The 54,369-nt window shown below is 54.3% G+C and carries 62 protein-coding genes and 3 pseudogenes (1 of these 65 running past the window's edge); 16 read left to right on the forward strand and 49 right to left on the reverse strand.

Annotated elements, in window-relative coordinates:
- Positions 1 to 58 precede the first annotated feature (58 nt).
- A pseudogene (locus ACU8XX_RS22045) lies at positions 59 to 421 on the reverse strand (Tm-1-like ATP-binding domain-containing protein); the annotation flags it as partial.
- Positions 393 to 713, reverse strand: coding sequence for a Tm-1-like ATP-binding domain-containing protein (locus ACU8XX_RS22050; RefSeq protein WP_446908317.1), 321 nt, complete (start codon positions 711 to 713; stop codon positions 393 to 395). The pseudogene ACU8XX_RS22045 and the gene ACU8XX_RS22050, both read right to left, overlap by 29 nt.
- Before the next feature lie 128 nt (positions 714 to 841).
- On the opposite strand from ACU8XX_RS22050, the gene ACU8XX_RS22055 reads away from it, so the two are divergent.
- The 3 genes from ACU8XX_RS22055 to ACU8XX_RS22065 are packed head-to-tail and all read left to right on the forward strand — an operon-like array spanning position 842 to position 3,028.
- On the forward strand, positions 842 to 1,462 hold the full coding sequence (locus ACU8XX_RS22055; protein ID WP_446908318.1) for a TetR/AcrR family transcriptional regulator: 621 nt from the start codon (positions 842 to 844) through the stop codon (positions 1,460 to 1,462).
- The gene (locus tag ACU8XX_RS22060; protein ID WP_446908319.1) at positions 1,459 to 1,935 is read left to right on the forward strand and encodes a GNAT family N-acetyltransferase; all 477 of its coding nucleotides are present in this window, start codon (positions 1,459 to 1,461) and stop codon (positions 1,933 to 1,935) included. Before ACU8XX_RS22055 ends, ACU8XX_RS22060 begins: the two co-directional genes overlap by 4 nt.
- Before the next feature lie 49 nt (positions 1,936 to 1,984).
- Positions 1,985 to 3,028, forward strand: coding sequence for a hypothetical protein (locus tag ACU8XX_RS22065; RefSeq protein WP_446908320.1), 1,044 nt, complete (start codon positions 1,985 to 1,987; stop codon positions 3,026 to 3,028).
- An 85-nt stretch (positions 3,029 to 3,113) separates the two neighbouring features.
- Here ACU8XX_RS22065 and ACU8XX_RS22070 read toward each other — a convergent pair whose 3' ends face one another.
- From ACU8XX_RS22070 to ACU8XX_RS22125, 12 genes are all read right to left on the reverse strand, one after another.
- Positions 3,114 to 3,776 (reverse strand): N-6 DNA methylase, encoded by a 663-nt coding sequence (locus ACU8XX_RS22070; protein WP_446908321.1) that lies wholly within the window; start codon positions 3,774 to 3,776, stop codon positions 3,114 to 3,116.
- A 121-nt stretch (positions 3,777 to 3,897) separates the two neighbouring features.
- Positions 3,898 to 4,824 carry a DUF1281 domain-containing protein gene (locus tag ACU8XX_RS22075; RefSeq protein WP_446908322.1) on the reverse strand — a complete coding sequence of 309 codons (927 nt, stop codon included), beginning with the start codon at positions 4,822 to 4,824 and terminating at the stop codon, positions 3,898 to 3,900.
- Positions 4,825 to 4,939: 115 nt separating this feature from the next.
- The gene (locus ACU8XX_RS22080; RefSeq protein ID WP_446908323.1) at positions 4,940 to 5,206 is read right to left on the reverse strand and encodes a TA system toxin CbtA family protein; all 267 of its coding nucleotides are present in this window, start codon (positions 5,204 to 5,206) and stop codon (positions 4,940 to 4,942) included.
- A 13-nt stretch (positions 5,207 to 5,219) separates the two neighbouring features.
- Positions 5,220 to 6,233, reverse strand: a complete 1,014-nt coding sequence (locus ACU8XX_RS22085; protein WP_446908324.1) for an ArdC family protein — start codon at positions 6,231 to 6,233, stop codon at positions 5,220 to 5,222.
- Positions 6,234 to 6,313: 80 nt separating this feature from the next.
- Positions 6,314 to 6,916 (reverse strand): DUF3085 domain-containing protein, encoded by a 603-nt coding sequence (locus ACU8XX_RS22090; RefSeq protein WP_446908325.1) that lies wholly within the window; start codon positions 6,914 to 6,916, stop codon positions 6,314 to 6,316.
- A 93-nt stretch (positions 6,917 to 7,009) separates the two neighbouring features.
- A complete protein-coding gene (locus ACU8XX_RS22095) occupies positions 7,010 to 7,495 on the reverse strand; it encodes a hypothetical protein (protein ID WP_203067186.1) in 486 nt (161 codons plus the stop codon).
- A 73-nt stretch (positions 7,496 to 7,568) separates the two neighbouring features.
- Positions 7,569 to 8,117: a hypothetical protein gene (locus tag ACU8XX_RS22100; protein WP_446908326.1), complete on the reverse strand. Its 549-nt coding sequence runs from the start codon at positions 8,115 to 8,117 to the stop codon at positions 7,569 to 7,571.
- A 102-nt stretch (positions 8,118 to 8,219) separates the two neighbouring features.
- Positions 8,220 to 8,588: a hypothetical protein gene (locus tag ACU8XX_RS22105; protein ID WP_446908327.1), complete on the reverse strand. Its 369-nt coding sequence runs from the start codon at positions 8,586 to 8,588 to the stop codon at positions 8,220 to 8,222.
- A 67-nt stretch (positions 8,589 to 8,655) separates the two neighbouring features.
- The gene (locus tag ACU8XX_RS22110) at positions 8,656 to 9,036 is read right to left on the reverse strand and encodes a hypothetical protein (protein ID WP_446908328.1); all 381 of its coding nucleotides are present in this window, start codon (positions 9,034 to 9,036) and stop codon (positions 8,656 to 8,658) included.
- An 81-nt stretch (positions 9,037 to 9,117) separates the two neighbouring features.
- Positions 9,118 to 9,456: a hypothetical protein gene (locus ACU8XX_RS22115; RefSeq protein ID WP_446908329.1), complete on the reverse strand. Its 339-nt coding sequence runs from the start codon at positions 9,454 to 9,456 to the stop codon at positions 9,118 to 9,120.
- Positions 9,457 to 9,833: 377 nt separating this feature from the next.
- On the reverse strand, positions 9,834 to 10,256 hold the full coding sequence (locus ACU8XX_RS22120; protein WP_446908330.1) for a hypothetical protein: 423 nt from the start codon (positions 10,254 to 10,256) through the stop codon (positions 9,834 to 9,836).
- 29 nt (positions 10,257 to 10,285) lie between these two features.
- Positions 10,286 to 11,206 (reverse strand): integrase domain-containing protein, encoded by a 921-nt coding sequence (locus tag ACU8XX_RS22125; RefSeq protein ID WP_446908331.1) that lies wholly within the window; start codon positions 11,204 to 11,206, stop codon positions 10,286 to 10,288.
- Between the two features lie 423 nt (positions 11,207 to 11,629).
- Here ACU8XX_RS22125 and ACU8XX_RS22130 point away from each other — a divergent pair, with 423 nt between their 5' ends.
- Both ACU8XX_RS22130 and ACU8XX_RS22135 read left to right on the forward strand, forming a co-directional pair.
- The gene (locus tag ACU8XX_RS22130) at positions 11,630 to 11,938 is read left to right on the forward strand and encodes a hypothetical protein (protein ID WP_446908332.1); all 309 of its coding nucleotides are present in this window, start codon (positions 11,630 to 11,632) and stop codon (positions 11,936 to 11,938) included.
- 311 nt (positions 11,939 to 12,249) lie between these two features.
- The gene (locus ACU8XX_RS22135; RefSeq protein WP_446908333.1) at positions 12,250 to 12,906 is read left to right on the forward strand and encodes a CPBP family intramembrane glutamic endopeptidase; all 657 of its coding nucleotides are present in this window, start codon (positions 12,250 to 12,252) and stop codon (positions 12,904 to 12,906) included.
- Between the two features lie 52 nt (positions 12,907 to 12,958).
- On the opposite strand, the gene umuC is transcribed toward ACU8XX_RS22135, so the two are convergent.
- Both umuC and umuD read right to left on the reverse strand, forming a co-directional pair.
- Positions 12,959 to 14,233 (reverse strand): translesion error-prone DNA polymerase V subunit UmuC, encoded by a 1,275-nt coding sequence (gene umuC / locus ACU8XX_RS22140; protein WP_446908334.1) that lies wholly within the window; start codon positions 14,231 to 14,233, stop codon positions 12,959 to 12,961.
- Between the two features lie 2 nt (positions 14,234 to 14,235).
- Entirely contained in the window at positions 14,236 to 14,679 is a 444-nt protein-coding gene (gene umuD, locus ACU8XX_RS22145; protein WP_446908500.1) for a translesion error-prone DNA polymerase V autoproteolytic subunit, read from the reverse strand.
- A 134-nt stretch (positions 14,680 to 14,813) separates the two neighbouring features.
- On the opposite strand from umuD, the gene ACU8XX_RS22150 reads away from it, so the two are divergent.
- Positions 14,814 to 15,050, forward strand: a complete 237-nt coding sequence (locus ACU8XX_RS22150) for a DNA polymerase III subunit theta (protein WP_446908335.1) — start codon at positions 14,814 to 14,816, stop codon at positions 15,048 to 15,050.
- 59 nt (positions 15,051 to 15,109) lie between these two features.
- Positions 15,110 to 15,514 carry a hypothetical protein gene (locus ACU8XX_RS22155; RefSeq protein WP_446908336.1) on the forward strand — a complete coding sequence of 135 codons (405 nt, stop codon included), beginning with the start codon at positions 15,110 to 15,112 and terminating at the stop codon, positions 15,512 to 15,514.
- 31 nt (positions 15,515 to 15,545) lie between these two features.
- Here ACU8XX_RS22155 and ACU8XX_RS22160 read toward each other — a convergent pair whose 3' ends face one another.
- From ACU8XX_RS22160 to ACU8XX_RS22195, 8 genes and pseudogenes are all read right to left on the reverse strand, one after another.
- On the reverse strand, positions 15,546 to 17,084 hold the full coding sequence (locus tag ACU8XX_RS22160) for a conjugal transfer protein TraG N-terminal domain-containing protein (protein WP_446908337.1): 1,539 nt from the start codon (positions 17,082 to 17,084) through the stop codon (positions 15,546 to 15,548).
- Positions 17,081 to 17,452, reverse strand: coding sequence for a hypothetical protein (locus tag ACU8XX_RS22165; RefSeq protein ID WP_446908338.1), 372 nt, complete (start codon positions 17,450 to 17,452; stop codon positions 17,081 to 17,083). The genes ACU8XX_RS22160 and ACU8XX_RS22165 overlap by 4 nt, the downstream gene beginning before the upstream one ends.
- 14 nt (positions 17,453 to 17,466) lie before the next feature.
- On the reverse strand, positions 17,467 to 18,951 hold the full coding sequence (locus ACU8XX_RS22170) for an integrating conjugative element protein (RefSeq protein ID WP_446908501.1): 1,485 nt from the start codon (positions 18,949 to 18,951) through the stop codon (positions 17,467 to 17,469).
- Positions 18,952 to 18,961: 10 nt separating this feature from the next.
- Positions 18,962 to 19,897 carry a TIGR03756 family integrating conjugative element protein gene (locus ACU8XX_RS22175; RefSeq protein WP_446908502.1) on the reverse strand — a complete coding sequence of 312 codons (936 nt, stop codon included), beginning with the start codon at positions 19,895 to 19,897 and terminating at the stop codon, positions 18,962 to 18,964.
- Positions 19,898 to 19,970: 73 nt separating this feature from the next.
- Complete coding sequence (locus tag ACU8XX_RS22180) at positions 19,971 to 20,375, reverse strand: TIGR03757 family integrating conjugative element protein (protein ID WP_446908339.1); 405 nt, start codon at positions 20,373 to 20,375, stop codon at positions 19,971 to 19,973.
- Between the two features lie 114 nt (positions 20,376 to 20,489).
- The gene (locus ACU8XX_RS22185; protein ID WP_446908340.1) at positions 20,490 to 20,942 is read right to left on the reverse strand and encodes an SMI1/KNR4 family protein; all 453 of its coding nucleotides are present in this window, start codon (positions 20,940 to 20,942) and stop codon (positions 20,490 to 20,492) included.
- A 15-nt stretch (positions 20,943 to 20,957) separates the two neighbouring features.
- Positions 20,958 to 25,204: pseudogene (locus tag ACU8XX_RS22190) on the reverse strand (RHS repeat-associated core domain-containing protein).
- A 42-nt stretch (positions 25,205 to 25,246) separates the two neighbouring features.
- A pseudogene (locus ACU8XX_RS22195) lies at positions 25,247 to 25,649 on the reverse strand (DcrB-related protein).
- Between the two features lie 330 nt (positions 25,650 to 25,979).
- On the opposite strand from ACU8XX_RS22195, the gene ACU8XX_RS22200 reads away from it, so the two are divergent.
- Genes ACU8XX_RS22200 through ACU8XX_RS22240 form a run of 9 tightly spaced genes read left to right on the forward strand, consistent with a single transcriptional unit; the run spans position 25,980 to position 33,212 of the window.
- Positions 25,980 to 26,402, forward strand: a complete 423-nt coding sequence (locus tag ACU8XX_RS22200) for a hypothetical protein (protein WP_446908341.1) — start codon at positions 25,980 to 25,982, stop codon at positions 26,400 to 26,402.
- A complete protein-coding gene (locus ACU8XX_RS22205) occupies positions 26,399 to 26,914 on the forward strand; it encodes a hypothetical protein (protein WP_446908342.1) in 516 nt (171 codons plus the stop codon). The genes ACU8XX_RS22200 and ACU8XX_RS22205 overlap by 4 nt, the downstream gene beginning before the upstream one ends.
- A gap of 17 nt (positions 26,915 to 26,931) precedes the next feature.
- On the forward strand, positions 26,932 to 28,320 hold the full coding sequence (locus tag ACU8XX_RS22210; protein WP_446908343.1) for a pyridoxal phosphate-dependent decarboxylase family protein: 1,389 nt from the start codon (positions 26,932 to 26,934) through the stop codon (positions 28,318 to 28,320).
- 10 nt (positions 28,321 to 28,330) lie between these two features.
- Positions 28,331 to 28,693 (forward strand): hypothetical protein, encoded by a 363-nt coding sequence (locus ACU8XX_RS22215; protein WP_446908344.1) that lies wholly within the window; start codon positions 28,331 to 28,333, stop codon positions 28,691 to 28,693.
- Between the two features lie 12 nt (positions 28,694 to 28,705).
- Complete coding sequence (locus ACU8XX_RS22220; protein WP_446908345.1) at positions 28,706 to 28,993, forward strand: hypothetical protein; 288 nt, start codon at positions 28,706 to 28,708, stop codon at positions 28,991 to 28,993.
- 4 nt (positions 28,994 to 28,997) lie between these two features.
- The gene (locus ACU8XX_RS22225) at positions 28,998 to 29,744 is read left to right on the forward strand and encodes a type 1 glutamine amidotransferase domain-containing protein (RefSeq protein WP_446908346.1); all 747 of its coding nucleotides are present in this window, start codon (positions 28,998 to 29,000) and stop codon (positions 29,742 to 29,744) included.
- Positions 29,731 to 31,035 (forward strand): amidohydrolase family protein, encoded by a 1,305-nt coding sequence (locus tag ACU8XX_RS22230; RefSeq protein ID WP_446908347.1) that lies wholly within the window; start codon positions 29,731 to 29,733, stop codon positions 31,033 to 31,035. Before ACU8XX_RS22225 ends, ACU8XX_RS22230 begins: the two co-directional genes overlap by 14 nt.
- Complete coding sequence (locus ACU8XX_RS22235) at positions 31,022 to 32,209, forward strand: MFS transporter (protein ID WP_446908348.1); 1,188 nt, start codon at positions 31,022 to 31,024, stop codon at positions 32,207 to 32,209. The genes ACU8XX_RS22230 and ACU8XX_RS22235 overlap by 14 nt, the downstream gene beginning before the upstream one ends.
- 58 nt (positions 32,210 to 32,267) lie before the next feature.
- A complete protein-coding gene (locus ACU8XX_RS22240) occupies positions 32,268 to 33,212 on the forward strand; it encodes a helix-turn-helix domain-containing protein (protein ID WP_446908349.1) in 945 nt (314 codons plus the stop codon).
- A 54-nt stretch (positions 33,213 to 33,266) separates the two neighbouring features.
- On the opposite strand, the gene ACU8XX_RS22245 is transcribed toward ACU8XX_RS22240, so the two are convergent.
- The 25 genes from ACU8XX_RS22245 to ACU8XX_RS22365 form a co-directional block, all read right to left on the reverse strand.
- Positions 33,267 to 33,671: an acetyltransferase gene (locus ACU8XX_RS22245; protein ID WP_326003520.1), complete on the reverse strand. Its 405-nt coding sequence runs from the start codon at positions 33,669 to 33,671 to the stop codon at positions 33,267 to 33,269.
- Positions 33,668 to 36,529, reverse strand: a complete 2,862-nt coding sequence (locus ACU8XX_RS22250; RefSeq protein WP_446908350.1) for a conjugative transfer ATPase — start codon at positions 36,527 to 36,529, stop codon at positions 33,668 to 33,670. Before ACU8XX_RS22250 ends, ACU8XX_RS22245 begins: the two co-directional genes overlap by 4 nt.
- Positions 36,529 to 36,942 (reverse strand): TIGR03751 family conjugal transfer lipoprotein, encoded by a 414-nt coding sequence (locus tag ACU8XX_RS22255; protein ID WP_411841744.1) that lies wholly within the window; start codon positions 36,940 to 36,942, stop codon positions 36,529 to 36,531. The genes ACU8XX_RS22250 and ACU8XX_RS22255 overlap by 1 nt, the downstream gene beginning before the upstream one ends.
- 14 nt (positions 36,943 to 36,956) lie before the next feature.
- Positions 36,957 to 38,456 carry a TIGR03752 family integrating conjugative element protein gene (locus tag ACU8XX_RS22260; protein WP_446908351.1) on the reverse strand — a complete coding sequence of 500 codons (1,500 nt, stop codon included), beginning with the start codon at positions 38,454 to 38,456 and terminating at the stop codon, positions 36,957 to 36,959.
- Positions 38,449 to 39,357, reverse strand: coding sequence for a TIGR03749 family integrating conjugative element protein (locus ACU8XX_RS22265; RefSeq protein ID WP_446908352.1), 909 nt, complete (start codon positions 39,355 to 39,357; stop codon positions 38,449 to 38,451). Before ACU8XX_RS22265 ends, ACU8XX_RS22260 begins: the two co-directional genes overlap by 8 nt.
- On the reverse strand, positions 39,354 to 40,025 hold the full coding sequence (locus ACU8XX_RS22270) for a PFL_4703 family integrating conjugative element protein (protein WP_446908353.1): 672 nt from the start codon (positions 40,023 to 40,025) through the stop codon (positions 39,354 to 39,356). Before ACU8XX_RS22270 ends, ACU8XX_RS22265 begins: the two co-directional genes overlap by 4 nt.
- Entirely contained in the window at positions 40,022 to 40,387 is a 366-nt protein-coding gene (locus ACU8XX_RS22275) for a TIGR03750 family conjugal transfer protein (RefSeq protein ID WP_446908354.1), read from the reverse strand. The genes ACU8XX_RS22270 and ACU8XX_RS22275 overlap by 4 nt, the downstream gene beginning before the upstream one ends.
- 11 nt (positions 40,388 to 40,398) lie before the next feature.
- Positions 40,399 to 40,764 carry a TIGR03745 family integrating conjugative element membrane protein gene (locus ACU8XX_RS22280; RefSeq protein WP_446908355.1) on the reverse strand — a complete coding sequence of 122 codons (366 nt, stop codon included), beginning with the start codon at positions 40,762 to 40,764 and terminating at the stop codon, positions 40,399 to 40,401.
- A 64-nt stretch (positions 40,765 to 40,828) separates the two neighbouring features.
- A complete protein-coding gene (locus ACU8XX_RS22285; RefSeq protein ID WP_446908356.1) occupies positions 40,829 to 41,071 on the reverse strand; it encodes a TIGR03758 family integrating conjugative element protein in 243 nt (80 codons plus the stop codon).
- Complete coding sequence (locus ACU8XX_RS22290) at positions 41,071 to 41,403, reverse strand: integrative conjugative element protein, RAQPRD family (protein WP_446908357.1); 333 nt, start codon at positions 41,401 to 41,403, stop codon at positions 41,071 to 41,073. The genes ACU8XX_RS22285 and ACU8XX_RS22290 overlap by 1 nt, the downstream gene beginning before the upstream one ends.
- A 165-nt stretch (positions 41,404 to 41,568) precedes the next feature.
- Positions 41,569 to 41,919: a hypothetical protein gene (locus ACU8XX_RS22295; RefSeq protein ID WP_203067157.1), complete on the reverse strand. Its 351-nt coding sequence runs from the start codon at positions 41,917 to 41,919 to the stop codon at positions 41,569 to 41,571.
- A gap of 187 nt (positions 41,920 to 42,106) precedes the next feature.
- Positions 42,107 to 42,865 (reverse strand): TIGR03747 family integrating conjugative element membrane protein, encoded by a 759-nt coding sequence (locus ACU8XX_RS22300; RefSeq protein WP_446908358.1) that lies wholly within the window; start codon positions 42,863 to 42,865, stop codon positions 42,107 to 42,109.
- Positions 42,849 to 44,960 (reverse strand): type IV conjugative transfer system coupling protein TraD, encoded by a 2,112-nt coding sequence (traD, locus tag ACU8XX_RS22305; RefSeq protein WP_446908359.1) that lies wholly within the window; start codon positions 44,958 to 44,960, stop codon positions 42,849 to 42,851. Before traD ends, ACU8XX_RS22300 begins: the two co-directional genes overlap by 17 nt.
- On the reverse strand, positions 44,953 to 45,510 hold the full coding sequence (locus ACU8XX_RS22310) for a hypothetical protein (protein WP_446908360.1): 558 nt from the start codon (positions 45,508 to 45,510) through the stop codon (positions 44,953 to 44,955). The genes traD and ACU8XX_RS22310 overlap by 8 nt, the downstream gene beginning before the upstream one ends.
- The gene (locus tag ACU8XX_RS22315) at positions 45,494 to 46,120 is read right to left on the reverse strand and encodes a restriction endonuclease (RefSeq protein WP_446908361.1); all 627 of its coding nucleotides are present in this window, start codon (positions 46,118 to 46,120) and stop codon (positions 45,494 to 45,496) included. The genes ACU8XX_RS22310 and ACU8XX_RS22315 overlap by 17 nt, the downstream gene beginning before the upstream one ends.
- A complete protein-coding gene (locus ACU8XX_RS22320; RefSeq protein ID WP_446908362.1) occupies positions 46,117 to 46,632 on the reverse strand; it encodes an integrating conjugative element protein in 516 nt (171 codons plus the stop codon). The genes ACU8XX_RS22315 and ACU8XX_RS22320 overlap by 4 nt, the downstream gene beginning before the upstream one ends.
- Positions 46,619 to 46,975: a hypothetical protein gene (locus ACU8XX_RS22325; protein WP_446908363.1), complete on the reverse strand. Its 357-nt coding sequence runs from the start codon at positions 46,973 to 46,975 to the stop codon at positions 46,619 to 46,621. The genes ACU8XX_RS22320 and ACU8XX_RS22325 overlap by 14 nt, the downstream gene beginning before the upstream one ends.
- 4 nt (positions 46,976 to 46,979) lie before the next feature.
- On the reverse strand, positions 46,980 to 47,654 hold the full coding sequence (locus ACU8XX_RS22330; protein WP_446908364.1) for a transglycosylase SLT domain-containing protein: 675 nt from the start codon (positions 47,652 to 47,654) through the stop codon (positions 46,980 to 46,982).
- Complete coding sequence (locus ACU8XX_RS22335) at positions 47,633 to 48,343, reverse strand: TIGR03759 family integrating conjugative element protein (protein WP_446908365.1); 711 nt, start codon at positions 48,341 to 48,343, stop codon at positions 47,633 to 47,635. Before ACU8XX_RS22335 ends, ACU8XX_RS22330 begins: the two co-directional genes overlap by 22 nt.
- Positions 48,344 to 48,353: 10 nt before the next feature.
- Entirely contained in the window at positions 48,354 to 49,109 is a 756-nt protein-coding gene (locus ACU8XX_RS22340; protein ID WP_446908366.1) for a hypothetical protein, read from the reverse strand.
- Positions 49,106 to 49,741, reverse strand: coding sequence for a PFGI-1 class ICE element type IV pilus protein PilL2 (gene pilL2, locus ACU8XX_RS22345; RefSeq protein ID WP_446908367.1), 636 nt, complete (start codon positions 49,739 to 49,741; stop codon positions 49,106 to 49,108). The genes ACU8XX_RS22340 and pilL2 overlap by 4 nt, the downstream gene beginning before the upstream one ends.
- Before the next feature lie 323 nt (positions 49,742 to 50,064).
- Entirely contained in the window at positions 50,065 to 50,568 is a 504-nt protein-coding gene (locus tag ACU8XX_RS22350) for a single-stranded DNA-binding protein (RefSeq protein WP_446908368.1), read from the reverse strand.
- Positions 50,569 to 50,634: 66 nt separating this feature from the next.
- Positions 50,635 to 51,111 carry an STY4534 family ICE replication protein gene (locus ACU8XX_RS22355; protein WP_326003496.1) on the reverse strand — a complete coding sequence of 159 codons (477 nt, stop codon included), beginning with the start codon at positions 51,109 to 51,111 and terminating at the stop codon, positions 50,635 to 50,637.
- Positions 51,112 to 51,790: 679 nt separating this feature from the next.
- Positions 51,791 to 53,830, reverse strand: a complete 2,040-nt coding sequence (locus ACU8XX_RS22360) for a DNA topoisomerase III (RefSeq protein ID WP_446908369.1) — start codon at positions 53,828 to 53,830, stop codon at positions 51,791 to 51,793.
- A gap of 13 nt (positions 53,831 to 53,843) precedes the next feature.
- Positions 53,844 to 54,369: the 3' portion of a hypothetical protein gene (locus ACU8XX_RS22365; protein ID WP_446908370.1), read on the reverse strand. 50 nt of this gene lie beyond the right edge of the window; 526 of the gene's 576 nt are visible here — the last part of the coding sequence; the start codon falls outside the window, past its right edge; the stop codon is at positions 53,844 to 53,846.

The raw sequence follows: 54,369 nt of genomic DNA on the forward strand, positions 1-54,369 counted from the left end.
ACGTGGATAAATCATCCACGTGGGTGTTTGAGGCAAAAATAATTATTATTTAGTCTATTCAGGGCGCTACCACAAGTGCTGCAAATTCAGGTGCGTTAATATGGTGAGGCGTTTTGATAATCCGGCGCCGGCTCGTCTGTAACACAGTCTTCTCCAACCCATCAGCAAACGCCCGTCGTGCGTCAGGGTCATAAAACGGCTGGCCAGGAGCATCAAGCGCGGAGAATCCGCCTTCTGGTAGTAAGAAACTAACAGGCCCATTGCATTGATTGAGCTTTTCCCCAATCCACACTCCGAGCTGGTAGTTTTCCTCTGGTGTTGTGCACATTAGCGTCACCTGAGCGTTATGCTCGACAAATTTCCTTTGCTGAGCATAACGCTCAGGTATGCTGTCAGGCTCTGCGAAGTTGACCATGTCCAGCCGAGATATCCTCCGACGTGCTGCGAAGAAAGCGCGTCAGCGCTACAGACATCGCCGTAACCGCCCGGCCGCGTTCATTACAGAAGACAGCCTTGCTGCCTTCAGGATGATATTCAGCGATCTGAGACGACGGGATATCTATCTTGCTATTTTCACTTAACGCCTCCGGACTCCCGGTGGACACATCAATGATGTGTGAATCCACGCCGGCGCCATGCAAACAGGACTTCAGCCAGACCAACTCATCGAGTTTGGTGTCTGCTGTCCCTATGACATACACAAACTTGGCCATACAACCCTCTCCATCATAAGGGGTGAAAGATCGATTGATATCGTGCAATATAAAGCTAGGCTAATATTTTATAACCTACAAGATATTTTTATCACATGTGATATTTTTTTGTTGAGCGAGACAAAAAAATGCAACTTTTTGACGAAAACAACCTGTCACCAGTGCGGCGCAGAACGCTTGAACGTCTTGTTAATGCAGCGCTGAAGCTCTACAAGGAAGACAAATTCCCATCCCCGGAAGAGATTACCCGCGAAGCCGAATATGCAAAGGTCACCCTCCGGAGTTACTTCACGACGCACAGCGAGTTCGTTGAGTATGTAGTCAAACAGGTCATAGGGTCTGTTGAGCGGCCTACCATGGGGGAGGATGCTGAGGAAAATATCAGCCGATTACTGGGCTGGGGATATGGAGAGCTGTACTCTCATGAAGGACTAATGCGTGATGCAATGCGCATTTCGCAACATCGCTGGCAGACCCGCCATGAGGAGCAGGGGCGTGAAGAAGATACTCTGCTTAAAAAGAGTAACCGTCGCGAAGCGCTCACTGAAGCATTAGCGCCGCTTGAGTCGCAGCTCCCAGAGGAAAAAGTTCAAAAACTGGTCATGCTGATGTCAGTGCTCTACGGGACCGAAGCGATGACTGTACTTAAAGATACCTTTGGCCTGGAGCAGGAAGAGATCGTAGATTTGACCACCTGGGGGGCTAAGCTAATGCTCAGACAGGCAGTGATTGAGGGAGAGTCGAAATGAAAAGACGAGCCACTAAAGATGATTTGCCATTCATAAGTAAACTCATCTACGATGCAGCTAAAAATAATCACTTTTCACGGGAACTTCGCTCACCTATTAGATGGTTTTTTTTCAAACGCAATCTTAATTCCATGGTCATTAAAGAGCGTGACAACGGAGGGTTTACGACAGAGGTTTACATCTGGGAAAAACTAAATCTCCCCATTGGTTTCGTGATCCTCGCGTGGGATACATTGGGTGGTTGGGAGTTAAGAATGGCCGCGATATCTTCTGAATACAGAGGAAAAGGTTATGGTAGAGAAATGCTAGACAATTTCCTATCAAGATTCAAGAAGGATAAAGAGACTTTATATGCACGTTGCTACTGGGAGTCCAAGATTATGTTGGGTTATCTGAAACGTAGAGGATTTGAACAGCTGGGCGCAGATCAAACATTCACATTCCTCACTAAGGACTATGGAAAGGCCTATTAATAACCAGCCAAAAGTATAATTATCAGAAAAACATCACAGAGATTTATTTATGAGCACTAAAAAAACACTCCCAGAGCTAGATGTTGAAAGACTATTGGAAAATGCATTAACTTCAATACGGCTTGGTGTAGAAGACTTTAATAAAAGCCAACGAAACCAAAATGAAGGTGGGGACCCTGATAGAGCTCTATCAGCTGTAAGAAATTTATTTTCTGGGGTTCTATTGCTATTTAAATACAAAATAGCCGAGTCTGTTGATCAAGCCTCAGATGCAGCCTCATTAATATTTAATCCGCCAGAAGTGCACCCTGTCTCTGATGGAAATGGTGGCATTATATGGGAACCATCCGGTAAATTTAAGAAAAGCACGATAGATGTAGGAACAATAAAAAAGAGATTTGAAGGATTCGAGATTGATGTTGACTGGAGTGTTATTAATAAGCTTCAAGACTGTCGTAATCATTTAGAGCATCTTCACCCTGCTAATACTTTAGGTGAGGTTGCTGACTTTGTGGCTGAATTGTTCCCAGTATTAAGGGATTTCATTCAACTACAGTTAGACGAGCATCCTGGCGACCTTCTTGGTGAATCATGGCAAATCATGTTGGCACATCACAATTTCTTTGTTGATACAAGGGAAGAGAATGATAAGAAGTGGCTTGAGTCTGGGGTTCCAGAGCAAATGCTACCCATAACAAAAAGGGCCAAATGCGAGGCTTGCGGTTCATTGCTTATAGCCCCCGATATAGAGCAGTTAGAACGTGGGGAAACAGTAGAATATAATGAAGAAAGTTTCTTATATAATTGCCTGGCTTGCAATAATAGCGGCCTGGCAGCACAGTTACTGATAGATACGCTCAATGAAGATAACTTCGTCGACCCAAGGAATGGTGGAGAGCCTACTATTGACTCGTGTTACTCATGTGAGCACGAAACATTTGATGTAATTAAACAGCAATGCCTTTGGTGTAATTATGAATTAGATTATAAGGAATGTATTCATTGCGGAATCACATTAGGTCAAGAAGAGCAAGATCTCGGCGGTCGGTGCGGTTATTGTAATAACCAATATGATAAAATAATGCGCGAATAATATAGCAACCACGTATCAATCACTCTTTATATAATAGCCCTCCCGCAAACTCGCGGGAGGGGTGTTTATCAATAATTAAGATTTTTTATTTATGGCGATCAGGCCACCCCCCTAAATAATGGCCAGGTGTATAGAGTATTCGGCGCCGTTCGTTATGCAGCGAGTTGCCGATCACCACTTCCCCCGCTACACCACACAGTGACAATTGTATATACGCCATGCCGGCCGCCAGCGGATCGATGTCAGTGGCTGACACCCACATGTGGCGGTGTGACAGATAGCCCGCCTGATTAAGCACATCGGCGTAGGCCAGTACCATACAGCCGGCACCGCACGCCGGTTCGGCAAGGGTAATGAACGGTTTATCCCGAAAAATGGTGTTAACATCACCCAGAGACATCTGCGCCATCATCCTGCCGACGTCCCACGGCGTGAAAAACTGGCCGCGGTATTTATCGCCCAGCTCCAACTGCATGAAGACCTTTCCCAGGAAGTCATTGAATTGATCCATCATGCTCGTCGACACCAGGGCAAGCAGCTGCGCCATGCGACTGACGTCCGCTTTCTCATAGCCTTTGACGATCTGCAGGTACTTGTCTTCCCGCTTTGGGTTGAAGCAAAGACGGTTCTCCAGCGCGATGACGCTGCAGCTGACGAAGTCCTCAAACACCTTGGTGCGCCGGTGATACCGCGCCGTCTCATTGAAGAGTGAGATAAACGCCTTTTCATGGTTAATAAGTCCGGACATACGTGTTCTCCAAAGAAAGGGAACACGTATCCCGGGCGGGAAACAATGTTCCCCGAGGGATGAAAAAAGACCACCGGAAAATCCGGTGGTCATCGTTTAGGGTCAGTACTGCAGAGAGCGTTTAACTCGCTACAGCGTTGGGTGGTAACGGCGTGGAATCCTTGTCGGCATAGGTAAACTGGATCACCTCACCGGCCTGAACTTCCGGCTCCATTCGGCCGCCATCAACATGTTCGCCGTGGTCGTAACGGTCGTAACCGCTTCGGCCGGCGTCGAACATATGCCAGCTGTGCTCAACCTGACAGCTGAATTGTTTTGACAGCTCCCCTATGACCTCGCCTGCCGGCGCGTACCACGGAGAATCAAAATGCACCGTCAGAACATTGATGCTGTCACGCACGCAGCCGACGTTGTGGCCACACGGCCATTCAACGCCATACTGACGCCCGTACAGGTCAACCGTTGCCGGCACATCACGCAGCAGCGCGCCGCCGGCCCCGTTCAGCTCTGTCGCCAGACGCGTGGGGATCAACATCAGCATGTCGCAGGGTACGGTATATTCGGGCATATTCCCGAGCCGCTCCCAGCAGCTGCCGGCATCAACCTGGCCATCAAGCCCCACCATGCCGAACCAGTCGGCAAACTGGCGCTCGATGATGTCCGCTATTCGCGCCTGGGCAAGTGGAGGGATGTTCTCCCACTTAACTGACGCTATCCCGGACTGACTGTAGAGTCGCTCAATCTGACGGATGTTTTCAGCCGTCAGCGGCGCATCAGCTTTCAGCAGCCAGAACCACTGTTCAAACGCCAGGTTCTGTACTGACGAAACGCCGGGATGTGCCAGCAAACCAGGGTAAGGGACATAAACACCTGGTTTTACCGTTGCCGGTTTCAAGATGCCGGCACAGCCTGCCAGGAACATCCTGCAGCTTTGCTGGATGGCATGTCGGTAGTCAGGAACGACATGGCCATTCACCCACTGCTGCAGCTCGTCGACAAACACGGATTGACCGGCAACTACTAAACGGTTTTTGCACCAGTTAGACATGGTAGTTCTCCTCTTCATTCAAGAAAAAAGGAGAGACGTCCCCCAACGGGGGAGCATCTCCCCCATTGGGTTCAGGTGTAAAACAGTGGCGCTCAGCCTGTTGGGTCAACCGCCGTCAGTGACCGGACAATTCGCGTAAAACCCGTAACTCATGGGCCAGGCGGATCGCCGGCGACAACTGCTGATAGTCACTGACATCGATTCGTTCGAGGTCATACTTCTCAGCCAGATCGTTAATCGCCTCATACGGCCGAAGACCGGCCTCCTGCAAGGCAATGACGCAGACCTCTTCACAGAGGTCCGTGTCATTCAGTGTCAGTCCGTAATACCGGCTCAAAAGCGCGCCGGCAACGGTCTGCCAGTGGTGTTGTTCCTCGGTCATAGAACCTCCCCGTTCAAGCCGCCTTCGCAGTGTCAGCCTTTACCGTTTCTGTCTCTGCCGCCGGCATTAACAAAAATTCGGTAGCCTGACGCGCCTGGCTGCTCGCACGGAACAGCGCACGTTTGTCTTCCTTCATGATTTTCAGCCACCCTTCCAGGTAACTCTCATGCTGGACGTCGCCGGCAACGCCGATCCGGGTACAGAGAAATGCACTGCCCAGCTCGGCAACCAGCTCCTCAAACGCATAGACCGGGTCACCCCGCTTACGTGAAGAAGACGTTATCCCCTCCCGGTTGAGACGTGTCGCATGACCGGTGCTGTGCACCAGCTCATGCAACAACGTCGACCAGTAGTCCGATTCCGTCTTAAACTGCCGAACTTCCGGCAGCACAATCAGGTCCCGGCTCGGGGTGTAAAACGCCCTGTTCTGGTAAACATGCTCAAGGTGAACACCACAGTCCTCCACCATCGTGCTGACCTGCGCCTGTATTCGCTCATCAACCTGTGGGTCGTCCTCACCCGGCGTGCCTGCCGGCAGTGAGCCAACCACGTCATCCGGGAGTCCGTCGCACTGGCAGACATTGAACAGGTACAGCGGCTTCAGCATCGGGACACGCTCTTTCAGGGCGTTCCCTTCGTCGTCAAACAGCGGCCGGCCGTCAGTATCCTTCACATCCTTTTCCCAGGGCTTGAAGACCACGGCAAGCGTCGCCTTCTCGCCGGCACGCACGTGGCCACCGGCGGCTTCCGCCTGGAGATAGGTCAGCCAACGATTAGAGCTGAAGCCATGGTCACAGGCAGCCAACCACAGCAGCAGCACATTGACGCCGCTGTAAAAGTTACCGGTAGTGCCGTTGAGTGGCATAACCGCGCCCTGTGCCATCCGGGAGCGGTCTGTCTGCCAGGGCTTCCGCCACGGCAGCGTACCGCGCTCGATGGCGGCGATGATTTTGTCCGTCACTTGCTGATACAGGTCGGGACGTTCAGGCCGTTTTTTCGCTGGCCGTGATGATGATGTATTTTTCATGGGAGACTCCTCAGTAATAAGGCGCACTCCTCCCCTGGCGGCGAAGAATACGCCCCAGGGGACAAAGAATGGGTTAACGATTAATGTGCAGGGAAACGGATCGCTCCTTCCGCATTAACCGTGTCGGCCAGGTGATACAGACGTTCGAACATCGAGAGAAACTCCTCCCTGTCGTCCGGCTTCGCCCGTTTAGCGTCGGTATGACTGGCTGTCGCCAGCAGGTCGATGGCGCTGACGCGCCAGCGTTTGTACTCCGCGTTGCCGACACATGCCCGGTAATGGACATGGGCCAGGCGCTGCATGCGATTAATGATATGACGGTACTCGGCCACCGGCACCCAGATGACGGGTGACGCATGCACATGGATCTGGTCGTGCAGCACGTGTATCCAGAGCTCAAAGCCGTCTGAAAGTATTTGTTCCATGCTTTCGTCGGTCAGTTGCAGATGCTCACAAAAGTCGTCGCCTCCCACCAACACGCGGGAGGTTTCGTACCAGGCGTCATCCTTTTCCGGATGACAGCCGTCGGCATATGCTATGTGCTTCACGCGGCCCGTATCGCCACGTTCGGCCACTGCTGATATCAGGTAAACACCGTCGTCTTTGGCCAACGCCAGTTCGCACTGGTTGGCCTTAACTTCGGCTACGACCAGGCGCAATGCCTCAGGGTCAAAGTGCAACATGTTAAGTCTCCTTAAAAAGAAAAAGCGGAGACGGCTTCCCCCGGAGGGGAACCCCCTCCAGGGAAATAAAACGTTATGGCCAGCGCGGTGGCGTTACCACGATGCCCGGAAGTAAAGGTGATCCCGGCTAAAATCGAAGCCGGTCAGTACGCTGTTAACGTACGTTTTCAGTGAGTCGACAAGCATCCAGTACACATCGCCGTAGTCGCGAGAGTCATCGGGGAACTCCTCATGGCAGTTCGCTTCATTCAATCGTGACAACAGCATCTGCAGCATCTGGACGTCGTTGCGGTCGAACGCCATCAGCTCACCGCTTTTGACGTCCCCGACACTGTTGTCCACCCAGTGCATCAACGCAGTAAACCCGCGAAAATGACAGGTGTTAACCAGCAGCGGCGGATGGTAGTGATTACACGTTTTGTGGTTGTATATTCGCGGCGCCTGTTCACAGTTACCGCCGTCCTCCAGCCACGCTGGTGAACACGGCACCCAGTCACCAACGGGTGTCCAGTCGCCGTTTACCGGCAACATTGCATAGTCAGCCTTACGCTGACGGAAAAAGTCGATATCAAGCCCCATGGGTCACTCCTCTCGGTAAACAGGCAGGAGCTCCCCTGCAGGGAGGCCCTGCCGGGTAAAATGCGCGCCTTAATCAGGCGACGCGTTGAGTCAACTTTCTGCGTTGGGACAACACCTCATCCATCCACGTAATCACTTGCCAGTGGTACGGAAGGTCGGCATGACACAAACTGTCGCGATACCGTTCAAGGTGCAAACGGATCGAGCTATCCCCCATCGCCGCTGCGTCAACGTATCCCGGAGCTGAAAGCGCCGGACGCTGCAGATGATGACGCAGCCAAATCAGCGGTTGTTCCCAGCCTGACTGGCTGGACAACTCCCGCTCAATGCGCACGCATCCAGGACACAGGTTGTGTATCAGGATGAGTACCAGGCGGTGAAAGAAATCCGATGCCTCATCCCCGGGGACAATCTTCTGCACGGGCAGGTTATCGGCCGGCCATGACGACAGACGGATACCTGGACCTGCAAATGCGCCGCCGGCAAACAGCTGCCCCGCGACATCAATACCTGCAGGTCTTGCAGATGCCGGCAGCAACCAGAACATCTCTGTCACCGCCAGGGTAAAACCAATCCACGCGTCCTGGGACGGTGGTGCGTCAAAATACACGGTAGTGCTCACGATAAATCCTCCAGAAACAAAAAAATGGGGGGATTTATCCCCCGGACGGGAATAAATCCCGTCCGGGTTGTGCTACTTACGTGTTATGCAAATCGCCGTACCTCAATACGCTGTATCGAGTGCAGCAATCACTTCATCAGACTCTCTGTCACGTTTACCCTCCGCCACAGCGCGCTCCCAGACTGACGCGTTAACTTCCTTCCCTATTTTGTCCAGGACATTCATCACATCCTTTCCGGTATCGGGAAGTGCAGGTAACCCGCTCTTCTGCAGAGCAAACAGGAAATACCCAAACGCAAAGCCGGCGCTATGAACGGCAACCTCAACGAGCGTCATACCGCTTGCCGGATCGCGCTCCACATCAAAACCAAGCCGGTGGAACGCTCGCGCGCTCATCAACTCGCTTTCGAGCAGGCACAGGTAGCGCAGCATATCGAGAGGGGTTTTCAGGTAATCGATAGTGGTATTCATGGATAAATCCCCGACAGGGTTGGGCGTCGACCACGGTATAGCCGTCGCAATGTCATTGTTTTCAGACTCAGAAACCGAGCGCCGCAATGGCCTCATCAGCCTCACCGTTAACCTTGCCGTAGGACAAACTCCACGCCCACGCTTCTTTGTGGGCATCGCTGCCAAGACTGTCCAGGTTGCTCAAGACTTCCCGACCAGCATCAGACAACGTCGGCAATCTATCCCTCTGCAGGTAGTAGAGAAAGAATCCGAAAGCCTCACCAACGCTGATAACCCTATTCTCCAGGTCGGTCAGTTCACGAGGTTTATCCCGCTCCTGATCGAGCCCGAGTCGTCGATAGGCTCTTGCGGTATACAGTTCACCTTCAATCGCGCAAAGGTAGAAAAGCACGTCCCGGGACGTCTTGAGATCGAAAACATTCGTGCGGAAGTTAATGTGCGTATTCATCGGTAAATCCTCTTGTAAGATGGATTTACCCCCTGAACGGGAGTAAATCCCGTCAGGGTATAGGGGGTTAAAGCGGCCGTTTTAAAAACGGTAACGCAGTCTGGCCAGATGCTCGGCCTGCTGACAGGCGAGCCGGTAGGCCTTTCTGCGCTCGGTATGTTTGCAAGGCAACGCAACACGGGTGCTTACGTAGGTATATTCACCGCTGTACCAACCTTTGCGCAGCGTCAGTACCGCGTTGACCGAACCATCATCACTGCAGGTAACATGCGCGCGAACGGCAAAATTACCTGCTGCATTGACGTACCAGTCAGTCAACCGCGGCGGCGCCATGCGAAAAGGTATTCGCTGGGCGGCCGATATGACACGGTGCAGGGTTGAGATGAAATCAGGAACAGCTGAAGAAGTAAAAACAGACATGGTGTATCTCCTGTAATGAAGAGACACCAGCCCGAGGGGAAGGTATCTCCCCGGGGGATTGGACTGCGGTAACCGCAATCGTCAGTACATCAGTCATGACCTTCATCACCGTTAAGTGATCCCTGTTCTCAAAGGTTAAACAGGGTTACCGCCACTGGGGCTTCCTCTTTCAGGCTACGAGGCTATTTGCAGTCACCCGAAGGCGCTTCTCACAGAGTGCTGAAGCATTGGCTGGTTGTCCGAAGACAACAAGTAAGCCTGCTTATTTTCAGACCACTTACATCAGGAGTCAAGAAGCTTTAACAATTATTTTGAGTAATAAAAAACCGCAGCCCTGCGTGAGCTGCGGAGAATACATTGCATAGTGTCGACTCTCGTCATTTTTTAATAATCAAATTACCCTGCTTATCGAACAGATCGCCGATCCAATTATCAACCATTTCGTTTACACTCTCTTTCCCCTCAGCGTCACACTCCTGAGAGATAAGCTGACGAGTCAAACTGGAGGAAATAGGGATCGAGAACTCAGCACCCGCAATCAGCTTCGTCTTTTCTGAGGGAGGAACTCTGATTACACCGTGCATATCAAATGCCCCCCCTTTAGGAATAAAAGCGTCATCGTTCCCCTCCTCAAAATAAATATCGCCAAAATACCTTGCCAACATTGCACATGTATCGGATTCACCCAACGGTGTTACACATTTAAAATTAATGATAACTTCACTACACTCATCACTTCCCAGAATGATCTCATAAACAGGTTTAATCGATACTACCGTCATCAAAATATCATCACGCATACTGACCTCACTTAACCAACCATCAACAATTATTCATCATCAGGTGCACCTTTGAAGTAGACTTGCCTGACATATTTACCTCGTCCATCACCATGACCTAAATCCATTGAGACTTGCGCAAAAATTTCCTTTTCGGTATATCCCTGTCGCTCATAAAATGATTTTGCTTCTTGTGAAAAATGATACCGCATGCTGTGCGGTGCTTTTTTTCCGGTCAAACCAACTTGACGAACCTGATAGCGATAAGTATCAATTGCTTTTCTTATATCTGGGCGATCAACAAGTTTCCCGTCTTGCTTCTCCATTATTTTTTCAGCATAGCTAATTGCTGACCTGACCAATTCACGATTAAGGATAACAGTATCTCTTGGACGTCCCCCCTTAGTACCAAACACTACCCGCACCGAATTTTGACCTGATTCCAATGCACGCTTCCAGGTAGGTACAGATTTGCAGGCTTCAACTGCTTCTTTTGTACGCAGCCCCAGTGCATAAGAAAGTTGCATGGCAGCAGCTACTCCGGGATTCTTTTTTTCCACGGCCTGAAAGGCCTTATTAAATTCATCAGGTGTCAATGCTAACTTTGTCCCGTCACGACTTGCCGGCTCAAGACCGAGTGCTTTATTACTTAACAAGGGATTTTCAGGATCTGCAAGTTTGTAACGTCCCCCACGCAATAAAACGCCCCGAATTGCAGACCGTTCATTCTGTATGGTTCTGACGGAGATCCCTTGCTCCTTTCGGCTCTGCAAGTAACCGACAAAATGACGGGTCTTAATACTGTCGGTATGACGCAGCTGGATACCGTTTTCTCGTAAATAATTCAAAAAGTATCTGGCGATCCTCATTCTATCCGCAGTACTGGCATACCCTCCCGATGCTTCGCGAGCCTGGGTGATAAAATCACGTCTGAATTGTTCGACCTTCGAACGCGCCGTCTTTCTGCTCATAGTCCCCCCAAACGACAGATACAACAGTTCATCCATCCATACGGGTGAATTGCATGCAACCCACCCGTATGAACGGACAAAACTAACCAGGTTGTTAGTTTTACGTCGTTACAGACGTTCCCTGCGTGTCGGTTCGTTCGCCATCCTGGCTCGTTTGATATTGTGTAGCAGGGTAATGCCATGTTGAGTTTTTACAGGTGATCAACCAGTACTCAGTACTGGCGAATTAAACACCCCATCAGCGTTTTCGCTGACGCCTCAATATCAGAACGATTTTCCTCCATTTATCAGAAAGTTAATGACTATCATTTAGAGCCTTTAACAACGGTTAGAATGTATTTCCGGCACGTTCGTCCGTGTAAACGGACGTGACGGAAATGCTGTAATTACATCTTTAAAGCGTACGTCACGAGGTAGTTCGTCTTGGAAACCCGCGTCGTACGTGGTGTTGACGTAGTACGCCTGGCGGCGTCACTTGGTGTTCGCTTTGCTCGCACGCAAGTGACGCCGCGCTCCTCTGCTCCTAATGAGACTCACGTAAGCGGCCAAATGTACCAAATGGCCTTATACGTGCGTTCAAAAGTCGCATCGTCACTAAGACGTCATAAGAGATTGAAATTCAAAACGTTGAAGCGTAAAACCTCGCCGTGGCGAGCTTTATCGCTGAAAGACGCAATACATACGTCATCGGTGAAAGGAACCGTGCCGGAACAGGCTCGGTTGAGTCGTTAATGAACCTTCATCACTATTGTGATCTCCGTTCTCAAAGGGTAAACGGAGGTACCGCCAATTAGGCATCCTCTTCCAGGCTACGAGGATATTGTGACCACCCGAAGGCGTTTCTCACAGGTCACATGAAACATTGGCTGGCACTCACCCGAAGGCGTCTCTCACAGAGTGCTGAGACATTGGATGGTCGTCCATAGACGACAGTACAACGCGGTCATCCTAGCAATCAGAACAATGTTCGTCAAATAGGCTGTAGACATTCATCTGTTATTTGATAACCTTCCCACCACATTCGATTACCCAAAGTGAGTGATATGATTTCGTTAATCAATAAATTCAGTATTCTTCTTTATGGAGTCGCTTCCATTGCACTCTTTAAGTTCTTTCAAGACAGCATTTTATTAAACCTGTGGTTACTGAAGACACTTCATCTCACTTTCCTGGAATTATCCATCACCAAAACTGTAATAGGAATAGTGTTTTCCATATCACTCGTTAACGTTCTAAATAACTCCCTTCAGGGTAATAAAATATCACCTGGAACAATCAATCTTCGATCGACCTGGTTTGCTCTTGCGATCCTTGCCTCTTACACTGCAGCATATTACTTAACGCCAGACGAGCCTTACATGCAAAACTTCTTAAAAGGGTTAAGCTCTCAAGAGATTGCTGTCAGGATCATTAGCACAATCATACTTACCCCTATCTTAGAAGAATTAATTTTTCGCGGAATATTTTTAAGCTCATTCCTAAACCTACTGGGTGAGAGATTAGGATACATTGCTGGCGGGATAATTGTATCAACAGTATTCGCATGGATGCATAGTCAGTATTCCATTCAAACACAAATACTGATGTTTACTGTATCCATTATTTTTTGCGCAGCCAGGTATTATAGTAAAGGTTTAGCGCTACCTATCTCACTGCACGCATTATGTGTTATTATTGGCATCACTAGCGAATATATCTAACACCATCCCTGAACAGGGGGCAACCAATGTATTAACGTGCCCCCATTAACCTTTAGCAATGAACCTTAAGCAAATCAGAATATTTCGTTGTCCAACTCGGTGACAGCTTTCCACGTCGCATTTTCCAGTCAGCATTCGCACCCTGTATTCCTTGCCCGGCAAACCATACTTTAGTTGTTCCTGAACCATTTATCCTGTCCAGCACTTCCATTAATTTATCGCTATTACGCTGAGGTTGATATTCATCAAACAATGTCAGCTGGGATACCTTCCCGCTACAAAAATCAGTCAGTATTACACCTGCTCGATGATAACGGTGCCCCGGGATAAATACAGCGTCTAACGCTTTGAGCGCAGCGCCAATGATGTCCCTGGTATCTTGAGTCGCCACGGCTAATTCGGTTGAAGCCTGGTTCTTATAAAATATCTCGTTTTCAGCAAATGGGCTGGTACTGACAAAAACACCGATCCTTTTGCAATACTGGTGCTCTGCCCGTAGCTTTTCAGCTGCACGCTCCGCATGTGCGCAAATTGCCTGATGCACGCTGTCCTCATCCGTTGGTTTTTCGCCAAAAGAACGGGAGCAAATTATCTGTTCTTTAGGCGCCGCAAACTCCTCCAGGCCCAGACACGATATTCCGTTTAGCTCCCGAACGGTCCTTTCGACCACTACGGAAAACTGTTTGCGCGCGAATGCCGGCGAGAGTCTGGAAAGTTTCAGCGCAGTGTCGATACCCATCATCTGCAGCTTTTTGGCTAACTGTGTGCCGATCCCCCAAATCTCCTCTACCGGCACCAGGGCCATCAGCTTTTCCTGGCGCTGCCGGCTGCTCAACTCAACGACCCCCTTTGTCGCCGGCCATCGTTTACTGGCGTACTGGGCCAGCTTGGCCAGCGTCTTCGTCGGGGCGATCCCGACGCCCACTGTCAGATGCGTGCGAAGCTGTATCTGCTCACGCAGCTGCTGGCCGAACTCGTCCAGCGCGGTCAGTCTCCTCATACCAGTGAGATCACAGAATGCCTCGTCGATACTGTATATTTCGACGCGAGGGGTCAGTTGCTGCAAAATAGTCATGACTCTGTCAGACATGTCAGAATACAGGCTATAATTGCTGGAAAAGGCCACTACGCCTCTGCGTTCGGCCTCCCTGGCCACCTTGAACCAGGGGTCTCCCATTTTGTATCCGAGTCGTTTGGCTGCAGCCGATCTCGCAATAATACAGCCGTCGTTGTTGGACAAAACCACGACTGGCTTCCCCCTTAAATCCGGCCGAAATACGGTCTCGCAGGATGCATAGAAGCTGTTGACATCAACCAGGGCAAACATAGTCAGGAATCCCGTGATTTAAAGCTGTGGACGAGATGGCGTACAACGCCAAACACTACGGTGTCGACATCCTCCGTCAGGGGGATCGGCGAATATTCCGGGTTGGCCGGCAGCAATGCCGGCATCGGCAGCAACTGGAGTCGTTTACAGGTGAACTCACCGTCAACGGCCGCAATGACAATGTCACCGTGGCGCGCCTGGCGAATGCACTCGACAACCAGGAGATCTCCGTCACGAATGCCGGCGTTCTGCATTGAATTACCCTCGGCACGAACCAGGTATGTGCTCTCCGGGTAGCGGATACAGAAGTCATCCAGCGACAGACGTTTTTCGACATAGTCCTGCGCCGGCGACGGGAAGCCACACGATACCCCATCACCAAAAATCGGGACACCGGCCCTCTTCTTCTGCGGATCTGCTTGCATTTCAAGGGAGGTATAAGCCATCAGATACATAGCTCACCTTTACGAATAAACTGTACATACATACAGTATAATGATAAGAATTTTACTATGACAAGGGAGAAATCAGGCAGGAGCAGCAACGCGATGAGTTACAATGAGAAAAAGGAGACCTGACGATGACCCACTCATACAACCTGGCCAACTTGTCCAAAGAGGATATGGATAAGGTGAACGTCGACCTGGCTGCCGGCGGCGTTGCTTTCAAAGAACGCTACAATATGCCGGTGATCGCCGAGCTGGTCGAAGCTGAGCAGCCTGAACATCTGAGGGCTTATTTCAAAGAACGCCTAGCACATCATCGTACACAAAAAGACAGGCTTGGTCGCTTGCTAGCTGAGGAACCAGGCAAATAGCAATTGATTGTTATTTGAGCTAAGATAGGATTAGGCTATCACCGAGTTAAGGAGTGATGATGAACGATACAACACAGCACCACGCCTATCAGCGCGGTGTGCGTATGGCAAATCTATGGAAGCGTCTCAAAAGTACCATTCTGAAGTGGGATGCTTTTTGTGTGGCTAAAGCACATGGGTATAACCTGCCAATCTGGATTGGTCGTACTCCCTTGATTTTTCTTTCACTATGCATGCTATTAATTTTTGCGTTTGGTGGAATTATTTTTACCCTGATTGCCGTCCCCATAACCGCCATTTCTCTTTTAGTCCTTTCTATCTTTTTGCCCCAACCAACACAGGTAGATAAGAATTTCAAGTATAAAGCTTTTGGTGACTTAGGTCCTGGGTGGTATCAAGGGAAAACAAAAGTTAACTCAGAGGATAATAGTCCTTATAACTATAGAGGCGACTCAGATGGCTAATCCATTAGCCATCTAATTTTTCCTCGAATAGCTATTTGTTAAGTACGTTGCTTGCTCCCTTACTGGCAATAGCATTTCCGGCAGTATTTCCTAATTGTCCCCCTGTAGCATAAGCCGTGTCAGTACCACTCTTAATAGCTGCACCAACAGATTGCCCCACACTTACCCCGGCCCAGGACAATGCTCCTAACCACACTGCCGGCAACAAGATAAACATACATCCCATCACCAGGTTCATGATCAAGTCATCAGAGCTGTTCTGGAAGCCGGCCACGTTCCAGCGACTGTGCGAGTCTGAGCTGTAAAGCGCTTCCAGCAACCAGCTGTCCAGCCAACGCGCCAGCTCCCACCAGAACGTCAGGAAGTTCAGTGCGAACACCACAAACGTCACGGTGATCACTGTTTTGTACTCATAGGCCGCAAAGGCCAGAATAAGCGGTACCATGATATACACCGCCATCAGCAGGACAGCCTGCACCATCGGCAAGGCCTGACGCATGGCATCAAAGGCCGGGAAGGCCGCCAGGCTCCCCAGAGCCGTGCCGCCAATGGAAGCCAGACGCGTGGCGGCATTATCCCCCGTGAAGTCCGCATTGCCGCCATAGCCGGCATAAGCGCGCCCACCCTGGGAAACCGTCAGGTTATCCGGGCTGACCAGGCGACGCACCACCGCCTCCTTGTAGTCGGCGTTGTTCTCCCCCATCATCTTGAGCGCGGCGGACATTCGCAGCATCACACCCGGATCAACCTGCTTCACCACCCGGGCTTCCAGGCCGGTGTCGGCCGCCGACCACCACTCGCTGCAGGTCGGGTACCCACCCCGGCCGGTGTTCGGTCGGCCGCTGTCCCGAGATTCATTCCATGGGAAGCTGGCGCGCGGTGTCTTCGACTGCAGGTTGTTGTAGTACCCGCCATTCAGGAAGGTTTTCGACCCCAGCCATTCGATATCACGCAGCGTCGCCTTGTCCGTTGTCTGCCCCTGGTCACGGTTCTGCCAGGTGTACAATGCCAATGCGTAGCAGTCATTGGTGAAGTCCTGCAGCTCTTTCGCCAGCGCCGGGTTATTGACCCGGCTGTGCTGGACCTCAAAACGCACCTGCCGCAGGTCTGGCCGGCAGGGAATGCTGGCCACGGCCGCAGATGTGATCCCCTTCGACAGCTTATGGACGACCAGCCACCACACCGGTACCTTCGCCGTCTGACCGTTCATGCTCGACATCATGCTGGCGTATCCGGTTTCATCCGGTTTCTTCGGTGTCCAGGTACCGCAGGTGCTCGCCCGGCTGCTGTCATACTTGATGGTGTCCAGGCTGACATTCATCAGCGGCAGGCAGCAGGCGAGCATCACAAAGAACGCACCGTACAGCAGGTTCTCGATGCGCGGCAGGGACAGCATCCCCTTGTTGCCTTCATCTTCCCCCTCTTCCCGAACTTTCAGCCAGATGCTGACAACCTTGAACAGCAGCGGCAGCACAAACAGCCCGGTGCTGACCAGCAGCTCCCACAGGCCGTTGTTCACGATCCAGCCGAGCAACGTCAGGAAATACTCCAGGTAGCTGTTGGTCATCATAGCGTCAGCCCTCCACCAAAGATGGAGTATTCACACGCCAGGGCAAACAGCGCGCACGCGATGACCATACGCTTGAGGGGCTGACGATGTTCCAGTTTAACCCCGGGTGCATGCCAGATTTTCCAGAATGCCCAGGCCAGTGCAGCATAAAGCGCCAGGCGCCAGAACAGCCAGCCGTAACGGGTACTGTGCACCCAGCTACGCAGCGCTGCGGTTTCACCGGGGTGAGTAACGCCCCAGTGTGCGAGTCCCAGCGCCATGACCATGGCGACCACAAGCATGGCAAGCAGCTGCAGGGCGCGTTTCGCGCCCCGCCCCAGTCTGCCGCCCCGGCGGGGCAGCAGGTCTTTCTTCTCTGATTCAGTCATAGGTATCTCCACGCTCACTGGTCAGTTTCCGGTACGGCCAGCTGATTAAACTTGGTATCCGGGCTGTCTGCAGACTGACGCTGCGGGTTGGTTTCGGCGCGGTTGTTCTCGCGATCGATAATGGTCAGCACCGCATTGCGGGAGATTTCACGTTTCATCTCCATCTCGTTTTTCAGCGCCGCGATTTCGCGATCGAGCGCTTCAATGCGGCGATCACCTTCTTGCATCGCCACCTTCTGCGCAGCAGCATTCGGTTCGGACATCCCGGTGGTGATCATGCGGCGCATCAGGAAGGCCGTCTCGATGGTATCGGCCATCGCCAGCTCGCTGGCGAGACGCCCGACCAGGGCCGCATTATCCGGGTCGCGCTGCAGTGCGCGCACCACACCGGCCGTCACCGCCAGGCTGCCGGTTTTCAGTTTGGCCAGGTTCGCGGTGGTTGGCTTTTCGGTGCCGTTCACCAACTTGGCCAACTGCTCATTATTGGCCTTGGTGGCTTCTTCCAGCATCGGGGCAAACCCGGTGCCGGCCACGGTGCTGCCCGGCTGCTCATCGCCTTCGCCACTGGTGCATTGCGACGCGTCCTTACAGGTGCGTAATGACGTGTCGCCCAGCACTTTCACCACTGCGGCCGCGGCTTCCTCGCTGCTGGCGTATTTGGCGCAGGCACCGCCGGTGCAACTGCTGCCGGACACGCCGGAGGTACTGGTGACAGGCAGTGCATTCATCATGTTGTAGCCGGCAGCCGCCAGGTCATGGGTCGGTTTGATGGCCGGCTGGCCAGAGCCGCCACGTTTCTGCCCGCCAATCCAGGTCTGCCCGGACTGACCGGTCACCTTCTCCGTCGCATTCATCGAGCGGACGGCATCGCCGCCGCTGCTGTTGACCAGGCTCTTGGCCTCTTCCATCGCGGCCGCCTGACTCCAGGCACCGGTATCCGCCATGTCCATCATGCGTTTGGAGAGGTTCTGACAGTTCAACTGCGCCTTGTCGAACGCGACGCCGCCCTGCAGTACCCCGTTGGTCAGCATTTCATACAGCCCCGGGTTGGCGCGCTGGATGGCCGTCGCCGGCAGGCTGGCCACCGCACCGGTGGCGCCCTGGATAACGTCACTCATCAGGTTCTTGAACCCGTCAGTGACACCGTTAAGCTGATTGCCGATCGTCGTTTTCAGGTCGAAGTTGCCGCACATCAAATCCGAGCTCCAGCCCAGGTTCATGCCCAGCCGCTGCATGTTGCTGCGCGTCGCCGGCTGTGAAATCACCGAGCCGCCGCCCAGGGAATAAAACAGCTTGTCGGACACCGCGCCGTTGGCGCTCTTCCCGTAACCGATATTGCTGTCATTGACCTGTGGCAGTGAGATACCGAACAACGTACCGTTATCGTCGTTGTCATCGGCATGCGCACTCATCGTGCCAACCAGCACCAGGCTGCCGGCAATCAGCAGAGACAGCAGGCTGCGCCGTCCCCGGGAACATTTATTCATCGTGTTATTCATCATTCAGACCTCAGAAATCCGTGCTGTAGAGGAAACGCTGCCCACGGCGCTGGCAGCAGCTGTAGGGTTGCCACAAAGCAAAGGCGGCATTGGCATCCTCTGCCGCCGGATGGTCACCGTCCGGGAACACGGCGCAGGACTGGCTAAGCTGCGGCGCCAGGCGCTGCCATTTGTGGTTGCTGGTACCGGTGTTCTCCTTAACCGCCCCCGGAGGCCAATACCCCTCCGAGCGTTGGCCCATCAAGGGTTGGTAGACGTGGGGCTGGCCAGAACGGGTGATGATGTCAGCCACCCGCTGCGCCACGACGGCGCCAGCCTTGTCATCATCAACCTGGGTCACAAATCCCGACCGGGGGTAAACGTTGCCCCACATGTTGGCGCCGGCCTGGCTGCCAATCTCGCGTTGGCCAGGCACCAGGGCTTCGGGATACAGGGACTCGGGCATGCCGGTACGCCATGCCAGGCTGTCGAGCGTGCTGAGGAAATACGGCACAAACGGCATGGCGGCGCTGCGGCAGGAATAGCCGGGGATACTGCCGCCGATAATGGACGTCGCCGGATGGCCAATGGCATCGGCATATTTGAAATGCAGGTTGGTTTTGCGCTGCCCGGGGGTTTTCAGCTCGTTATTGCCGCCGCCGGCGGATACGCCGCTCAACGCGCCGGTAATACTGCTCTCCAGACCGCCAGAGGCCTGGCTGACCATCGACATCTCACGCCAGGGGTTGCCGCCCTGGTTGTTGTAGGTCGAGACCACCGCTTCAGGGATAAAGTGGGTGACTTTAACGGAGGTCCGCACCGTACAGCCGTGCAAGCCGCAAAACATCCAATAACAAATGCCGGACACACGCCAGCTGATACAAGCTTGCGACACGGCACTGGCAACAATCTGCGCGCTGTTCAGCGCAGCGTTTGCGGCCGGCACGCTGGCCACTGACAGCATCATGGCCATACCGAGGGATTTGAGGTTCAGGCGGGACTGGCCAGGAAGCGAAGTGGCAGGAAAGTGATGTTGCATATCACTGCCCTCCCTGCGCCTGGGCGCGCAGCGCCACAGCCTGCGCAACATCCGCAGTGCCGTACACCACGTCGGTGTCGTCAAACACCACCGCCGGCACTTTTTTGACGCCCAGCTCCCAGGCGTGAACCACTGCACGATAAACCGTGGCCAGCTGCTGCTCATTCGCCTGCCATTGCGGGGATTTCAGTACAGCCTGCGCCTGGCGCTCGGCTTCATCCGGGTTTGACGACAGCTCGCCAAACATTTGCTTCTGCAGCTGCTCCGGGCCGTCAAGATAAATCACGGATACCGAGGCATCGATGTTGCTCGGAGGGTGGTGAGAATCGGTATAGAGTACCGTGCCGGCAAGCACCGATGCCGGCATCAGCAGAGGGAACAACGTCAGCAACGTGCTGATTTTCATGGCGTGCACTCCTGCATGGATAGAATCCACACAGGGTGCTACGACATGGTCAGAAAGGCAGCAAAGAAGTCTTTATTGGATTATGAAAATTTTAGTTTTAAGTTGAAGGCTCCCTTACTCTCCCCAAGCTTCATCCTCTGTCACCATTTTGGTAACAAATTTTTCCAGCTCACTTTCAATGAAGATCAGCTCACCAGACTCTATATCTGCAAAGTAAACACCTTCGCTATCTTTCTTTAAACAGAATGGAAAACCGCCCCCATCGATCGCGATCGGGATGTAATCACGGGGAACCAACGACTTTCTATCTACAAAGAGTTCATACGCTTGCTCGATTGTCATATCTCCATCGAATCGTGGATATGATATGGGAAGGAAATTCTTTATATCGAATTCGCGACCATCACTCGATACATACATACAGCGCTCATCGGATAGCTCCCCACCGTTTCCTTTCATATAAAATTCCCGAACCTCGCTCGACAAGGTCGTCCCAACATGTTTCTCAAACTTATCAAAATCCTCATCACTCAGAGGATGTGAAGTATTAACTGTTAGAAATTTCATGCCTGACTCCAAATTCTATGAACACGCTTTTGGGGTTCGCCCTTGTAACCACCCTTTGCTATGAGAGATGCTTACAGCTTCCTTGGTTCCGTACTTCACACCAAAATGGTGCTCAAACTGTGAAACCGAACCTTTATGGGGGAACGAATCAATATGTGTTTGCGTTTTTACCAGCTGCATTGTCGTCTTACCTGTCGCAGGGTCAAAGTCATCTAGGTGGTGCCAAGTATATGCTCCTGCATCTGATTTTTTGATACCAGCCAAATTATATGCTTCAGTAAAGTCACGCCCACGACTCCCTTGCATAGTAATTTGGACAATACTACTTTGGCCCTCGCTAACCGGGAACAAATCAGGGTGCCCAGTAAAGTCTACGCCCGACAATGCCAAACCTAACGGATCAACCCATCCCAGCGGATTCGGCGCATACTGATACAGGTTCAGCCCGCCGCGCAGCCCTATCGGATCCTGCGTGGTAAAGCGCCCCACCTCCGGCTCATAGTAACGGAACAGATTATAATGCAGCCCGCTTTCGTCATCCTGGTACTGGCCGGCATAGCGCAGCGGCTGATCAACGAGCGTGCCTTTGCGCCGTTCGGCGCCGGCGACCGTCTGCCCCTGCAGTCTGCCGAAGGTGTCGTAGTTGCCGGACCAGCGCAGGTTACCCTCGGCGTCGGTCACCTCCAGCGGCGCGCTGTTAAGGTCGGTGTGCAGCCAGTAGATATCCGCCTGCTGGCCGTCGCCCGCCTGCTCGAGGGCCGCCAGCGGCGTCCACCGGCTTGCCAGGTCATAGCTCCAGGTGCAGCGCGTACCGTTGTCCCGCTGCGCCTGCAGCAGCCGGTAGCCTTCCCATAAAAAGCGCGTGGTTTCCGGTGCTTTACCCTTGTAGGTTACCGTCTTGCGTGTGCGTCGTCCCAGTGCGTCATAGTGATACTGCGCTACAAAATCCCCCTGCGGGCCGCGGCCGTGCGCCTTTATCAGCCGGTTGTCGGCATCATAGACGTAATGCTGTTGGTAAACCCCGTTACGCCGGCTGACCAGGTTGCCCCAACCGTCATAGCGGTAAAACATCCGCTGCCAGTATTCGAGACGGTTATCGACCACCGGCGCCGGCGGCAGCTCGGCGTCCGGGTCATGGCTGACGCGCTGCTCACCAATCAGGTTATCCGCCAGGTCGTAGCGCAGCCGGTGGCCCGGCCTGCCCTGCTGCGCCTCGCGGTGCTGCAGCAAACGTCCTTCCGCATCGTAGCCATAATGAATCTCACCACGTAGCGCGTCGCTGACGCCCTCCAGTTCGCCGCGCCCGGTATAGCGGAACGTGCGCCACAGCACGCCCTCTTCCGGTTTGGTTATCTGCCCGAATGCGCTGCTCTGCCCACTGCGCCGTCCCAGCGCATCGTATTGGCGCTGTTGATGCAGCGCGCCCTGGGTGCGCCCAGTCTCCCGGTGCAGCCGGTCGCGGCTGAACTCGCTCACCAGTTGCTGGTTGAACCTGATGGCGCTGGCGTGGCCGGAGCCGTAACGGAGCCACTGCAACCGGTCGCCCTGCGGCAGCGTCAGCGCCTGCAGGTTGGACAGGGCATCCCATTGGTACTGCAACTCGCCATTGACGCCCTGCTCGCTCAGCAGGTTGCCAGCCTTGTCGTAGCGCAGCTGCACGCTGTCCGGCTCGATACCCAGTTCGCTGCCGGCAGCGGTCGGCGTACGCGTCAGGCGGCTCATGCGCCCGGCCGCATCGTAATGATAATGCCACTCTGCGCTGTCGTTGGCGCGCCAGACCAGCTGGCCGGCGTCGTCATAACGGAACTGATGCAGGCGTTGTGCAGGCGGTGCCTGCGGGTCGAGCGGCCCGGTTTCCCGCAGCTCGCTCAACTGCCCCTCGGGGCCGTAACGATAATAGCGGTCGGTGCGGTCCGGACGCCGTTCGGTCGTCAACCGGCCAACCGCATCGTGGCTGAACTGGTAGTCCCCGCCGTTGCCATTTTCCAGTCTTGTCAGCCAGCCGCGGCAGTTATAGTGATAACGGCGCGTACGCTGGATGCGGTCGGTGACACTGACCGGCTGCCCCAGCAGGTTGTACTGCCAGCGCGTCTCGCTGCCGAGCGGGTCCTGGTGTCGGGCCAGCTGGCCCTGCGCGTTCCAGGCAAACTGCTCTTCGCTGCCGTCGGGATGCAGCAGCGTCTGCAGCCGGCCGGCGCGGTCCCAGCGGTAACGGGTCAGGTGGCCTTCCGCGTCGGTGCGGTGCGTCAGTTGGCCCAGCGCATCATAGGCGTAGGCGGTGACGCTGCCGGAGCAGTCGGTATAGCGCGTCAGCAGTCCCTGTGCGTTCCAGGTCAGTTTCGCCTCGCCGCCCAGCGCATCGATGACGCGTTCCGGCAGGCTCTCTTCCTCGTCGGGATAGTGATAGCGGGTGACGTTGCCCAGCGCATCAATCTGCTGCGTCGGACGCCCCTGAGTGTCCCAGTGCTGAAACGCCTGACTGCCATCCGGATAGGTAACCGAGAACAGGCGACCGCTGTTACGGGAGTATTGATAGGTGGTGGTGCGCCCCAGCGGGTCGGTCTCGCTCAGCAGGCGACCGTAACGGTCCCACTCGCTCTGACGCTGCGCACCGCCCGGCAGCACCACGCCGCACAGCTCGCCGCGTGCATAGATAAACGCCGATTTTCTGCTGTCAAAGTCGGTGAACTGCGCCACGTTGTCGTCGTCATCCAACTGCCACAGCGCCTGCCGGCCGTCATCGCGCACCACCCGCCGCATACCGCCGGCAAAATCATAATAAGGTTCAAGCTGTTCGCCGGCGCTGTTACGGTAGGCCACCACCCGCGGCAGGCCGTCAATCTCCTGCCAGCGGTACTCGTTCAGCAGGCCGTTACGGTCCTGATGACTGACCATCAGCCCGTCCTGCCAGCCAAAGCGTCGGGTGACTTCGCCAGCGCGGTTGCGGACGCTAATCAGCTGCCCTTCCTCATCGTAGGCGTAGTGCACCAGCGGCAGTTCGCCGTCCGGGGTAAACAGCAGCACCGTGCTCAGGCGGGACAGTCCGTTGGCGGTGGTCAGGTAGCGGCATGCCAGCCGCTGGCCGGCGCTGTCGACCAGTTCGGTCAGTCGGCCGTGGTGGTCGTGGAACAGGGAAATCGTGTTGCCGGTGAGGTCCGTCACCATCTGCAACCGGCTCAGTTGTTCATCGGATAAGGCCGGGTAGTGCCAGGCCTGTTCGCTGACGTCGAACACCTGCCAGCTGCCATCGCTGTTGTCATCAGCCAACACTTTTCCGCTTCGCAGTAGGTTTTATGCCCTTTGGGCACCATCGGGAAGGAGACATAGTCGCCGGACGGCGCGCGCCACACCAGGCCATCCTGGTAGCGCTGCAGGCTGCTCTCCCAGAACAGGCTCCAGCCACGGCCCAGCACACTCTCTGCCGGGTTGCCGCTACGCCAGTAGCGCTGCCACTCGACCGGCAGCCGCGACGGCAGCACAAAGTCCAGCTCGTCGTCACCGGACAGGAACTTCTGGCCGCTGATGATATCGACCGGCCGGGCAACAATGCCGGCGGCAGCCGTGGCGGTCATCAGCGTGCCGAAGCGACAGGCGACCCGCCCCAGCTTGTTGATACCGGGCAGTTTGCTGAGCATTTTTCCCAGTGCACCCAGCTTGCTGGCGGCCCCGCCGACACCGCCCGCCAGGCCGGCAAACAGCAGCGTCAGGTCGGAAATCTTATACACCCAGTCCGGCACTTCCGGTTTTATCGCCAGGGTGGTGACGGTGCCGCCGCCGATACGCACGTTGGGCGAGCCTGCCATCACCTGGGCGTCGCAGTTGGTTTTATCTCCCACGCGTGCCGCCGGCTGGCCGTTGATAAACACCTTGTCCGAGCCCTGCGCCAGCTGCATGCTGGGGCCGTCCTGGTCACAGGCAACCTGGCTGACGGTGGCGATGGCCGCCGGCTTGCCATTGATGCGCACGTTAGAGGAGCCTGTCACTATTTTACCGGCCGGCGTCAGGCTCCCTGCGCCGGCCTCCGCAATGCCATCGCGCGCCTTGGTCGCCAGCTCCCCGGTGAGATAGCCCACCGCCAGACTGGCGCCCACCAGTAATACGCCGACGCCCACGCAGGATGCCGCCAGGCCGGCAACGAACAGCGCCCCCGCTGCCACCGCACCGGCCGCGGCAATCAGGCCGCCGACAATCGTGCCGCCAATCATCCCCGCCAACGCATGGGAATGGCCAATCGCATCGCCGACGCGTGCTGCTTCACCCATCACACCCTCCCGTTATGCCGGCTGATAACTGTCCAGAACCTGCTACAGCAAGGCATCATCCTGCGGCAATAATTTACGCGTATGCGCCAGCGTGAACACCAGTACGCGCCCTTCCTGCAGCGCAAATACAGCCTGGCATTGCCAGACGCGTTTGCCGTCGCGCAGATAACTGGCGGGTACGCATTCCACCCTGCAGCGGGTCTTTTCCCAGCGCCGCCGGCTCACGCTTTTTCAACACCCAGCCCTTGAGGCCCTGAGATAGCTCATCGAGCTGACGCGTGATGTAGTCGGCCAGCGCCTCATCAGGCAGCAGCGCATCGCGGGAGATATTCAGGGAGGGAGAGAAGTCATCGCCGGGCAACAGCACGTTAACAGTGCGGTCGCTGTAGCCATCCGGCAGAGAAACGCTGCCTTCAGAAAAGGCGCAGCGGGAAAAATCAGGCATCGCGCAGGGTCCTTATGCTTCATGAGGGGCTAAGCATCGCATACGAGGAGGCAAATGAAAATCGATGCCCCACTCCTGATAGCTGGCCAGCACGTCATCATCGGCACCATCTCCGGTCAGGGGAGTACTTATCATGCCGAAATTCTATTGCTGAATGTTACGCGATTTTTTGGGTAGGGTCAGTCGGGATACATTCTACCTCCATATCGCCATTTCCTCCTAGTGTGATGCCACTTTAGCAAGCAGGGATAGTTATTAAGCAATATCGGATAATCCCAGTGCTTTCAAACCTACTATAAATCAATAGGTATTTGTTTTAGGGAGATGAGTATGAACATATTGCCAATGCCGCAAGCGCTAATTTCTCAGCGTGGCAGTGTCAAAAAAAATGATGCAATTAAGTCTGCGCTAGATAAATTGAATAAAATAAGTTGGGGTGTCACCTCGAGTACTGCGGATTATCGAGCTGCTCAACAGGACTTGTGTTTTTACGATACAGGCAACAAGGTCGACTCCAATGAGGCATTTAGGGTTTTTGATGAATACTTTGACGTAAGAAGAAACGAATCAAACCTGATGGAAACCTTCATTAATAATGGTATTGATTGTGCAGTAATGCTCATCGAAGATGTAAACCAGCATAATTCCTCCCTAAGCGATATTGAGCTAGACACATTAATTAAGGGTATTCATCATGCAATTTTCATTGGTGTTGATTATCTTCAGGAGTCAGAAAACAAGGAGGAAATATGATTCACTCATCAACGCTCAGGTGGCATGTGGGACATCAAATATTTTTTATTTTCATACAGAGCACATTATTAGCCTTGAATGATATTGAATACTGTTATCAGGAGGGAAAGAAAAATCAGGGAAAGCAGGCACTGCGTAGAGCTGCTGAAATGATGAAAATTTCAGCATTAGCTATGCGTTTTGCTGCAGATTTCCCCCAGGGAGATTATGAAAAGATCATCAGACCCTCGATGCCGGATAAGTTTAGCGGATTAGGAAGCATGGACCATGCTTATATGGTCAGAGCTATGGCAAAATTCAGAAAAAACAAAGAAAAAATGCATGATTTTTTTGGTGAGGAATACGAAAATTTTGTTTTGTCGGTGGATAAAGCTTACTCATCTCATATTCATGTTTGTGATAAGTTTGTCGAGAGTAAAAAAAGTCTAAGAACTGGAAATTCTAACACACCGGCCACAGACGTGTTGGCAGATTTTAAAAACAAACGCATCTCATCCATAAGGACTGAATAATCAGCAAAGAGGCACTTATGTTTGAATCATCAGAAATAATGCTATTAAAGAATTGTGTGACATCGCTAGGGAATGAGTTTTCTTATTTACCACCGTATAAAGATGTGGCTGATGATGAGCGGATGGCGACTGTTCTTGGGGCACTAACAGAAAAACTCGTAAATAATTATCCTTACTTTCACCCCTATTATTTGGGGCAGATGCTGAAACCACCGCACCCTATCGCTCGCTTAGCATATTCTTTGTGCCTATATATAAACCCGAACAATCATGCGTTAGACGGTGGAAAAGCGACCTCAGCACTTGAGAAAATATGTGTTGAAGAAATCGCTAGAATGTTTGGCTGGGGTAGCCACATTGGCCATTTAACCAGTGGAGGAACATTTGCTAACCTTGAAGCGTTATGGATCGCAAAGAAGATTCACCCACAAAAATGTGTAGTGGCATCTGAATTGGCTCACTATACCCATGAAAGAATCAGCAATGTGTTGACATTAGACTTTGAGACGGTCGCTTGTGACTCGCGTGGCATGATAGATGTGCCAGCGTTAGAATTATTGCTGCAACAAGGGAAGGTAGGTACTGTGATTGTCACTCTTGGCACCACGGCCTGTGGTACTGTCGATCCTCTTGACGAGATTGTGAGGTTAAAAGAACGCTATGATTTTCGCATTCATGTGGATTCTGCATATGGCGGGTATTTTACATTGTGCAGAAATCTGTCGATGCCGGCAACTCGAGCATTCTCGAATTTAGCATCAGCCGATTCAATCGTAGTCGATCCTCATAAACATGGTATGCAGCCTTATGGCTGTGGTTGTATTATATTCAAGGACGTTAGTGTAGGCAGTTTCTACAAGCATGACTCGCCATATACTTATTTTAGCTCCGATGAGTTGCATCTCGGCGAAATCAGCCTCGAATGTTCGCGACCGGGCTCCTCTGCTGCCGCGCTATGGGCGACGCAGCAGTTGATGCCGCTCGAAGTTGGTGGTGAGTTTTCCGTTGCACTTGAGTCTGGTCGCGAAGCTGCATTGATGCTTCACACTTGGCTTGAGAAGCATTCATACACGCATCCCATTTTACCACCTGAACTTGATATTGTTTTATGGATATTAAATAGCACTAGAGCGAGTATCAGTTCGGCCCTGTCACAGATTGTTTTTGAAAAAGCGGCACAGCGAAACATTCATTTGGCATTGGCGTCCATTCCCAAAAAGCTGATAGCTGAAAATGGTTCGTTTGATAATTCTTATTGGGATGCAGATTCGGTTCTGTGTTTACGGGCATGTCTTATGAAACCCTCACATAAAGAATGGCTCCCATGCATTCTGGAATTGCTTAATGAGTCGATAGATGAAGCATTAAATCAATCAGTTCATGTAAATCAGATTGACAAGCTATAGGTGGGTAAATATGAACTTTATCGATATGATTAACATACAGGATTGCAATGGGATTTATTTTGAAGAGATAAGCACGGGAATAAAAGCCAATTCCATTTCGGATATCGAGAAGTTGTCAATGGAATGGATGCAAGCATTTCCTGATATGACGGTCGAGATACTAAATGAAACATTAATTAATAAATTCTCATGCCATGAATTGTTATGGCGTGGAACTCATTTAGGCAGTCTTAATGTTGCTGATGGATGTATCCCATCGACAGGACGGTCGGTAGCTTTTCGTTCTGTTTTAATCACAGATACATCTGTAGAAAAGGATATTTATATCAGGCATTACTTTGACATTATAACAATCTTTGATCAATTAGCTTAGCGAACTGGGGGCATGATGAACATTGAGACTATCAGGGAAAACTGGGAACTACGGGGCTACAATTTTTTTCTCTGGCACGATCCACCTGGGAAAGATTGGCCGGGGATTATTCACCCGGTGGAGGAAGTTGTCATGCTATTGGATGGCCATCTAACCTTTGGTTTTCCTGACGGTATGAAAAAGCTGGAAAGAAATAAAGAAATTACGGTCAAACCTAATTGTTTGCACACAGTGCATAACCCAGGATGCACGCCTAATCGATGGTGCTATGGTTACAAAATCGTATGCAAACAGGAGTAACAGCATGACTGACAAGAAGATTTTATTTGTGATGTCAGAGGCATCTCAAATTGTTGGGCAAGATGGAGTAGTGCGTAAAACTGGGTATTGGTTAGAAGAGTTCGCTGTACCTTATCAAATGTTTCTGGAGCATGGATGGCAGATAGATATCGCCACGCCTCTAGGGAAAAAACCTGTAGCGGATCCTGACAGCATTGCAGTAGATAATGATGGTAAATGTCTTTCCTGGTCGAACAATGCGGAATTCTCATCTGCGCTGGCTACCAAAGCTCGCGCTATCGATTCTGGTCAGGTTTTAGCATTGCGTGGGTTATCTGACCACTCTCTTTTGAGCTATGCCGGGGTGTTTTTCCCAGGTGGTTATGCGCCTATTGTTGACCTTACCGATTGTCGGTTAACAGCGAATTTACTGATGTTATTTCATACATGGCAAAAGCCCACGGCACTGTTTTGCCATGCTCCAACAGCCTTGTTAAGCACGAAACTGTTGTCGACATTTATTTACCAAGGATATCAGGTGACATCATTCAGCTCCACGGAAGAGTTGAACACCGAGGTAGGACGGCAGTTGGAGACAAGTGTGGAACAGGGCTTGGTAGCGGCGGGCACAATCTTTTCAAAGGGAAGTGATTGGGAGCCATTCGTGGTTACCGACAGAGAGTTGATCACAGGGCAAAATACGGCTTCAACAAAGCTGGTCGCTGAAACATTTCTTAATGCCCTGAAGGAGAAATCATATGCACACGCGTAGCACGCTCATTAAAAATGCCATGGTAATAACTGGTGACAATAGGAAAGCTTATTTAGCCAAGGCTATAGTGATAGATGATGGAAAAATTCAATGCATCACTACTGATGAACATCATCAGGTGCCTGATGAACAATATGATCAGACTATTGATGCCAGTGGAATGTGGTTGATGCCAGGATTGATCGACGGCCATTGCCACCTTTCATTTGGCTACCCGGATGAGGCTGATAACGATCACCATCGCGGCACGTTTAGTGCTGAATATGGTGCGTTAAAGGCCGCACGCAACGCCAAAATGGTATTGATGTCCGGCGTTACAGGCATATCGGTTCCGGGCGGAGCATGGTTTACGGATGTTGCCATTAGGGATGCAATTAATGAAGGCATGATATGTGGGCCACGTGTTTATGCCGGAAGCCGTTTTATTTCTACTTACGGCAGCATATCGGATCCTGAGCCTTCCTGGACAGGTAGCCCGGAACATTCTCTGGGGGTGCTGGCTAACAGTTTGACGGAGATGATCACAGAAGTTAGGCGCCAATGTAAGCACGGGGTTGATTTGATTAAGATCGCGGATAGCACATGGGGGGACAGCTTGACACTTTCGCAGGAGGAACTAACGGCGGTTGTTGCCGAAGCACATCGGCGCAATACCCGTGTGACAATCCATGCTCGTGGCGCTGGGGCAACATTTATCGCCGCACAGTCGGGAGTCGATTGGATTATGCATGCCGATTTGGCGACGGAGGCTGATTTGGCAGCAGTTGCTGAAAAACAGATCCCTATTATGCCCACACTCACCGCATTAGACCATTTTATTACTAACGCGAAAACTCTTGGGATCCCAGCCAAAGAATTGACACGTATGAAATATAATTTTGATAGCGCAGTAAATAATTTAAGGAAATTTAAATCATTCGGTATTCCCGTAATGTGCGGTACGGATACTGGAAATTCACCATCAATGGCTTACGGTGTTCATCATGCTAGTGAGCCGGAGATGCTGGTTCGTTATGGTGAATACTCACCCCTGGAAGCCATTCAGGCTTGCACAGCCAATAATGCAGCTTCAATAGGATTGGAAGGGGAAGCCGGGATTATTAAGGCAGGCGCAATTGCCGACTTACTGATTTACGACAAGGACCCATCTGCGGATATCTCAACGCTAGGAAGACAGGAGCACCTATTATTTATAATGAAAGATGGTGAGATATACAAAAATAGGATCTCACCCTCAAAACCTAGAGGTGATGAGAACATTCAGTTAAGGAGTGGTGATGTTTTCAAGTAAAAAACCGGACACCAACATTATTATCCTCATGGTCGCCGTAGCGATTATTGGCTGTAATTCATTTCTTATCAGCCCTATTTTGAATGATATAGCTTCGAGTTTGTCCGCATCGACAACGCAAATATCCCGAGCTATTTCCGCTTATGGTGGAGCAACTGCTCTTTCCTCATTATTCTTGGCACCCTATGCAGGGAAAATAGGTGTAACAAGGTCAATACGTTATGCCACTATACTACTGGTAGTTGGGGTGGCGTTGAGTGCCGGGGCAACATCGTGGTGGATACTTACGATTGCACAAGCTTTAACAGGGGTGGCAGCTGGCTTGATGCTACCTGCCATTTATGCGGTAACGTCGTATGTCGCCCCAGAAGGTGAGGCATCTGCCGCACTTGGAAAAGTAATTACCGGTTGGTCTCTGGCAATGGTTATTGGTATTCCACTCTCTGCGATAACTTCTGACTTCACCAATTGGCGGGTATCGTATGTAGTTTTGGCGGTACTGGGTCTGCTGTTTCTGTTTTTCAGCAGGCGATTACCGGTGATCAGTCCGTCGTCGGAGAAAAGCGGCTTTCCATTTAAGGAATACTGTAAACGCCCTAACATTTTAGTGATGTTTGCTATCACCTTGTTATACATGACCTCATTTTACGGCTTATATTCATTTGTCGGGACTTTCGCCAGAAACAGTTTCTATAACAATGCAACTTTAGCTGGTTTGATTACTATGGCTTATGGAGTTGGTTTCGGGTTAGCGAGTCTTAAATCTCATTGGATCGACAAATTCAGCCCTCAGTCCTCGGCTAGCATGATTTTCATGGCGATTTCAATCATCTATTCTATTTTAGCGTTTAGCGGCGCTAGTCTTTATTTGCTGCTGGCAGCTTGTTTTCTTTGGGGAGCGGTAAATCATTTTGGTCTTAACGTTATCGTCAGTCTGCTTATTAGATTGAGTGTTGGTTATAAAACGGCCACGCTTGGCATATACAGTGCGTTATCCTATGGTGGGACGATGATTGGGGGCTTAGTTTACGGTTATATCTTTAATCATCTGGGGTTTGCATCAATCGCTTCTATTTCATTTATATTATGTGCTTTTTCAGCTGCTTTGGCTTGGTTCATGTTTAATCACAAGGGTAAAGCTCAGCATGGGATCGCAAGGGACATGCAAAAATAAATGTGAACTGAATGCTATACTTTACTCCCACAAGCTGATGAGCAAAGGGGATATGTATATGAATGATTTTCAGGGACATCATAACGAATTTGAAATTGCCCGCCATTTTAGGCTTCCGCCGGAAGATGTGATAGCTGACTCTGGGGGCTGTGGATGGCTAAATATTTTCGCCTTGGTTCACCGACAGCCCTTGTATGCGAATGAATGTCACCGGCCTGCCACGACACAGCACCAACTGGTGTTGTATCGTGGCGGGCCGGAAAGTGGTGAAGTCAGTTTTAACCAAGAGCCATGGCGTAAATACACCAAGAGAAACAACGAATGGTATATCGCTCCTGCGGGTGGAACAGGCTCATCTTGGCGTTGGAATAGTAGGAGTTGCGTGCAGCGTGACTCGCAGATTTGCCGTATTTTGTTGCCGGCTAAGGTTCTGGAAGTGGATGCTCAGAGCCATGACGTTGGGACTCCGGTGACACTGACACCTAGAATGGGCGTAGTCGATGATTTTATGTTAAAGCTGGCGTTGGAATTGCAAACAGAAATGGCGGCTCCCAGCCTCCTAGGGCGGCCTTACGGCGATGCTATAGCTGCATTGCTTTCGCTTCATATTCTGAAACACTACGCTGGTGTTAATACGGTTGAGTTGCCTACTGGAGTGGTATTTTCCTCAGCAAAAAAAACTGCTATACAGGATTATATCCTAGCCCATTTGCACACCGAACTGTCCCTTGATGGGATGGCCTCAGCTGCGTCTCTCAGTAAATTTCATTTCTCACGGATATTTAAAAATACATTTGGTATGCCTCCTTATAAATATCTGTTTTTTACTAGAATGCAGCTGTTGGAACGGTTACTTGTTGAAACAGACGAACCCCTTTATCTATTGTCGGAAAAGGTGGGTTTCCGTTACAGCAATAATCTGGTCAGAGCTTTTCGACGATTCAAAGGTGTGACACCATCCCAATACCGTCACAAACAAAAAAACCGGCCCAAGGGCCGGTGAAAGTGATGAGCATTTTGGCAATTTGTCACAAGTTCACAGTAAGTATAGACGCAACTAGTTGACCTGAAAACGTTCGCACAGATCGCTCAGGTGGAGCAGCAGGTACACCACATCCGCCGCGTCCGGCACGGTAATGTACCAGCGAGGATGATCGTACTCCTCGGGCTGTGGCCAGGAAGTGGTGCCTGTCACCGTTACCAGGATATCGACAGATTGCCCCAAACGGCCTTCCAGGTGCAGCGCCACGCTGGTCCGGCTCCCGATACGGTGCGGGTGTGCCGTCAGCACAACCCGCCCCAATAACCGCTCACGGAGCGCATCACACAGCGTCCTGAGTGCCTGCGCATCCGTCTGACTGATGGTTGCTGCCCCCTGGGGCGGCAGCGTAAACAGGCCGGCGCCCTGTGACGGCACTTCCTGGGGACGGACAGCCGGCTCGGGGTATTTCAACGTCATCATGCAGCCTGGCTCCCCGCTTCCTCGTCATTGGCAACCAGACCGCGCAGGCGGTCAAGTTTGTGCGCCACCTTGAACGCAGCTTCCAGCTCGGTGCAACCAAATTCCTGCATCAACGCACGGCGCTCCGCCTTCTCTTCCTTCTCGGTCATCCCCAGCGCCAGGTAGAGGCTAGGCGGCACGGCCCGGAACAACGCTTCCACTTTTTTCGACAAAATGACGCCTTCGGTGTAACACCTGGACAGCTTGCTGGCCGACAGCAGCACCGATTCCTGCTCAGCCGTCAGCGCCTTGAAGCGGGCGATATCCTTCACCTCCTCCGGTGGCATGGTCAGACACACCCACCATTCGGCCATGTTGAGCATCTTCTCGGCAATGTCCGGGAAGTCTTTTAAGTTCTGCGTGGCCAACCACAGCCAGGCCCCGAGTTTACGCCACATCTTGACGATCTTGGTCATATACGGCGACAGCAGCGGGTTGACCGTCACAATGTGCGCTTCATCGACCACAAAGACGATATCCCGCTCCGAGTATTGGTCACGCTCGGCAATGTTGTTGATGGTGTTGGTCAGGCTCACCATCGTCAGAGCCATCTGCGCTTCATACCCCTCACGCGCCAGATGCCCCAGGTCAATCAGCGTCACATCCGCTTCTGGCCACAGCGAGCCTTCACGGTTGAACAGCTCGGCCTCAAAGGAGCCAGGCTGGGTGAACATGCCCAGCGCCTCGGCCATTTCCGCCGCTTTTGCCCGGCGCTGCGGGTTACGTTTTTCGTTACTCGTGTCATTGCCGATGTCATACAGTGCGTTCTGCAGGTCGGACGGCAACATCTGTCGCTGCTCATCGTAGGCCGTCTGTGCGGCCATCAGGAGCGCCTCGCGGATCATCGCCCGATCGGCACGCTTGAGCTCGGCTTCTTCCTTCGGATCGCCGCCGGTGATCATCATGCGCGCCGAGATTTCCATCTCACCCAGGTAATCGCGTTTATCCTCGTCCTCATCATCGGCATCGATATCGCGCAGCTCGCTCTCGTCCAGCTCCAGTGAACTGAGCTCCTCAATCAGCTTGTGCGCAAACGAGAACGGCGGCAGTGACACGCCGCTGCCGGGCTTGATGCTGATCTTGTTGACCGTCAGCCCCTGACTTTCAAAATAATCCGCCTGCAGGCCAAACGAGTTACCGGCCTCGGCGATGAACAGACGCGGCCGGTGTACGGCCATCAGTTGTGTCGTCGCCGCACAGAGCGTTGCTGACTTGCCGGCGCCGGTAGGGCCAAAAAACAACATATGGGCGTTCTGACTGCGGTCATCCTTATTTAACGGATCGACTGTCAGCAGGTCACCGCCGCGGTTAAAGAAGCTCAGGCCAGGGTTACCGGTGCCGGTTTCTCGGCCGGTGACCGGCAACAGGCCGGCAAGGTGCTGCACAAAGGTCAGGCGGGTGTACCAGTGCTTTTTGTCTGTTTCCGGGTTAAAACACATCGGCAGTGCACGCAGGTAGGTATTGAGCGGCGCCACATCGAACTCCGGACGCACCGGCTGCAGGCCGGCGCCGAGCAGCACATTCGTCAGCTCTACGCGTTTGTGGTTAAGCGCCGTCAGGTCGCCGGCGCGCAGCAAAAAGGTAATGCCGGCGCGATACAGCTTGTGCCGGTTGCCCAGGTATTCCTTAACCTGTGCCACATCCTGGCGCACACGCCCGGACTCGGTGTTCTCGCCGACGGCATTTTTCGACAGCTTGTTAAAGTCGTTTTCCAGCGTGTCCTGCGGCTGTGCCACGATGGTCATGCAGACCATCGTCCCCTCCGGGAACATGTCCATCAGCGCATTGATTTTCTTCTCACCGCGCTTCATCTCCCCGGTAATGGTCCCTGGCTCCGGCGCGCGACGCAGCTTCTCGACAGGGATGGCGCAGTGCGCCTGATTATCAAACCACCACACGCCGTGGTCCGGATCGGACACCGGCGGCGTAAACCACAGTGTTTCGGCAAAATCGTTTTGTACCGGCATCGTGCCTTCCGGCGTATCGCGGCTGTCGAAATAGGCCGCCTCACGGTACAGGGTATTTTTATCTACCCATTCCGGGTTCGGGTTGAAGTGACGCAGCATCCAGTCATGCACCTGCGCGCCATTTTGCCGTACACAAGCCACACCGGCTCCGTTCAGTGCGCCGGTCAGCCGTTCACAGGTCTGGTTCAGCATGGCAACCGGTGGCATCGGGTCGGTATTGACTTTACCAATCCAGCGGTACACAACCATGCGCGTGCGACGCTGCTGGCCACGCCAGGGCTGGTCTGTGATCAGCGTATCCTTGAACAGCCCTTCCGGCCGTGCGATACCCCGCAGGTGTCGCTCGGTTTCCTGCAGCCAGGACTCGGTCAATTGTGAGCCCCGGGCGTGCGGCTTGATATAGCCGCGCAGGCGACTCAGGTAGGCATCAACATTGTCTTCATCCTGGCAGAAAAACTGCACCACCCAGGGGTTCTGATCATGCTCATCAAACGAGTCCTGCAGGGCGTCTTCCACCGTGTCACGCATCTTCTCCAACTGGTCGGTGGTTCGCCCTTCCGTCGCCACGGGAGTGACTTCATAAACCGCACCGACGGATACGCCGTCATCAAGCAGGATGCACTGCTCATGATCCAGAAACTCCGCCCAGGGCAAATAATCAATGATGGACGGATTGGCGTCGTAAATCTTCTTCTCGTCCTGGACGGTCATCTTGCCCGGGCGGGTCAGAGCTTCGCGGCCGGCCACCGACAACGGCGCACCATCTTCCGTGATGGTCATCGCTTCAGCCTCCGCCGGCGCCACCGCTTTTTTGCGTGTCAGGCGCTTTTTATCAAACAGGGAAAATCGCATCAGTAGGCCTCCGTCCGTTCACCCGGCATTGCGTATTGCACCTGGCTGTAAAACGGGAACACGGTGCTGTATCCCGGTACCGGCGTGTTGCCGTCGGCCAGATGCGGGAAAACGTACATCACCAGATCGGGATTCGGCAGCCGCGGGAACTGCTGGCTGATCTCACTCTCCTGCGTACGGCTGTAGCTGCGATCGTCAGCCACACTGGCCTGGCTCTCGCTCTCCGTCAGCGGGCGACGCAGGCTGTCCCGGGCCGCCACCGCATTACGCGTGGAGCCGCCGCCGTCTTCACCTTGCCAGAGCTGCAGCATCGTGCTGTCACCCGGCGGCAACATCTCTTCCTTTGAGGTGGAGCAGCCGGACAGCGCGGCGCCAATCACCAACATGACCAGGGCTGATCGGATTGTCTTCATAATGGTTTCCTCTCTTAGTCCAGACCTCCGGCGCCGCCGCCTTCGCCCGGCAGGCTGAAGTCGTCATAACGCACCTTGCGCCCTTTCGTTTCAAAGTCGATCGCCAGCTGGCGGGTGATATGCACCGCCAGCGTCTGGCCCGGTGGTACATAGACGGCATCGAACATCATGCCGTAACGCTCACGCACCCAATCTGCCGTCTCTTTCATCCCGCCGGACAGCGCCTTGCCCAGCACCGCCTGCCCGGCATTACCGGTCATGGTCGACGTAATGCCGTTGACGTTATTCTGTGTGGTGTACTGCCCCTGGCTGATACCGTCACCGGCCGCGCTGGCGGCCGATAGGGCGGCAATGGTCGGCAGGTAGGTGGAGGCATTCGACTTGCGTTCACCGCCGATGCACGGAATGCCGCTGTCATCGGAAATCCAGCCGATGCCGGCGGTAGTGCTGACATCCTTCCCGTTGTTGCCGCTGTTGTTATTGCTGTTGGCCTTCATATTGGTATCGGGGTGCGGCAGGGTACGCACCGTGCCGTCGGCAAACACGAACGTGATGCTGTTGACCTGGCCACGCACACACGACAGCGTCCAGTCGCCGCTGGCGGTACCGGAGACAATCGCCCCTTCGACGTCCGGCAGTTCGATGCCGTTGGCCGTCAGGTTGTCCTTGCCGATCATCAGCTTGAACGGGTACGGATCGGTCACGGTGCCATTGATAGGAACGCGGCCAAGCAGCGCCGTCATCGCGCGACTGCCCACCAGGGTCGAGTTCTCCGGCAGGGTGAACACCGGCTCGGCATTCTCCTCCGCCCCTTGTTCATTGGTGCGGCCTTTGACTTGCTGCTCATAGGCAGCTTTCTGGCGCGTGATGGCGTTGTCAGACAGGAACGACGTCGGGAACTGCGGCCCCTCCTTGGCGCTGTTCGGGTTACGCGGATCGACTTCTTTCTGGTCCTTCGGCCCGACCCACATCAGGCCATCGTCGCCGGCCGTCGCGCTGCCGCTGCCGGCGCCCATGCCGTCCAGTCCCAGCCCCAGCGGCATGTCGCTGTCACTTTTCGCCTTGTCCTTGTTGCTGGCCAACTGGTCTGTCAATGACTGGATACGCCCCATCAGCGTCTGTTGCTGCTCCTGCAGCTGCTGTTGGCGCTGTTGGGCCTGTTTCTGGAAGCCGGCCACCGCTTCATTCACCTGGCCGGAGACGTTGCTGTTGCGTTTGCGCAGAGCCTCGTTTTCCTTCAGCACGTTATCGATGTTTTTCTGCAGCTCGGCTTGCTGCGCCCGCGTGGTACGCAGCGTGCCAACCAGGGTGCGCAGCGTGTCTTCCGGAGTATCCCCTTCGACGCCCAGCGCACGCAGCTCTTCCGGGGACATATTGGCCAGCACGTTCTGCGCCTGCTGCGGCTTCTCTGCAGTCTTGTTACCACTGCAGGCTTTAAGGCCGACAAGCACGGCCGCTGCCAGCATGCCGAACACGATCACTTTCGGCAGCATATTGGATTTCACATCAGCCATGGTTTGCCCCCTTCTTCGCCGCTTTCACCGCCTTGCGCACTACCGACGGCTCGGCGACAAACGCGCCGTCAGGGCGACCGGCAGTCACCAGGTACAGCGTGGTGGTGTCCTCAGGCGTGCCAACCGGCCCCAGGTACCGATGCTGGAACGTCGCCGTAACAAACTGTCCCTGTAATACCCGCGGATCGAGCGTGATTTTGCGGCTCGCCGTATTCTTCACTTTCAGCGCCACCACGTTGCGGCTGCCGATACCCCAGCCACCCAGCGGGGTGACGGACACCGGCTCGGACGGATACAGCGTGGTGATGCGTTTTGGCAGGTGCGGATTAACCGGATGGATGCCGGGTACGGCTTCAACGGTACGCACCGGGCCATACAGGCTCTGCGCTGCGTAACGCGTCAGTACCACCGGCAACGGCGCATTGTATTTCACGGTCTTGCGCTTCGCCTGGCTGCCGTCATCCTGACCTGGCGAGGCACTACTACCCTCCGTGGAGGCCGGCTTGTCTTGATTGCTGCTGACCGAGGAGACATCACCGCTGTAGACGATACGTACCGGCTCGGTAGAGCCTTTATCGGACGCCGTAACATCAAGCAGGATGACTTCCCCGTTTTCGACGTCCTGCAGCTGCAGGCGGGTCTGCGGGAACGCGCTCTCGGCTTTCAGATACACCGCCCCGCCGCTGCTTTGCACCCGCAGCTTGCCGTTGAGCGCCGGCGGGAAGCCGACGCGGACATTTTTATCGGCAAACAGCACGCGCTCCTTGCCGACCGCCAGCGGGATCTGCAGCGGGATACGCTCCCACTTCATCAGTTCCTCCGCCTGCACGCCCGGTACAGCCAACATTGTTGCCAGTGGCAACACGCTCAGAGAAAGCGCCAATACGCGAGCTTTCATCATTGGAAGACTCCTTTTTTCTCAGGCGCCGCCGCTGGCGGTGCCGCCGCCAGGCGCTGCGGCATACTGTCGTAACAATCGAGCGCCAGACCAAATTCATTGCGCTCTGGATCTCCTTCCGACCGCACCACTTTCAGCGGATAACGGGTCAGGGCGCGTTTTACCGGTTCGCCGGCAAACGTCTCATCGGCCACCAGGTCCAGACGGACCACCCAGTTATCCCGGCCTTTGATGTCGACCGGACTCTGGTTGTAACGGGCGTTGTAACCGTGATCCGGGATTTCAAACACCACGCGTGTACGGCCGGCCAGCTCGCCGGACTCGCTGCGTTTTTTTGCGTCAGCGTTAAGGAAACGCTGACACGACGGCGTCAGGTAAGGAGAAAGCGCATTGATTTTGGCCGGATAATCCACTTCGCCGTTCTTCGGCCAGGCATTCAGCTGCTGAAAAATATAGAAACCGAAGCTGTAGACCGTGCTGGGTGGGACTTCCCACCAGGCGCGCGTTGAGCCGCTGCGCAGATCCGGCGGATTGTGGATGGTCAGGTTGGATGGCGCGCGCATCCAGCCAATGATGGCTACCAGGAGAAAAACGACCAGCACGCCGCATGCTGCGCGCAGCGTCATGATGTGCTGGTCACGGTTTTTTACCGCATGACGAAAACGGCTCATGTAGACCTCTTGACAGTCCGGCTGCGTCGCAGTGACCAGCCCTGTTGGTCGACGATCAGGGTAGGATTACCCCACCCCATACGACGTTTACGCAGCTCAAGCCGCTGCCAGATATAATTCTCCGGCTTACCGCGCTTGAGGCGCGTCAGCCGGCTGCCACCAAACCAGAGGACGGCCAGCGGGGTGAGCAGCATGCCGGTGGGGATCACCACCCAACCGGCAATAAGCAGAAACGGCAGCGACACGAGCAGACCCAGGCCCACGCCGATTGCTGCCCCCAGCACCATCTCCGGGGTGGTAAATCCCCGGAATACGACGGGTTCAGCATTAAGACGATCGGGCAAAAATCGGATAGTCTGCATGGCGAACGCCCTTAGAACAGGATTTCAGCAGATTTGCCGACAAACCAAATCACGGCCACGAGCAGCACCACACCGGTGACGATGATGGCAGCGAATTTGCCCCAGACCGCCTTCCCTTCCCGTACCTCGTGGAATGTTGTAACGGCAGCATTGGCGACCACGATAAATGCAACGGCGGTCAGCACCAGTCCCACCAGGATAATTCCGTCCTGAATGTAACCTTTGATGGTATCCATCAGACCGCCGCCACCACCGGACGACGGCGGCTCAACCTGTGGTAAGGCGGCCTGCGTCGGCTGGCTGGCCGCAATGGCCAGAGATGTCGCCACCGCAATGCGCGTGGAGAAGTGGCGGAAAAGACGAACTACAGCATTCATAACGTGTTCCTTAAATTGCAGTGTGAAAATAACAACGAGTAATGGGTTCAACGTCCTGCCAGCATTAGCTGGCGAACATCCACATAACGACGACCAGCAACACGACGGTTTTGAGGACGAAGCGGATCAGCGCTTTGGTGGGGACTTTTTCGTTCCTCCAGCCCTCGTAAACGTCAATCCAGGCCCAGGCTGCCCAGACAAATAGCACCGCCAACAGCCCACCAATGCACACCAGCGACATGACGTTGATCTCAACGCCGCCACTGGCCGCATTGAAGGCCTGTTCCTGAGCGCCGGTCATGGCCATCAGGGACGCTCCCACCGGTAATTGCCCGCGATGGAGCCGCCATCACGCGGTTGTGCACGTGACGGCTCCAGGTAACGGTCGATGCCGGCATTGATGGTGTTGAGATCAGAGGTGGCGCGGCGATAGTCGAAAAAGAAACGACCACGCTCAGCCGGATCGGCCTGGACGGCCGCAACCCGTGCGCGCTCAAGCGCCGCCTGTACCTGGATCAACATGCGCTGGGCAGACGCCAGCTCATCTTTTTCGGCGGCACAGGCAGGCAATGCGGTGAGGAATGACAGCCCCAGCAAACAGCCGGCGCCCAGTCCTCGGGTAACTACGGGGATACGCATGCAGCACTCCTTGGTGATTTAGGGTGCTGTCAGGGTGCGATAGATAAGGCGGGAGATCAGTGGATAACTCTTTATGACTTTTTAATAATTTTTCGGGGAGTTATTGCTTAGAAGGACAAGATTTAATTGCCCATCACGAGTTATGCGATGGGCAAAAGAAGATCATCAATTTACTTCGTTTAACCCTTTATCCGAGATCCAATATTCGCCTGGGTACCCAGAGATGGTGATGTGCTTTCTATACCACTGAAATCCCTCTCGTGGATCTTTAATACAGACTTCAACTCCTTCCGGGACTTTAATAATAGAATGTGCCTGAACCAAATTTTTGATTACATCTTCACTACCACTCTCAACAGCACTCTGCATTTTGGAATAATCTTTTTGGTTAATGGCTGCATAAAAACCAGATTTCGTTACTGCAGCCATACCTTCTGAGCAAGCAGCGCTGACGGAAAATGAAGCGCCAATGCAAATACTCATTAGTCCAGCAGCACATATTTTTCGCAAGTTCATAAATACCTCATTCCTTTTGAAGATAAAAAACAACATTAACAATATGCTCACAGCTTGGACAGCCTCATCAGCTGAAAATTTTCAGGGAAAATAACTGACGCGCCTGTACTGGTTATTACAGGGCTTGTCTGCTGACGATGACGCACAAAAACAAGTTTTGCACGCCATCGTCCAGCTCGAGGGTAAATCAGAGGTATTTCTTGAAGCTCGCCGTCGTCACCGTTACGGCGATACCCAGCAAAATCGCTGCCGGCAACAACAGCAGGTTGGGATACACCGCAGTCGGCCAGGACAGGTATAGCATGCAGGGGATATACACCGCCGGCTTGACCATCCGTTTTGCATGGTGGTAGACAAAGCTGGACTCGTACCCCGCCCCATACCGCCGGATATCACGCCGTCCCAGCCCCTCGGTCAGCGCGACCAGTACCACCAGAATAAACAGCGGAATGGACAGTACCAGAATGGTCACGCGCACTAGGGTAATCACCGTCACATACACCGTGGCCATCATGAATTCCTTGAGCGTACCGGCCAACCAACCACTCCAGCTGTTCAACTCTCTGGCAATGGCGTTCTGGCTATGCGTCTGCGTCTCATACGCCTGCTGTATCCAGCTCAAAAAACCGCTGTCCACAAACGCCCACTGGTAGGCCACCAAAATCCAGTGGGTCACCGTGACCGATGGCGCAGACAGCAGCAGGCTGCGGGTGAACTCCGAGGACAGGTAACCCAGCTCGGTGTTCATCACCGCTTCACTGTGCGAGGCACCCAGCTCCGGCCAGAAGAACGCCATCCCTACCCATTCAATCACCAGGCTCACGAACAGCGAGGCGAAAAACATCCCGACCAGGGTCCAGGGCCAGCCCCACAGCAGGTTATACAGCAGGCCATGTTTACGGGGTTCTGCCGCCTGCCGCGGCTGCGTATTATCCGCCTGCGCCATTGCGTCCTCCCTGGGTGACCGCATCCGGCATCACCTGGCTTGCCGACCACCAAGACTCACTGGTGCGGTAGTTACGCTGCATCTCCTCGGCGATTTTCTGCAGGTTCGCCGGCATCATGGCATCATCACCATCACCGCTCGGCAGCGGCATGCGGATTTTCCACAGCTGTCCGCCTTCCAGCAGCGCGAACGCCTGTCCTTTCGGCAGGTTAATCACGTCAGCCTCTTTCAGCAGCGGAACCTTGACAGTTCCGACACGGTCCTGGGTACTGGATGTAAAATCCTGCCCCTTCTCAACGTCAGCCGTGTCAGCATGCCCGGACACCAGGGTTTTGGTGTAGACGTCCACTTCCGGCAGCTGGGAGGTCAGCAGCTGCGCGGTGCGGTTCTCGCGCACCCGCAGCATGATGAGGGTATTGAAGTTACCCGTGACCTGCGCCGCCTTGGCCGAGCTGCCGATACGCGCCTCAATATCGGATTCGGTCTGCGTGTAGGCCGTGACTTGCATGCCGGCGCCACCGCCCTTGTTGATCAGCGGAATGAACTCATCGCCCATCAACTCGTTGAACTCGTCACAGTGCAGGTTAATCGGCAGTTTGCCATCGGCCCGGGTCGGCAGTCCGCCGTGCATGCCATGCTTGTAGATATGGCCGGCCACTGACACCAGGTCGGCAAACATGCTATTGCCGACGGCAGAGGCAACCACACCGTCCGACAACGCATCGAGCCCGATATAGACAACGCCCCGCTTACGAATGACCTGCTCCCAGTCGAATACCGGCCGCGGGTCACTCATGTCCATGTAATCTGGCGCCAGCAGCTCCGCCGTCTTGCCGGTGGTGAGTTTTTCCAGCAGCGGCAACAGGGAGGCAACGATTTTGTCGAAATAGGTGCGGTCATAACGCACTGCACTGCGCAGACCGTCCAGGATAGGGTCGTACAGCTGCTTGCCGGCTTCCGAGCTCAAGGCCATTTCAACCGCGAAAATTTTGACCGCGTTCGGTTGCCCCTGCATATTGCGTGGCACATCCTCTTCCGTCAGCACCTGCAGGTTATTGTCGATTTGCTGCTGCAGCGCCGGCATCCGATCTTCAATGACCTTTTTCGCATAGGTCTCATACAGCTCGCTGATGTTGTTCACATAGCGGGTAATGAGGGTGTAATCGGGGCGCTGTCCCAACGCCACCAGGGCGCGGGCGACGATATTCACAAAGCGCCATGCAAACTCGCGGAACGCGGCACTGTTGCCCTCGCCACTTAACTGCCCGGAGATACGCCCCGCGACTTCGGAGACACGCTCAAAGCGACCTACGGCATTATATCGCGCCGAGATATCCGGCCAGCCCAGATGGAAAATGTACAGCTCGTCACCACGACCGGCGCGGTGCGCTTCGGCCCACACCCGGCGCAGCAGGTCAGCATCGCCTTTCGGATCAAACACGATGGTGATATCACCGCGGCGGATATCCTGAGTGATCAGCAGCTCCGCCAGGCGGGTCTTGCCGACCCGGGTGGTACCCAATACCAGGCTGTGGCCTACGCGTTCACCCAAGGCCATCGAAACATCGAGTTCGTCCGGCTCAATGCCATGAATCGCCGGATTGCCACCTACTGGCGGCAGCGGCCGCACCGGATTCAGCGGGGAGTCCTTGCGCAGCAGCTGTGACAACCAGGGCATGTTGTATTCGGTCTGCAGCTCAAGACGGCGCGCCATCTGGTAAGCTCCGGAGGGCTGGACATACTTTTCCACTTCCGGCCGGCGCGTATCCATCAGGCGCTGGGTATGTTTTTGCTGCCAGCGAAATCCCTTGCCCAGGAACAGCCGTTGCCGGCTGACCGGGATTTGAGCGCTGGTCATGACATACCGCGGCAGCCGGCGCAGATTGCGGCGATAGCGGATCACCTGCATCCCCTGACGGGCGCGAATAGCAGACAACACCGCAAAGCTGCCGGCGGTGACATAACTCACTTCTGGCGCCAGCGCCACCGACCAGGGTGCGACAGCACAGACCACAGCGGCGGCCCCTGATACAATCGCAGTATTGAGCTCTACCGCCGGACGCAGCAAGGCCTCCATCACATGCCGGTTACTCATTGCGACCTTCCTTGTCATTCCCGGATAATCCGCCATCACGTGATGAAGAACGACGACGCTCATCAGTATTGGCTGCACCGAGGTAGGTCACAGCACGATACTCCCCCCTTGCATTGATACTTCCGTAAACAGTATTCATATCCATCTGACGACGGCGGTACAGCAAATAAAACAGTTCAATCAACATGCCAAGGACGATGAGCACACTCCCGATCCAGAGAACGGCGCGCCGCTCTTGCCTTGCAACGTCAGTGAACGTCTTCGGATGAGGTTTACAGTCCCGTTCCAGTACCGGTGCCACCTCCCATGCATGATCATCCGCGTGTGGACATAGACGCACCATCACCATTCCCGCAGGGGCTGCACGGTATTCCTGCGCGGTGTCCGCCATGCGTGAGGCTGCTTTTTGCGCGCCGTTATCACAGAGTGTTGCGATAAAAAAAATGAAACCAAAAATTGCCAGAACCACACCGGGCCAGACCAGCAAGAGCCTGAGCACCGAGGACAGAAGGCTGGTGATCACAACAACATAATTAGAACGATTCGACATTGGGGGTACTCCGTTTGATTACCGTATTCTCCGGCAGAAAAGACAGCCACTGCGCATTGCCGGCAAGCAGCGCCAGCAACTTCTGGCCGCTGACCAGATGAACGTGAGGATGGTTCTGCAGCAAGGCACGGCTCAGCTGGCCGGTACGGCCGGTATGAATGAAAAAACCCTGACAGTGGTGATGCCGCAACAGCGCACCAAAACTCTTGATATGGGACGGCGTGATGGCTCGACCGTAACGCTTGGCCTGGATGAGGTATTTCTGGTCGCCGATGATGACCTGACCGTCCAGGCCACCGTCACCGCTGTAAGCGCGGTTGCGGATAACCGCATACCCCTGACGTTCAAACGCCAGGAGCAGCAGCTCTTCAAAAACGTAGGGATTGATTTTGCGCAGATACATCAAGCGCTGGCCATCGCCGCCCAACTGCGGCAGTCGCTGCAGAACACGGGCGGCCGTCGCACGGTAACGCCGGTGGCGCCGTGCGGAGGCCGACTCACGGCCACGCAGGTTAAGCATGGCCATCACCACAATAAACAACCCGATAAGCAAGACAGCCAGCAGCGGACTCGCCATCAGTGCCGCACCGAGATGCCCCGGAGACATCATGGCGTGACCTGCTGAGACAGGCCGGTGTCGGTGATGAGTACCGGGTAGTTTGACAGCTGCAGGCGGCGTGCCAGTTCACTGCCGGAAGCCGGCGCCATCGCTACACCGGTTACCAGCGCCTGCAGCGACTGCAGGGCCGGCAGATTGCTGACGTTCACAACCAGCCCTGCAGCATGGCGCGACTTGAGCCCTTCTGCATTTGCCTGCAGCCAACTGCGGCTGGCATCGTCATCGCCCACAATAAACAGGGCACCAATCCCCGGCAGCTGTAGCGGTCTGTCTGCTACCCTACCGGGCGAAAGTTCCGGCGTAGACACGGGCAACATAGAGGCCTGAGCGTCACCAACACTGGGTTGGCCAGAAGGTGACGCCGGCGTCTCGCCCTGGGCGTTAATGCCGTCAAAATAGGGGGAAGCGTCCTCGCCGCCAACATCGGCGATCACGTTCAGATTCGCCAGCGCGGTGGAAGTCACCAGGCACAGACCGAACAGCAGGAAATTAACGTTCTTCATGATGCTCCCCTTCCTGTTCAATATTGGCCCCATTGCGGAGGTCATCAGCAAATGACAACGCTTCTTCGCTCGCTGTGGCCCAATGCCGCTGTGCTTCGTAATCGAGATGAGAGCTGTCGCCAGACCAGGATTTGAAAGCGGCCGCCAACTTTTCTACACCTCTGATTTCCGCCGCCTTAATGAGCTGCTGTGCTTTTTCCAGCTCAGTGAGCAGCGTTGCAATAACCTCAGGATTCGCCACATGCAGCCAGCCCACAGTGACTCTGCTACCTTTCGACTGTTGCCACGTCGCCAGCGCTGCCGGCAAATGCTCTTTCAGGTCTTCCAGTTGCTTATTGGTCATCAGCTTATTGACTCCTCGGCTCAACCCACGTCAGCGCGACGGTTTGCGTCGCTGCCGGCGTCGGGTCAGGTGTATGACGGGAAACCACTGGCGTCTTTGTACCGCTGCGATTGAGGCGTGCCAGCTTGGTTCTCACGATGGATTTATAACGGGCTGCAGGGGCGCCGCCGGCCGGATGGTGATAACACCCCGCAGCCGTCAGCCAACTGCCGGGATTGCGGTTGTAGCACTCTCGCAGGATGGCTGCCGCGGCATTCAAATTGGTGTAGGGTTCAAAGGCTTCCCAGGTCGAGGTGAAGTGATGACCGTTCCAGCCCAGGTTGACCTGGGCAATACCGACATCGATGCGCTTGCGCGGGTATTCCTTCAGGAAGCCCTGCAGCGCTTCCCAGGCCTGCAGTCGGGTGGCATAACGGTAGCCTTTGCCAGCGACGTTAATGGTCCATGGCCACGGGCGTTCAACATCCGGTGCCGGACCAGCGCCGCGGGTCACGGAAATAATGCCTTTCGGTGACATCGAGGTCTCGGTCAAGGCTACCGAATAGAGCGACTCCGGCGGCACACCGTGGCGCATTGCGACTTCGCGGTAACCCTGCGGCACGTCCTGCGCGGCAGCGGCATGCGCAAACAACAATGTGGCCTGCAGCAGGCCTGCGGTCAAAACGCGGCGATAGTCCATCCGTCTTTCCCCTGTTGCAGCACGACCGGCATCAGGCCGTTGCCGAATTTCATCCAGCGGCCGCCATCGTGATTGAGCGTGATTTGACGGGCTCGGACCCTGTCAGCCGGGATATGATGCGCCTTCGCCCAGCTACGCAGGACGTCGTCATCCCCTTTGCTATCGACCAGGTAAATGTCGACCGGACGGTTGTCAGCCAGCACCGCCGCCAGACGCGCATCGCACTGGCCGCAGTCCTTGCCCTTCACGAACAGCGCCAGGCGGCCGCCGCTGTCATGCGCGATACCGGCCGCATTTCCCATGTTGACCGGCAGCACACCCAGGCGCTGCCAGGCCGCATCGACTTCGCGCTGGAACTTCAGCTCTTTCTCGGTGCGGACGAATTCCTGCTTCACCCACTGCTCCGCGTACTTTTTGCGCTCGGCATCACTTTTGGCCTCGATACCGAGCGCCGTCAGCGGATCGAGCCCCGGGGACTGTGTCCCGCGCGGCCCCTCCATGAGTTGCTCGTAACGCTGGTACTCCTGGCCACTCAATCCCCACTGTCTGCCCTGTTCGGCCAGCTTGTTGGCCTGGCTTTGCTGCAGCTGGCTCAGGGTAGACAGGCTGTTTTCGATGGCTGTCTGCTGCGCCGCCTGTGATAACGGGCTCAGTAGCACCAGGGCGAACAGGCTGTATGTCAATTTCATCAGATGCTCCTTATTGCGCGCTGACGGTCTGCAGGCGACCATTGACACGGAACGTCGCCTGACCGTGGCCGGCACTGACCAGTGTCCACCCGGCAACAGACTCGCCTTCCCCAATCAGCCGAACCTGCGACAGGTCACTGAATCCCTGCGGCGCCACGGCCGCAAAGGCCGCTGTCCCACGCTGCTCCACCCCGGTCAGCACGAATGGCGCTTTGCGCACCACACGGCGTACCGCTTTACGCGGGGCAGATTTAATCGGCGTAGGTTTGTGCTTTGGGGTGATTTTTGCCGTGGCCGACGGTGCAGCCGGAACGGCGACAGAAGGTTTGCCGGCAGGGGCGGTATTTTCTGCCGGCGCCGTTACCGCAGGCTTTTTCAGCGCTTCCAGGCTGTCTTTGAGTGCATTGAGTTCAACCTGCTGCGCCTGCAGCTGCTGCTCGAGCTTTTCGGGCAGACTGTTGGTGGTCCGGAGCCCCGTCATCTCATCGTTGAGTGTGTTCAGGCGTACTGTCAGGGCCTTCAGCTGTTTTGCATGCGCCTGCACCACGTCGGACATCGAGGTCATGTCATCCTGAGGCGCCAGCGCTTTTTGCGCCGTCTCCAGCTGGGCAATACGCTGGTCAACGTGTTTGACGGCGCCGACACCCACCATGCCGATAATCAGTACCGTCACCACCCCGCCCGTCACCAGCCAAAAGGCCTTGCTACGCAGCAATCCTTTTTTGGCCGGCGTCATGGGCACCATTTCTTCGTTATGCTCGGTCATTTTTTCAGCCATCCTCCGGTTGAAGACACAGGTTTAATCGCCGGCGGCGCCATCGTGCCTACAGGTGCTGCAGCTGGCGCTGCGTGATACACACGTGGCGTCGGCGACGGTGGCAGCTGAGAGGCCGGCAACTGGTAACCGTCGCGCAAGCTGTGGCAAACAACGCGCTGCACATCGTCAACTTCGAGCTGCCATGCCGGCCCCGCCAGGACCTGCAGCGCGGTGCGCAAACGCATCGGCCCCAGCTGGTACTGCACCGCCGGCAGTGCCTGGCGATACAACACGCCGTTTGCCGGCCCGGTCGCACACAGGGTGTAACCGGACTGACGCAGCGAGTAACGCAGCGCATCGGCCACCGTCGGTTTGACGGAGGCAGGAATACGGATATCGATGATTTGAGAAAGCGGGTCGCGCTGGACGGCGGCCGGATCGGTGCTGACCAGCAGATAGCGGTCATAGCGCACGACTTCCGGTGCCTGGCCATACGCATCCGGTGAAACGGGCTGGACATTGCGGGTGACGGTGACAGGCGGTGTGACCAGTGACGTATCACGCTGCTGCAGGGGTTGTTGCGTGGTGCAGCCCGTCAGGATGACGGCTGCCAGGGCGGAGACTACGAGTGTTTTTTTCATCCGGGAGGTTCCTGTACAGTGACTAAACAGGTGCCACTGTGCGGTTACCGCCCCTCGCTCTCAATTAACAACTCTTTATTGAAAATAAAAAAAATGCAGGCCCGAAGGTCTGCATCACTGTTTCACAACGCCGGCATTCATTATCGTTCTGTCAGGTCTATCTCTGCAGTCACATCAATGCCGCGTTCGATAACGAACAGGTGTGAAGCAGCTGCCAGCCAGGGTGGCTGAGATGAAAAAAAAACTGCACATAACCAGGTTATGTGCAGCATTTGAGTTAGAGCGAATAGATGGCTGCCTTGGCGACACCATACTTATGTCATTCAGAACGGTATGTCATCGTCAAAGTCCATCGGTGGTTCACTCCCGCCAGATTGTGCCTGTGGTTGAGGCTGTTGAGGCGGAGTGCCACTGTGGGTTGGCTGTTGAGGCTTGCCCCAGTTGCTCTGGCTACGTTGGCCAGAGGCATTATCCGGAGAACGGCCGCCCAGCATTTGCATTGACCCACCGACATTGACCACCACTTCAGTGGAGTAACGGTCAACACCGTCCGAGTCGGTCCATTTGCGTGTCCGCAGCTGGCCCTCGATATAGACCTGCGAGCCTTTACGCAGATATTCGCCGGCTATTTCAGCGAGTTTCCCGAACAACACCACACGGTGCCACTCGGTCTTCTCTTTTTGTTCACCGGATTGTTTATCACGCCAGCTTTCGGAGGTTGCGAGTGACAACGTAGCCACTGCGCCACCGGAAGGCATGTAACGGATTTCTGGATCCTGGCCCAGATAACCGACAAGAATCACTTTGTTTACGCCGCGAGACGCCATAATCGAATCCTCATAAATGGATTGGAAAGGGAAAAACGCCCCGGGAAAGGGCGTGAGAGGGCGTTATCAGAAGGAGTTTTCAGCGTAGCTTGGCTGCGCAGAACCCTGCTGAGGCGGCTGGGAGTAGGATTTTTCAGCCTGGTACACCTTTTCCTGACCGATTTTGATCCAATCGATACGAATCAGGCGCGCTTTCAGGCTGACACGCTGTTCACCGGCATGTTCGCCGCTGTTGAGCGTGAAAATGTCCGTTTTGGGATTGCTGAGCACAAAACCAATCAGAACTTTTTTGTCTTCGTCACAGGCTTTCTGGCAACGATTAATCAAGCTGCTTGCTTCTTTGCCTGCAACGGTACAATCGAAACGCGTATAGCTGGCGTTATCTGTAGGACCGGACAGAGCATTAACAACACAGCTGATAAAAGTGCCATTAGGACCATTGACTTGACGAACATTGCTGAGGTACCCCATCCCGTTGATGGTCAGGTTGAAGTATTCAGTGTTTTTGGTGGAATTTTGTTGAGCTTGATTTGCGTTAGACATGATGATTTCTCCATGGAGTGTAGATTCGGTGACGGAGAAATACACCTTCCCTGACGGGAAAAGTGTTTCCCGTCGGGAGTCTGCAAAGTCATACGTCAGTGCAGACTGTCTGAATTGTGAAATGGACCTTCATCACCGTTCAGTGATCCCTGTTCTCAAAGGTTAAACAGGGTTACCGCCACTGGGGCTTCCTCTTTCAGGCTACGAGGCTATTTGCAGTCACCCGAAGGCGTTTCTCACAGACCGCTGAAACTTTGGCTGGCACTCACCCGAAGGCGCTTCTCACAGAGTGCTGAAGCATTGGCTGGTTGTCCGAAGACAACGAGTAAGCCTGTTCATTTTTAATGCAAGTTAAGTGAGTGTCAACCGTAATGATCATTTTTGCGAGCCAGAAAATAAAAACGGCGTTGATCCGAAAATCAACGCCGCGGGGTCAGTACCTTAACCTGATGAATATTCTGTCTAACTCCGGGGAGAACCTAGTGTCCCGGCGCGTTTTTCACGGAGTTGCTTGCGCCTTGTCAGTCAACCTGAGTGTGGGGGTCACTGACCGAACTGAAGCAGAAAAAAACCATGGAAGAATTTTTCCACCACCGCAGTTACGGGGTACCTGTGCATTCTGCATAAGAAAGCCAGCTAACCTTAGCAAAACTTTCTGGGATTAACATCAGACAATCTCTTACTCTGATCTGGTTGTTTTATTTTTAGCCGCCGATTTTCCCTTATAACGCTTGCCCTTACCGCCACTTTTGGCAACGATGTTGATGATCCCCTGACAGGTTGGGTAATTGCTGCAGCCCCAGAATGCACCACCACCTTTCTTACCTGTACGCCGGCGCATGGTACCGCTGCATAATGGGCAGGGCGGCGACGGCGGCGCAGTGAATTTGACAGCCTGTGTCTTTCCTTTGTCGACCAGATGCGTCGCCCACTGTGCCTGACGGTCCATGAACGTCCCAAGCGTCATTTTTCCTTGGGCGATTTCATCCAGCGCCTGCTCCCAGAGTGCTGTCATGCCCGGGTTCGTCAGTGCCGTCGGCAAGGCATCAATCAGCTCGCCGGCAATCGGCGTCGACAGCAAAAATTTCCCCTTCTTCTCCAGATACCCCCGTTTAAACAACGTTTCCAGGATGCCGGCCCGGGTCGCCTCCGTTCCCAATCCTGCGTTCTCCTTGAGCACTTTCTTCAACTGCGGATCGCTGACAAACGCCGCTGCGTTCTTCATTGCCGCTATCAGCGTGCCATCAGTGAAATGACTCGGCGGCTTGGTCTGCAGCGTTTTAAGTTCAGCGCCGGCAACAGTGCAAGGCTGCCCTTTTTCCAGGGCCGGCAGGCGTGCCTCTTCCGACTCATCCGGCTGTTCTTTCTCGTTACGCTCCTCCCGCTGAAACAGTGCTTTCCAGCCGGCAATCACTTCTACCTTGCCGCGTGTGCGGAACAGTTGGCCACCGACATTGAACGTCGCTTCCGTAACATCAACCTCATGCAGCGGCAGGAATTGCGCCAGGTAGTGCTGACGTATCAACTGATAGACCTTGAGTTCATCAGCTGACAACTTGCTCAGGTCGAATGCCTGCTTGGTGGGGATAATGCCGTGGTGCGCCGTGATTTTTTTGTCATTCCAGATACGGGAGACAAAACCGGTATCCAGCAAGGCAATCACTGTACTCTGAGCCGGTTCCGTCTGGGTAATGGCATTAAGCACATCCGGGATTTCAGCCTGCATTGAAGTGGGCAGGTAACCACAGTCCGTCCTCGGATAGGTCGTTGCTTTGTGGGTCTCGTACAGTGACTGGGCGATGCTCAATACCTGGTTAGCGCCCATCCCCCATTTTCGCGAGCAGGCCTGCTGCAGTGAACCAAGATCAAACGCCAGTGGCGCCGATTCTTTCTTGCGTTCGGTACCAACATCCAGCACCACCGCCTGCCCGGTTTGCTGACAGAGCTGCACCACCGCCTGCGCAACATTCTGGTGGATACAGCGCTTTTCTTCGTCACAGTAGTTGGCCGCCGGCACCCAGTTGGCAGGGAAACTGATACCGTCCTTTTGCAGTGTGGCCTGCACCTGCCAGTAGGGCTTTGAAACGAAGTTGGCGATTTCACGGTCGCGGTTGACGACCAGCGCCAGTGCCGGCGTCTGAACGCGGCCGATAGACAACACCTCGCCATAACCCTGTTCCCGCGCCTTCAGCGTATAAAGCCGGGTCAGGTTCATGCCGGTCATCCAGTCCGCGCGCGCGCGGGCTAAACCGGCTTCATAGAGCGGGGCTGTCTTGCTGCCCGGCAGCTTGTTGGCCAGGGCCTGGCGAATGCTGGTTTCATCCAGCGCCGAAAGCCAGAGCCGCTCAACCGGGCCGGTAAACTTGCAATACTCCAGCAGCTCGCGCGCTATCACTTCCCCTTCCCGATCGGCGTCCGTCGCGATCACGACCGAATCAACCTGCTTGAGCAGACCACGGATAACGGCAAACTGGTCAGCGGTATCTTTCTTAACCACCATTTTCCACTGCGTTGGGACAATAGGCAGCACCGACTCACGCCAGGGACTGCCATACTGGTCACCATAGGTTTCGGGTTGAGCTTGCTCCAGCAGGTGTCCGATAGCCCAGGTAACAATCACACCTGCCCCGGTCAGGTAACCCTGCTTGCGTTGGTTGGCGCCCAGAACGGCGCCAATGTCTTTTCCCTGGGACGGTTTTTCACACAGGTAAAGTTGCATCGGATAGCCTCCGTCAGCGCTGGCCTTTGGCAACCTGCTGCAGCTGGGTCATAAGGCGGCGCAGATAGGCGTCGGTCAGGTGGGTGCTGTCCGGTGAGCTGTAGGTGACCTTCAGGCGACTGCCGGCACCGGACTTCTCGACTTCCAGCATCAGGCGATCGTTATCCGTCCACTCCTGGCCCATCTTGTAGTAACTGCCCTTTTGTGCAGCCCATTCCGGCCGCGCCTCGTCAATAGCGCCGGCGCTCCAGTCGCCGTACTGATCGCGCTGACGGAGACTTTCAAGCTCGTCAGTGGTGATAAACTGATAGTGGCTTTTCAATCGAGCAGCAGCAGTATCAACATCCACCGGAAGCGTATAGGTATGCTGAACATCCTTGCGAGGACCGGTAGCACCGGCCTTGGTCATCCAGGGCATTCCACCGGAATCAGAACTCGTCCCCGAACCACTGGCAATAGAATGTGCAGCATCGCTGATCTTCTGATTCCACGCGGTCACATCTGACATCGAACACCCTGACAGCAGAAAACTCCCGAGC

This window comes from Escherichia sp. MAL-1 (assembly GCF_052948035.1).

What these genes read in the sequence shown, in the direction of transcription:
- ACU8XX_RS22180 (WP_446908339.1), bottom strand. Translation starts at nt 20,375, where the DNA reads ATGAAAATCAGCACGTTGCTGACGTTGTTCCCTCTGCTGATGCCGGCA.
- ACU8XX_RS22170 (WP_446908501.1), bottom strand. Translation starts at nt 18,951, where the DNA reads ATGAATAACACGATGAATAAATGTTCCCGGGGACGGCGCAGCCTGCTG.
- ACU8XX_RS22150 (WP_446908335.1), top strand. Translation starts at nt 14,814, where the DNA reads ATGACCCACTCATACAACCTGGCCAACTTGTCCAAAGAGGATATGGAT.
- ACU8XX_RS22115 (WP_446908329.1), bottom strand. Translation starts at nt 9,456, where the DNA reads ATGTCTGTTTTTACTTCTTCAGCTGTTCCTGATTTCATCTCAACCCTG.
- ACU8XX_RS22290 (WP_446908357.1), bottom strand. Translation starts at nt 41,403, where the DNA reads ATGCGTATCCCCGTAGTTACCCGAGGACTGGGCGCCGGCTGTTTGCTG.
- traD (WP_446908359.1), bottom strand. Translation starts at nt 44,960, where the DNA reads ATGAGTAACCGGCATGTGATGGAGGCCTTGCTGCGTCCGGCGGTAGAG.
- ACU8XX_RS22165 (WP_446908338.1), bottom strand. Translation starts at nt 17,452, where the DNA reads ATGACTGAATCAGAGAAGAAAGACCTGCTGCCCCGCCGGGGCGGCAGA.
- ACU8XX_RS22075 (WP_446908322.1), bottom strand. Translation starts at nt 4,824, where the DNA reads ATGTCTAACTGGTGCAAAAACCGTTTAGTAGTTGCCGGTCAATCCGTG.
- ACU8XX_RS22105 (WP_446908327.1), bottom strand. Translation starts at nt 8,588, where the DNA reads ATGAATACCACTATCGATTACCTGAAAACCCCTCTCGATATGCTGCGC.
- ACU8XX_RS22315 (WP_446908361.1), bottom strand. Translation starts at nt 46,120, where the DNA reads ATGATGTCTCCGGGGCATCTCGGTGCGGCACTGATGGCGAGTCCGCTG.
- ACU8XX_RS22335 (WP_446908365.1), bottom strand. Translation starts at nt 48,343, where the DNA reads ATGAAATTGACATACAGCCTGTTCGCCCTGGTGCTACTGAGCCCGTTA.
- ACU8XX_RS22220 (WP_446908345.1), top strand. Translation starts at nt 28,706, where the DNA reads ATGATGAACATTGAGACTATCAGGGAAAACTGGGAACTACGGGGCTAC.
- ACU8XX_RS22120 (WP_446908330.1), bottom strand. Translation starts at nt 10,256, where the DNA reads ATGCGTGATGATATTTTGATGACGGTAGTATCGATTAAACCTGTTTAT.
- pilL2 (WP_446908367.1), bottom strand. Translation starts at nt 49,741, where the DNA reads ATGAAAAAAACACTCGTAGTCTCCGCCCTGGCAGCCGTCATCCTGACG.
- ACU8XX_RS22340 (WP_446908366.1), bottom strand. Translation starts at nt 49,109, where the DNA reads ATGACCGAGCATAACGAAGAAATGGTGCCCATGACGCCGGCCAAAAAA.
- ACU8XX_RS22210 (WP_446908343.1), top strand. Translation starts at nt 26,932, where the DNA reads ATGTTTGAATCATCAGAAATAATGCTATTAAAGAATTGTGTGACATCG.
- ACU8XX_RS22050 (WP_446908317.1), bottom strand. Translation starts at nt 713, where the DNA reads ATGGCCAAGTTTGTGTATGTCATAGGGACAGCAGACACCAAACTCGAT.
- ACU8XX_RS22215 (WP_446908344.1), top strand. Translation starts at nt 28,331, where the DNA reads ATGAACTTTATCGATATGATTAACATACAGGATTGCAATGGGATTTAT.
- ACU8XX_RS22330 (WP_446908364.1), bottom strand. Translation starts at nt 47,654, where the DNA reads ATGGACTATCGCCGCGTTTTGACCGCAGGCCTGCTGCAGGCCACATTG.
- ACU8XX_RS22360 (WP_446908369.1), bottom strand. Translation starts at nt 53,830, where the DNA reads ATGCAACTTTACCTGTGTGAAAAACCGTCCCAGGGAAAAGACATTGGC.
- ACU8XX_RS22245 (WP_326003520.1), bottom strand. Translation starts at nt 33,671, where the DNA reads ATGATGACGTTGAAATACCCCGAGCCGGCTGTCCGTCCCCAGGAAGTG.
- ACU8XX_RS22060 (WP_446908319.1), top strand. Translation starts at nt 1,459, where the DNA reads ATGAAAAGACGAGCCACTAAAGATGATTTGCCATTCATAAGTAAACTC.
- ACU8XX_RS22355 (WP_326003496.1), bottom strand. Translation starts at nt 51,111, where the DNA reads ATGTCTAACGCAAATCAAGCTCAACAAAATTCCACCAAAAACACTGAA.
- ACU8XX_RS22300 (WP_446908358.1), bottom strand. Translation starts at nt 42,865, where the DNA reads ATGGCGCAGGCGGATAATACGCAGCCGCGGCAGGCGGCAGAACCCCGT.
- ACU8XX_RS22160 (WP_446908337.1), bottom strand. Translation starts at nt 17,084, where the DNA reads ATGATGACCAACAGCTACCTGGAGTATTTCCTGACGTTGCTCGGCTGG.
- ACU8XX_RS22255 (WP_411841744.1), bottom strand. Translation starts at nt 36,942, where the DNA reads ATGAAGACAATCCGATCAGCCCTGGTCATGTTGGTGATTGGCGCCGCG.
- ACU8XX_RS22280 (WP_446908355.1), bottom strand. Translation starts at nt 40,764, where the DNA reads ATGAATGCTGTAGTTCGTCTTTTCCGCCACTTCTCCACGCGCATTGCG.
- ACU8XX_RS22080 (WP_446908323.1), bottom strand. Translation starts at nt 5,206, where the DNA reads ATGACCGAGGAACAACACCACTGGCAGACCGTTGCCGGCGCGCTTTTG.
- ACU8XX_RS22310 (WP_446908360.1), bottom strand. Translation starts at nt 45,510, where the DNA reads ATGTCGAATCGTTCTAATTATGTTGTTGTGATCACCAGCCTTCTGTCC.
- ACU8XX_RS22085 (WP_446908324.1), bottom strand. Translation starts at nt 6,233, where the DNA reads ATGAAAAATACATCATCATCACGGCCAGCGAAAAAACGGCCTGAACGT.
- umuC (WP_446908334.1), bottom strand. Translation starts at nt 14,233, where the DNA reads ATGTTTGCCCTGGTTGATGTCAACAGCTTCTATGCATCCTGCGAGACC.
- umuD (WP_446908500.1), bottom strand. Translation starts at nt 14,679, where the DNA reads ATGGCTTATACCTCCCTTGAAATGCAAGCAGATCCGCAGAAGAAGAGG.
- ACU8XX_RS22325 (WP_446908363.1), bottom strand. Translation starts at nt 46,975, where the DNA reads ATGACCAATAAGCAACTGGAAGACCTGAAAGAGCATTTGCCGGCAGCG.
- ACU8XX_RS22320 (WP_446908362.1), bottom strand. Translation starts at nt 46,632, where the DNA reads ATGAAGAACGTTAATTTCCTGCTGTTCGGTCTGTGCCTGGTGACTTCC.
- ACU8XX_RS22090 (WP_446908325.1), bottom strand. Translation starts at nt 6,916, where the DNA reads ATGTTGCACTTTGACCCTGAGGCATTGCGCCTGGTCGTAGCCGAAGTT.
- ACU8XX_RS22125 (WP_446908331.1), bottom strand. Translation starts at nt 11,206, where the DNA reads ATGAGCAGAAAGACGGCGCGTTCGAAGGTCGAACAATTCAGACGTGAT.
- ACU8XX_RS22260 (WP_446908351.1), bottom strand. Translation starts at nt 38,456, where the DNA reads ATGGCTGATGTGAAATCCAATATGCTGCCGAAAGTGATCGTGTTCGGC.
- ACU8XX_RS22250 (WP_446908350.1), bottom strand. Translation starts at nt 36,529, where the DNA reads ATGCGATTTTCCCTGTTTGATAAAAAGCGCCTGACACGCAAAAAAGCG.
- ACU8XX_RS22095 (WP_203067186.1), bottom strand. Translation starts at nt 7,495, where the DNA reads ATGGGGCTTGATATCGACTTTTTCCGTCAGCGTAAGGCTGACTATGCA.
- ACU8XX_RS22110 (WP_446908328.1), bottom strand. Translation starts at nt 9,036, where the DNA reads ATGAATACGCACATTAACTTCCGCACGAATGTTTTCGATCTCAAGACG.
- ACU8XX_RS22235 (WP_446908348.1), top strand. Translation starts at nt 31,022, where the DNA reads ATGTTTTCAAGTAAAAAACCGGACACCAACATTATTATCCTCATGGTC.
- ACU8XX_RS22240 (WP_446908349.1), top strand. Translation starts at nt 32,268, where the DNA reads ATGAATGATTTTCAGGGACATCATAACGAATTTGAAATTGCCCGCCAT.
- ACU8XX_RS22225 (WP_446908346.1), top strand. Translation starts at nt 28,998, where the DNA reads ATGACTGACAAGAAGATTTTATTTGTGATGTCAGAGGCATCTCAAATT.
- ACU8XX_RS22265 (WP_446908352.1), bottom strand. Translation starts at nt 39,357, where the DNA reads ATGATGAAAGCTCGCGTATTGGCGCTTTCTCTGAGCGTGTTGCCACTG.
- ACU8XX_RS22065 (WP_446908320.1), top strand. Translation starts at nt 1,985, where the DNA reads ATGAGCACTAAAAAAACACTCCCAGAGCTAGATGTTGAAAGACTATTG.
- ACU8XX_RS22295 (WP_203067157.1), bottom strand. Translation starts at nt 41,919, where the DNA reads ATGAACTTGCGAAAAATATGTGCTGCTGGACTAATGAGTATTTGCATT.
- ACU8XX_RS22230 (WP_446908347.1), top strand. Translation starts at nt 29,731, where the DNA reads ATGCACACGCGTAGCACGCTCATTAAAAATGCCATGGTAATAACTGGT.
- ACU8XX_RS22275 (WP_446908354.1), bottom strand. Translation starts at nt 40,387, where the DNA reads ATGCAGACTATCCGATTTTTGCCCGATCGTCTTAATGCTGAACCCGTC.
- ACU8XX_RS22285 (WP_446908356.1), bottom strand. Translation starts at nt 41,071, where the DNA reads ATGGCCATGACCGGCGCTCAGGAACAGGCCTTCAATGCGGCCAGTGGC.
- ACU8XX_RS22185 (WP_446908340.1), bottom strand. Translation starts at nt 20,942, where the DNA reads ATGAAATTTCTAACAGTTAATACTTCACATCCTCTGAGTGATGAGGAT.
- ACU8XX_RS22175 (WP_446908502.1), bottom strand. Translation starts at nt 19,897, where the DNA reads ATGATGCTGTCAGTGGCCAGCGTGCCGGCCGCAAACGCTGCGCTGAAC.
- ACU8XX_RS22205 (WP_446908342.1), top strand. Translation starts at nt 26,399, where the DNA reads ATGATTCACTCATCAACGCTCAGGTGGCATGTGGGACATCAAATATTT.
- ACU8XX_RS22270 (WP_446908353.1), bottom strand. Translation starts at nt 40,025, where the DNA reads ATGAGCCGTTTTCGTCATGCGGTAAAAAACCGTGACCAGCACATCATG.
- ACU8XX_RS22155 (WP_446908336.1), top strand. Translation starts at nt 15,110, where the DNA reads ATGAACGATACAACACAGCACCACGCCTATCAGCGCGGTGTGCGTATG.
- ACU8XX_RS22200 (WP_446908341.1), top strand. Translation starts at nt 25,980, where the DNA reads ATGAACATATTGCCAATGCCGCAAGCGCTAATTTCTCAGCGTGGCAGT.
- ACU8XX_RS22350 (WP_446908368.1), bottom strand. Translation starts at nt 50,568, where the DNA reads ATGGCGTCTCGCGGCGTAAACAAAGTGATTCTTGTCGGTTATCTGGGC.
- ACU8XX_RS22070 (WP_446908321.1), bottom strand. Translation starts at nt 3,776, where the DNA reads ATGTCCGGACTTATTAACCATGAAAAGGCGTTTATCTCACTCTTCAAT.
- ACU8XX_RS22135 (WP_446908333.1), top strand. Translation starts at nt 12,250, where the DNA reads ATGATTTCGTTAATCAATAAATTCAGTATTCTTCTTTATGGAGTCGCT.
- ACU8XX_RS22055 (WP_446908318.1), top strand. Translation starts at nt 842, where the DNA reads ATGCAACTTTTTGACGAAAACAACCTGTCACCAGTGCGGCGCAGAACG.